The sequence below is a fragment of the Halomonas sp. AOP5-B2-8 genome (assembly GCF_052376475.1).
GTDB classification, from domain to species: domain Bacteria; phylum Pseudomonadota; class Gammaproteobacteria; order Pseudomonadales; family Halomonadaceae; genus Vreelandella; species Vreelandella casei.
Map to the genome: position 1 here is coordinate 173015 of NZ_JBQSVS010000001.1, position 56548 is coordinate 229562.

General features: G+C 54.3%; 53 protein-coding genes and 7 tRNA genes (2 of these 60 cut by a window edge). 22 read left to right on the plus strand and 38 right to left on the minus strand.

The features are described 5' to 3' along the window. From ACT3RP_RS00725 to ACT3RP_RS00740, 4 genes are all read left to right on the plus strand, one after another. Positions 1-191: the 3' portion of an ABC transporter ATP-binding protein gene (locus tag ACT3RP_RS00725; RefSeq protein ID WP_192536146.1), read on the plus strand. 562 nt of this gene lie to the left of the window's left edge; 191 of the gene's 753 nt are visible here — the last part of the coding sequence; its start codon lies off the left edge, out of view; it ends in the stop codon at positions 189-191. After that, positions 184-864, plus strand: coding sequence for an ABC transporter ATP-binding protein (locus ACT3RP_RS00730; protein ID WP_192536147.1), 681 nt, complete (start codon positions 184-186; stop codon positions 862-864). The genes ACT3RP_RS00725 and ACT3RP_RS00730 overlap by 8 nt, the downstream gene beginning before the upstream one ends. Positions 865-931: 67 nt before the next feature. Next, positions 932-1339 (plus strand): acyl-CoA thioesterase, encoded by a 408-nt coding sequence (locus ACT3RP_RS00735; protein ID WP_483393051.1) that lies wholly within the window; start codon positions 932-934, stop codon positions 1337-1339. Positions 1340-1350: 11 nt separating this feature from the next. Further along, complete coding sequence (locus ACT3RP_RS00740; RefSeq protein WP_193062281.1) at positions 1351-1764, plus strand: RidA family protein; 414 nt, start codon at positions 1351-1353, stop codon at positions 1762-1764. A gap of 40 nt (positions 1765-1804) precedes the next feature. Here ACT3RP_RS00740 and ACT3RP_RS00745 read toward each other — a convergent pair whose 3' ends face one another. The 8 genes from ACT3RP_RS00745 to yrfG all read right to left on the minus strand — a co-directional run bounded on the left by ACT3RP_RS00745 (position 1805) and on the right by yrfG (position 11520). Beyond that, positions 1805-2659: an alpha/beta hydrolase gene (locus tag ACT3RP_RS00745; protein WP_483393052.1), complete on the minus strand. Its 855-nt coding sequence runs from the start codon at positions 2657-2659 to the stop codon at positions 1805-1807. Positions 2660-2682: 23 nt separating this feature from the next. Further along, entirely contained in the window at positions 2683-3186 is a 504-nt protein-coding gene (locus ACT3RP_RS00750) for a disulfide bond formation protein B (protein WP_192536150.1), read from the minus strand. Then, the gene (gshA, locus tag ACT3RP_RS00755) at positions 3183-4823 is read right to left on the minus strand and encodes a glutamate--cysteine ligase (protein ID WP_483393053.1); all 1641 of its coding nucleotides are present in this window, start codon (positions 4821-4823) and stop codon (positions 3183-3185) included. Before gshA ends, ACT3RP_RS00750 begins: the two co-directional genes overlap by 4 nt. A 184-nt stretch (positions 4824-5007) precedes the next feature. Then, positions 5008-7353 (minus strand): Tex family protein, encoded by a 2346-nt coding sequence (locus ACT3RP_RS00760; protein WP_483393054.1) that lies wholly within the window; start codon positions 7351-7353, stop codon positions 5008-5010. A 233-nt stretch (positions 7354-7586) separates the two neighbouring features. Beyond that, positions 7587-9143: a phosphoenolpyruvate carboxykinase gene (locus ACT3RP_RS00765; RefSeq protein ID WP_427046975.1), complete on the minus strand. Its 1557-nt coding sequence runs from the start codon at positions 9141-9143 to the stop codon at positions 7587-7589. A 361-nt stretch (positions 9144-9504) separates the two neighbouring features. Then, complete coding sequence (gene hslO, locus ACT3RP_RS00770; protein WP_193062271.1) at positions 9505-10380, minus strand: Hsp33 family molecular chaperone HslO; 876 nt, start codon at positions 10378-10380, stop codon at positions 9505-9507. A 64-nt stretch (positions 10381-10444) separates the two neighbouring features. After that, on the minus strand, positions 10445-10834 hold the full coding sequence (locus ACT3RP_RS00775) for an RNA-binding S4 domain-containing protein (RefSeq protein WP_193062269.1): 390 nt from the start codon (positions 10832-10834) through the stop codon (positions 10445-10447). Positions 10835-10851: 17 nt separating this feature from the next. Then, positions 10852-11520, minus strand: coding sequence for a GMP/IMP nucleotidase (gene yrfG, locus ACT3RP_RS00780; RefSeq protein ID WP_193062267.1), 669 nt, complete (start codon positions 11518-11520; stop codon positions 10852-10854). Positions 11521-11612: 92 nt separating this feature from the next. On the opposite strand from yrfG, the gene nudE reads away from it, so the two are divergent. Further along, a complete protein-coding gene (nudE, locus tag ACT3RP_RS00785) occupies positions 11613-12239 on the plus strand; it encodes an ADP compounds hydrolase NudE (RefSeq protein WP_427047029.1) in 627 nt (208 codons plus the stop codon). A gap of 64 nt (positions 12240-12303) precedes the next feature. On the opposite strand, the gene ACT3RP_RS00790 is transcribed toward nudE, so the two are convergent. The 10 genes from ACT3RP_RS00790 to nrdR form a co-directional block, all read right to left on the minus strand. Continuing rightward, a complete protein-coding gene (locus ACT3RP_RS00790; RefSeq protein ID WP_441685079.1) occupies positions 12304-13362 on the minus strand; it encodes an oxidoreductase in 1059 nt (352 codons plus the stop codon). 178 nt (positions 13363-13540) lie between these two features. After that, positions 13541-16051, minus strand: a complete 2511-nt coding sequence (gene lon, locus ACT3RP_RS00795) for an endopeptidase La (RefSeq protein ID WP_193062263.1) — start codon at positions 16049-16051, stop codon at positions 13541-13543. Positions 16052-16191: 140 nt separating this feature from the next. Then, positions 16192-17445 carry a DUF945 family protein gene (locus tag ACT3RP_RS00800; RefSeq protein ID WP_193062261.1) on the minus strand — a complete coding sequence of 418 codons (1254 nt, stop codon included), beginning with the start codon at positions 17443-17445 and terminating at the stop codon, positions 16192-16194. A 145-nt stretch (positions 17446-17590) separates the two neighbouring features. Next, complete coding sequence (locus tag ACT3RP_RS00805; protein ID WP_096281286.1) at positions 17591-18064, minus strand: phosphatidylglycerophosphatase A family protein; 474 nt, start codon at positions 18062-18064, stop codon at positions 17591-17593. Continuing rightward, the gene (thiL, locus tag ACT3RP_RS00810) at positions 18061-19047 is read right to left on the minus strand and encodes a thiamine-phosphate kinase (RefSeq protein WP_483393055.1); all 987 of its coding nucleotides are present in this window, start codon (positions 19045-19047) and stop codon (positions 18061-18063) included. Before thiL ends, ACT3RP_RS00805 begins: the two co-directional genes overlap by 4 nt. A gap of 36 nt (positions 19048-19083) precedes the next feature. Next, a complete protein-coding gene (gene nusB, locus ACT3RP_RS00815; RefSeq protein WP_193062257.1) occupies positions 19084-19578 on the minus strand; it encodes a transcription antitermination factor NusB in 495 nt (164 codons plus the stop codon). Further along, the gene (gene ribH, locus ACT3RP_RS00820; protein WP_096281292.1) at positions 19575-20063 is read right to left on the minus strand and encodes a 6,7-dimethyl-8-ribityllumazine synthase; all 489 of its coding nucleotides are present in this window, start codon (positions 20061-20063) and stop codon (positions 19575-19577) included. Before ribH ends, nusB begins: the two co-directional genes overlap by 4 nt. 4 nt (positions 20064-20067) lie before the next feature. Further along, complete coding sequence (gene ribBA / locus ACT3RP_RS00825) at positions 20068-21234, minus strand: bifunctional 3,4-dihydroxy-2-butanone-4-phosphate synthase/GTP cyclohydrolase II (RefSeq protein WP_441685083.1); 1167 nt, start codon at positions 21232-21234, stop codon at positions 20068-20070. A 57-nt stretch (positions 21235-21291) separates the two neighbouring features. Further along, positions 21292-22458: a bifunctional diaminohydroxyphosphoribosylaminopyrimidine deaminase/5-amino-6-(5-phosphoribosylamino)uracil reductase RibD gene (gene ribD, locus ACT3RP_RS00830; RefSeq protein WP_193062253.1), complete on the minus strand. Its 1167-nt coding sequence runs from the start codon at positions 22456-22458 to the stop codon at positions 21292-21294. Next, positions 22455-22958 carry a transcriptional regulator NrdR gene (nrdR, locus tag ACT3RP_RS00835; protein ID WP_193062251.1) on the minus strand — a complete coding sequence of 168 codons (504 nt, stop codon included), beginning with the start codon at positions 22956-22958 and terminating at the stop codon, positions 22455-22457. Before nrdR ends, ribD begins: the two co-directional genes overlap by 4 nt. Before the next feature lie 133 nt (positions 22959-23091). Here nrdR and ACT3RP_RS00840 point away from each other — a divergent pair, with 133 nt between their 5' ends. Next, on the plus strand, positions 23092-24858 hold the full coding sequence (locus ACT3RP_RS00840; RefSeq protein WP_441685088.1) for a sugar phosphorylase: 1767 nt from the start codon (positions 23092-23094) through the stop codon (positions 24856-24858). A gap of 47 nt (positions 24859-24905) precedes the next feature. Next, positions 24906-25655: a thiol:disulfide interchange protein DsbG gene (gene dsbG, locus ACT3RP_RS00845; RefSeq protein ID WP_193062687.1), complete on the plus strand. Its 750-nt coding sequence runs from the start codon at positions 24906-24908 to the stop codon at positions 25653-25655. Between the two features lie 38 nt (positions 25656-25693). Here dsbG and ACT3RP_RS00850 read toward each other — a convergent pair whose 3' ends face one another. After that, a complete protein-coding gene (locus ACT3RP_RS00850; protein WP_444671648.1) occupies positions 25694-26914 on the minus strand; it encodes a glycosyltransferase family protein in 1221 nt (406 codons plus the stop codon). Positions 26915-26935: 21 nt separating this feature from the next. Next, positions 26936-27850 carry an HAD-IIB family hydrolase gene (locus ACT3RP_RS00855; protein ID WP_483393056.1) on the minus strand — a complete coding sequence of 305 codons (915 nt, stop codon included), beginning with the start codon at positions 27848-27850 and terminating at the stop codon, positions 26936-26938. A 500-nt stretch (positions 27851-28350) separates the two neighbouring features. Here ACT3RP_RS00855 and ACT3RP_RS00860 point away from each other — a divergent pair, with 500 nt between their 5' ends. After that, positions 28351-29163 (plus strand): glycosyltransferase family 32 protein, encoded by an 813-nt coding sequence (locus tag ACT3RP_RS00860; protein WP_193062244.1) that lies wholly within the window; start codon positions 28351-28353, stop codon positions 29161-29163. A 62-nt stretch (positions 29164-29225) separates the two neighbouring features. On the opposite strand, the gene glyA is transcribed toward ACT3RP_RS00860, so the two are convergent. After that, entirely contained in the window at positions 29226-30491 is a 1266-nt protein-coding gene (gene glyA / locus ACT3RP_RS00865; protein ID WP_193062242.1) for a serine hydroxymethyltransferase, read from the minus strand. A gap of 269 nt (positions 30492-30760) precedes the next feature. Between glyA and ACT3RP_RS00870 the strand changes: the two genes are divergently transcribed. The 3 genes from ACT3RP_RS00870 to ACT3RP_RS00880 are packed head-to-tail and all read left to right on the plus strand — an operon-like array spanning position 30761 to position 33672. Further along, a complete protein-coding gene (locus tag ACT3RP_RS00870) occupies positions 30761-31204 on the plus strand; it encodes a LexA family protein (protein WP_193062241.1) in 444 nt (147 codons plus the stop codon). Between the two features lie 14 nt (positions 31205-31218). Beyond that, on the plus strand, positions 31219-32520 hold the full coding sequence (locus tag ACT3RP_RS00875; RefSeq protein WP_483393057.1) for a Y-family DNA polymerase: 1302 nt from the start codon (positions 31219-31221) through the stop codon (positions 32518-32520). A 42-nt stretch (positions 32521-32562) separates the two neighbouring features. Continuing rightward, positions 32563-33672 carry an LBF_2804 family protein gene (locus tag ACT3RP_RS00880; RefSeq protein WP_441686795.1) on the plus strand — a complete coding sequence of 370 codons (1110 nt, stop codon included), beginning with the start codon at positions 32563-32565 and terminating at the stop codon, positions 33670-33672. A gap of 4 nt (positions 33673-33676) precedes the next feature. Here the strand turns inward: ACT3RP_RS00880 and ACT3RP_RS00885 are convergent, their stop codons facing one another. Together ACT3RP_RS00885 and ACT3RP_RS00890 are read right to left on the minus strand one after the other, a co-directional pair. Next, positions 33677-35140 (minus strand): sodium-dependent transporter, encoded by a 1464-nt coding sequence (locus ACT3RP_RS00885; protein WP_441686796.1) that lies wholly within the window; start codon positions 35138-35140, stop codon positions 33677-33679. Positions 35141-35254: 114 nt separating this feature from the next. Further along, positions 35255-36478 carry a YbfB/YjiJ family MFS transporter gene (locus ACT3RP_RS00890; RefSeq protein ID WP_441686797.1) on the minus strand — a complete coding sequence of 408 codons (1224 nt, stop codon included), beginning with the start codon at positions 36476-36478 and terminating at the stop codon, positions 35255-35257. 249 nt (positions 36479-36727) lie between these two features. Here ACT3RP_RS00890 and ACT3RP_RS00895 point away from each other — a divergent pair, with 249 nt between their 5' ends. The 6 genes from ACT3RP_RS00895 to ACT3RP_RS00920 all read left to right on the plus strand — a co-directional run bounded on the left by ACT3RP_RS00895 (position 36728) and on the right by ACT3RP_RS00920 (position 43618). Then, positions 36728-38002, plus strand: a complete 1275-nt coding sequence (locus ACT3RP_RS00895) for a M20/M25/M40 family metallo-hydrolase (protein ID WP_444624676.1) — start codon at positions 36728-36730, stop codon at positions 38000-38002. A gap of 240 nt (positions 38003-38242) precedes the next feature. Next, positions 38243-39700, plus strand: coding sequence for an SLC13 family permease (locus ACT3RP_RS00900; RefSeq protein ID WP_441686851.1), 1458 nt, complete (start codon positions 38243-38245; stop codon positions 39698-39700). Positions 39701-40021: 321 nt separating this feature from the next. Then, positions 40022-40786, plus strand: coding sequence for a MipA/OmpV family protein (locus tag ACT3RP_RS00905; protein ID WP_483393058.1), 765 nt, complete (start codon positions 40022-40024; stop codon positions 40784-40786). 75 nt (positions 40787-40861) lie between these two features. Beyond that, entirely contained in the window at positions 40862-42532 is a 1671-nt protein-coding gene (locus ACT3RP_RS00910; RefSeq protein WP_483393059.1) for an alpha/beta hydrolase, read from the plus strand. A gap of 72 nt (positions 42533-42604) precedes the next feature. Next, a complete protein-coding gene (locus ACT3RP_RS00915) occupies positions 42605-43378 on the plus strand; it encodes a CLCA_X family protein (protein WP_441686848.1) in 774 nt (257 codons plus the stop codon). An 84-nt stretch (positions 43379-43462) separates the two neighbouring features. Then, positions 43463-43618, plus strand: coding sequence for a metallothionein (locus ACT3RP_RS00920; RefSeq protein ID WP_441686847.1), 156 nt, complete (start codon positions 43463-43465; stop codon positions 43616-43618). A gap of 310 nt (positions 43619-43928) precedes the next feature. On the opposite strand, the gene ACT3RP_RS00925 is transcribed toward ACT3RP_RS00920, so the two are convergent. The 12 genes from ACT3RP_RS00925 to ACT3RP_RS00980 all read right to left on the minus strand — a co-directional run bounded on the left by ACT3RP_RS00925 (position 43929) and on the right by ACT3RP_RS00980 (position 48652). After that, positions 43929-44016 (minus strand) — tRNA-Ser (locus tag ACT3RP_RS00925). 107 nt (positions 44017-44123) lie between these two features. Beyond that, positions 44124-44633: a YiiD C-terminal domain-containing protein gene (locus tag ACT3RP_RS00930; RefSeq protein WP_441686885.1), complete on the minus strand. Its 510-nt coding sequence runs from the start codon at positions 44631-44633 to the stop codon at positions 44124-44126. A 12-nt stretch (positions 44634-44645) separates the two neighbouring features. Continuing rightward, the gene (locus ACT3RP_RS00935) at positions 44646-45206 is read right to left on the minus strand and encodes a nitroreductase family protein (RefSeq protein ID WP_483393060.1); all 561 of its coding nucleotides are present in this window, start codon (positions 45204-45206) and stop codon (positions 44646-44648) included. A 66-nt stretch (positions 45207-45272) separates the two neighbouring features. After that, entirely contained in the window at positions 45273-46106 is an 834-nt protein-coding gene (gene queF / locus ACT3RP_RS00940) for an NADPH-dependent 7-cyano-7-deazaguanine reductase QueF (RefSeq protein WP_441686886.1), read from the minus strand. Positions 46107-46145: 39 nt separating this feature from the next. After that, positions 46146-46919, minus strand: a complete 774-nt coding sequence (locus ACT3RP_RS00945) for an ABC transporter permease (RefSeq protein ID WP_441686887.1) — start codon at positions 46917-46919, stop codon at positions 46146-46148. Then, positions 46916-47914 (minus strand): ABC transporter ATP-binding protein, encoded by a 999-nt coding sequence (locus ACT3RP_RS00950; RefSeq protein WP_193062210.1) that lies wholly within the window; start codon positions 47912-47914, stop codon positions 46916-46918. The genes ACT3RP_RS00945 and ACT3RP_RS00950 overlap by 4 nt, the downstream gene beginning before the upstream one ends. Positions 47915-48078: 164 nt before the next feature. Next, a tRNA-Gly gene (locus ACT3RP_RS00955) sits at positions 48079-48153 on the minus strand. A gap of 29 nt (positions 48154-48182) precedes the next feature. Next, positions 48183-48258 (minus strand) — tRNA-Glu (locus tag ACT3RP_RS00960). A gap of 21 nt (positions 48259-48279) precedes the next feature. After that, positions 48280-48354, minus strand: a tRNA-Gly gene (locus tag ACT3RP_RS00965). Positions 48355-48379: 25 nt separating this feature from the next. Continuing rightward, positions 48380-48455, minus strand: a tRNA-Glu gene (locus ACT3RP_RS00970). A 21-nt stretch (positions 48456-48476) separates the two neighbouring features. Beyond that, positions 48477-48551 (minus strand) — tRNA-Gly (locus ACT3RP_RS00975). A gap of 25 nt (positions 48552-48576) precedes the next feature. Then, a tRNA-Glu gene (locus ACT3RP_RS00980) sits at positions 48577-48652 on the minus strand. A 271-nt stretch (positions 48653-48923) separates the two neighbouring features. Here ACT3RP_RS00980 and msrB point away from each other — a divergent pair. From msrB to htpX, 4 genes are all read left to right on the plus strand, one after another. Continuing rightward, on the plus strand, positions 48924-49322 hold the full coding sequence (gene msrB / locus ACT3RP_RS00985; protein WP_096281344.1) for a peptide-methionine (R)-S-oxide reductase MsrB: 399 nt from the start codon (positions 48924-48926) through the stop codon (positions 49320-49322). 82 nt (positions 49323-49404) lie between these two features. Next, on the plus strand, positions 49405-50361 hold the full coding sequence (ylqF, locus tag ACT3RP_RS00990) for a ribosome biogenesis GTPase YlqF (protein WP_096281346.1): 957 nt from the start codon (positions 49405-49407) through the stop codon (positions 50359-50361). 116 nt (positions 50362-50477) lie between these two features. Further along, entirely contained in the window at positions 50478-51725 is a 1248-nt protein-coding gene (locus tag ACT3RP_RS00995; protein ID WP_096281348.1) for a pyridoxal phosphate-dependent aminotransferase, read from the plus strand. A gap of 175 nt (positions 51726-51900) precedes the next feature. Continuing rightward, on the plus strand, positions 51901-52806 hold the full coding sequence (gene htpX / locus ACT3RP_RS01000; RefSeq protein ID WP_096281350.1) for a protease HtpX: 906 nt from the start codon (positions 51901-51903) through the stop codon (positions 52804-52806). A 109-nt stretch (positions 52807-52915) separates the two neighbouring features. Here htpX and pdxB read toward each other — a convergent pair whose 3' ends face one another. Next, on the minus strand, positions 52916-54064 hold the full coding sequence (gene pdxB / locus ACT3RP_RS01005; RefSeq protein ID WP_483393061.1) for a 4-phosphoerythronate dehydrogenase PdxB: 1149 nt from the start codon (positions 54062-54064) through the stop codon (positions 52916-52918). An 84-nt stretch (positions 54065-54148) separates the two neighbouring features. On the opposite strand from pdxB, the gene ACT3RP_RS01010 reads away from it, so the two are divergent. Then, positions 54149-54430, plus strand: coding sequence for a hypothetical protein (locus ACT3RP_RS01010; protein ID WP_096281354.1), 282 nt, complete (start codon positions 54149-54151; stop codon positions 54428-54430). A 12-nt stretch (positions 54431-54442) separates the two neighbouring features. Here ACT3RP_RS01010 and ACT3RP_RS01015 read toward each other — a convergent pair whose 3' ends face one another. Beyond that, complete coding sequence (locus tag ACT3RP_RS01015) at positions 54443-54778, minus strand: glutaredoxin family protein (protein ID WP_096281356.1); 336 nt, start codon at positions 54776-54778, stop codon at positions 54443-54445. Positions 54779-54801: 23 nt separating this feature from the next. Next, positions 54802-56548: the 3' portion of a bifunctional 23S rRNA (guanine(2069)-N(7))-methyltransferase RlmK/23S rRNA (guanine(2445)-N(2))-methyltransferase RlmL gene (gene rlmKL / locus ACT3RP_RS01020; protein WP_193063386.1), read on the minus strand. It continues 539 nt past the right edge of the window; the window shows 1747 of its 2286 coding nt (coding positions 540-2286); its start codon lies off the right edge, out of view; its stop codon occupies positions 54802-54804.

Below are 56548 nucleotides of genomic sequence, written 5' to 3' on the forward strand. Positions count from 1 at the left end.
CTGAGCTGCTTGAAGCGCTGAAACTTGAAGTCCCGATTCTGCTGATTGAACACGATATGGAAGCAGTGTTTCGCCTTGCTGATCGCATTTCAGTGCTGGTCTCCGGAAGCGTCATTGCCCATGGCGACAGCGAGGCGATTAAACAGGACCCACGCGTCCGTGAAGCGTACCTGGGAGATTCAGATGCTTAAGATTGCAGATATTGAAACCTTTTATGGCCCTTCCCAGGCGCTGTTTGGCGTTAATCTCGAAGTCAATGCGGGTGAGATGGTCGCATTGATGGGGCGCAATGGAATGGGAAAAACCACCACCATTCGCTCTATATTCGGCCTCACGCCAGCCAGCCGCGGCACGATAGAGTTTGAATCTCAGAATCTACGCCGCCTGCCCGCCTATCGAATCGCCAAAGCGGGTTTGGGCTTAGTGCCAGAGGGGCGCCGCTGCTTTCCCAATCTTTCCGTACGCGAAAACCTGCTGGTCACCGCCCGCCCGGGCGAGTGGACATTAGAGCGGGTGGAAACATTATTTCCGCGCTTGGAAGAGCGCCGGACACAAATGGCCAAAACGCTTTCTGGCGGTGAGCAGCAAATGCTGGCGATTGGGCGCGCGCTGATGACTAACCCGCGCCTGCTGGTGTTGGATGAAGCCACAGAAGGCCTGGCTCCGGTAATTCGTCAGGAAATATGGCGGGCGATTCGTCTGCTCAAAGAACAAGGCCAGGCAACGCTGCTCGTGGATAAATCATTAAGTGAGATTCTACCCATCGCTGACCGCTGCACCATTCTTGAAAAAGGCAGCACTGTCTGGGATGGCAAGCCGGCGGCATTGGACAGCGCGGTGCGCGACCGCTATCTGGGCGTGTAGTTGAGATTCCAGACACGTCGTTGAGAATCTGGACATGTCATTGAGAATAACAACAGGGGAAAGCGCCATGACGTTTACAAGCCAGCGAAAAGTCCGCTTTCAGCACTGTGATCCGGCGGGAATCGTTTTTTATCCTCGCTATTTTGAGCTGATCAACTCGGTCGTCGAAGATTGGTTTGAGGAAGTTGTGCAGCACGATTTTAATCAACTGCATATTGAAAGCGGCACCGGAGTGCCCACCGCCGCTATCGACACACAGTTTCACGCGCCTAGCCGGCTCGGCGAACTGCTTAACTTTGAATTAACCGTTCAGGCCGTTGGACGCAGTAGTCTGGACCTTAAAATCGTTGCTTACTGCGGCGAACAAAAACGCCTAACAAGTTATTCTACTCTAGTATTTATGGATTTAACGAGCGGTAAGTCTATGCCATGGACCGACGCGATACGCCAGCACATTACCGTTGATAACCTATAAGGATAGCCCTAATGAGTGACGCCACCTTTCATCAGCTTCTTCATCCTTCTCACTGGAAGGCAGCCGTAGGCTATGCCAATGGCGTGCTTGCCTCCGGCCAGACTGTTTTTGTCGGCGGGCAGATTGGCTGGAATGCCGAGCATGTCTTTGAAAGCGACGACTTTGCTGTGCAGGTTAACCAAGCGCTGCAAAACATTGTGGCCGTACTACAAGAGGCGGGAGCAGGCCCAGAGCACCTGGTACGTTTAACCTGGTACGTGACGGACAAGAAGGAGTATTTAGCCCGCCTTAAAGACGTAGGCGCCGCCTATCGCGAAGTGCTCGGCAAGCATTTTCCAGCGATGACGATGGTGCAGGTGGCGGGGCTTGTCGAAGACCAGGCTAAAGTAGAGATCGAAGCGACGGCGGTAATACCTTCCGCCTAATTTTCGCCTCACAGCCATAAACAGCGCCCCTAGCGGGGCGCTAGCTTAAGCCGTGAAACGCTTTAATCCATCCCACAAAGCACCCATCGTTAAGATAGTGTTCTAGTATCGAGAAGTGATCCACGTTGGGGATTAGCTGCTGGGTAACGTGCTGCCCGTGCTGGCTCACATGCTCGCTATAGGCGCTCATTTGGTCTTGAAATCCATCCAGCTCCAGCTCACCTGCCACGAGATGCATAGGCGCAGGCACCCGACACGCTAGCCCTAACGGGCTGAGTTCGTGTACATCACGACCCGTCAGCTGAAGCTTAGGCTGCAGCCACGACCACGGAAATGGCCGTAGATCGTATAAGCCGCTCACGCACAGCGCGCCACGAATCAGTTCGTTCGGCAAGCCAAACGTGCCCTGCCAGTCGGTCGACATCAGCATGGCACACAGGTGCCCGCCCGCTGAGTGCCCTGAAATACTCAGCTCACCCGCATCAATGCCCAGCTCGGCGGCATGACGAGACACGTAAGCCACCGCCGCCTGAGTCTGCCGCACCAGCTCGCTAAAGCGCACCTGAGGGCACAGCGCATAGTTAACCACCGCCACCGTGATACCGGATTTAACGAGGTCATCGACGATAAAGCTAAATTCACGATGACTAAGTGAGCGCCAGTAGCCGCCGTGAAAGAACACATGCACGGGCGCTTTAGGCCCATCGGCATGGAAGATATCCATACGTTCAGCAAGCGAAGGGCCATAAGCAAGATCCAAGGTGACGCGATGGTTTTCCCGCGATGCCTCGCTGCGCTGCCGCCAATCATTTACCAACACCATCGGGTCACGACCCAGCATCGGGTCGTAGGCACGATCGATCTCTTCTTGGCAGGCAAAGTGTTTGTAAAGCACGCCGTACTCCTTGTCACATAGCCTTAACGTTGACGCACGGCTAGCACTAGCATACGCAGCACGGCGATCGCCAAGATGGCAAAACCGATCAACGTCCAGGCAGGCAGTGAGAGGCCTAGCAACGAGAAATCGATATTGGCACACTCACCCGAGCTGTTTAACACCATGGACACGACGTCCCGCATGGGCAGGATATCCATCATGTATTCAAGCCCAGGCCCGCATGAAGGAACCTCGTCAGCCGGCAGTGATTGCAACCACACGTGGCGCCCGGCAACAAAGACACCGGCTCCAACGGCCGCCAGCGATAACAGCCCGTAAATGACTTTGCCGACGCGGCCTGCAGGGTTATGTATGGCTGCAATGGCGAACACAATACCAGCCGCAATCACCGCTACGCGCTGAAAAATACACAGTGGGCAGGGTTCATAGCCGCCGATATGCTCAAGACCAAGAGCGACCGCCATCATCAATACACAGAAAGCTAAACCGGCCAGGGCTATTGAGCGAAAAGAGTGCAGGATCATTGGCGAGCCTCAGAAGGTAGCGCCGATAAAGCGCGGGATTCGCGTGCTTTAGTAAAGTAAACCTGTAAGAACTCAGAAAACGACTCTTGGTCAGCGGCTTCAATATCGTGCTGCTGTTGGTGCGACGTTTCAATTAGCTGGGCTAATAACGCTTCACGACAGCGCTGCATCGGCGCCGCCTTCAGCTGCTCCGCCTGCTCTTGGGCCAAACTCAGCATCAAATCACTTAACGAGCCGCCGTTTTCCTTCAGCCGTTCGAGCACCTGAGCGGAAGGCGTAAGTGTGGGGTCACTCAGCCTAGGTGCAAGGCTCGCTAATGCCTCTGCGTGCGGTGCACCTTCTTCTACTCCGTCAAGCAGGCGGGCCACTTCGCCCATTTCCGCAAAGATCTGTTCGCCCCACCCGCTCACCGAAGTGGGTTTACCATTATTAAACAGCTTAAGCTCGGGATCACGACCGCGCTCGACAACCCAACGACGATTGTCGTCTAAGCGGTCACATTCCTCGTCGGAAATCCATGGGCTGTCGCTGAGCAGGCACCACATCAAAAACGTGTCCACAAAGCGCATTTGGACTTCATTCACGCCAAGCGGATCGAAGGGATTGAGATCTAAGCAGCGCACTTCGATATATTCCACGCCACGGGCTTCCAGCGCCTGACTTGGCGTTTCGTTGTGCTTAGCGACACGTTTGGGGCGAATATCGCTGTAATATTCGTTCTCAATTTGCAGAATGTTAGCGTTTAACTGGCGCCACTCGCCATCTACGTTAACACCCATTGCTTCATAGTCGGGCCATGGCGATGAGATCGCGTGACGCAGCGTATTAACGTAATTCGACAGCGAGTTAAAACAGATTTTAAGCTGCGACTGCACTTTATTTTGGTACCCAAGATCCGACATACGCAGGGTCGTCGCGTAAGGCGCAAAATAAGTGTCGTCACTGAGCGACTGCAGCTTATCAGGCACATTGCCTGCAGGCAGAAAGCTTTTATCGATGGCCGGTGACGCACCAAATAAATACAGCAATAACCAGCTATGACGGCGGAAATGACGAATCATGCCGAAATAGCGGGTGGAGCGATAATCGTTGAAGGGGATATTGGTGGCTTTTTCCATTTCACGCAGCGCGTGCCACATATCATCCGGCAACGAAACATTGTAATGAACGCCCGCAATCGCCTGCATGATGCGCCCATAGCGCATGTCTAACCCTTTGCGGTAAACATGCTTCATGGTGCCAACATTGGAACTGCCGTAGTCGGCAATCGGCACACTGTCGTTGCCAGACAGCCTAGACGGCATGCTGCCAGGCCAAATCCACTCATTTTCTAAATGATGATAGGTAAACGTATGCAGGTCAGATAAAAAGCACAGCGCCTCACCCGGCTGTGAGTAAACCGGCGTAATGTACTCAAGCAGCGACTCGGAGTAATCGGTGGTGATATGCGGATGGGTTAACTTAGAGCCCAGTGCGTGCGGGTGTGGGGTTTGCGCAATATGGCCATTGGCGTCAACTCGCAATCCTTCTTTTTCAAGCCCACGACGCAGGCGGCCCAACCGGCCAAGGCGCGCACTGGGAAGCAGGCGTTCAACTTGCGCAGTCAGCGCGGATGGCACAGTGAGTGGTTCAGTCAAGGTGAACACTCCTTGTCAGTAAAGCCCGCCGACGGCGGGCCTTGGTGAAATCAGATGGCATCGTCAGCATCTCTGCTTAGCGCAGTAAAAGGCAGGATATGGCGGCAACCATGTTTTTTTTCAAGGCATCGCTTATCAAGACATCGCTTTTTCAAGGCGCGCGATACGTTACCGCTGCCTATGACTATTTTCCGCCACGCGCTTTTAACAAAGCGGCGCCAAGCGCACCCATGGGTGCCGCCTGCTCAGAGGGCTTCGAAGCACTACGCTGCCCCCGCGTAGGCTTTCGCTGGGCGTTCTGCTGATCAGCGCCGTTCTTAACATCGTTTTCAGCCTCAGGCTGATCATCCAAGCGCATGGAAAGCCCTACTCGCTTACGCGCAATATCAACGCTCATTACTTTAACCGTCACGATATCCCCTGCCTTTACAACGCTGCGCGGGTCGTCGATAAACCGGTCGGATAACGCAGAGATGTGCACCAGGCCATCCTGATGGACGCCAATATCAACAAACGCACCAAAGTGCGTGACGTTGGTAACGGTACCTTCCAGCACCATGGCGAGCTTGAGATCTTTCAGTGTTTCAACCCCTTCACGAAACTCTGCAGCTTTAAACTCAGGGCGCGGGTCACGGCCAGGTTTATCTAGCTCTTTAAGAATATCGCTGACCGTAGGCACACCAAAACGCTCATCGGCAAAGTCGGCAGGCTTGAACGCTTTTAGCGCCGCGCTATCGCCAATCAAGCCTTTCACCTCACGACCACCCTGCTTGGCGATACGCTCCACCAAAGAATAGGCCTCAGGGTGAACGGCACTAGCATCCAACGGATTATTCGCATTATGAATACGCAGAAAGCCGGCGCACTGCTCAAAGGTTTTCGCGCCTAAGCGGCTCACCTCTAATAGCTCTTTACGACTTTTAAAAGCGCCCTTTGCATTGCGTTGGGCAACAATATTTTCAGCCAGCGCCGCACTCAGCCCAGCAACCCGTGAAAGGAGCGCGCTAGAGGCGGTATTGAGATCGACACCGACCGCGTTAACGCAGTCCTCGATCACGACTTCCAGGCTACGCGACAGCTGTACCTGAGAAACATCGTGCTGATATTGCCCCACGCCAATCGACTTGGGCTCGATTTTGACCAGCTCGGCGAGCGGGTCCTGCAGGCGACGGCCAATGGACACCGCGCCACGGATAGTGACGTCTAAATCAGGCAGCTCACGAGAGGCGTATTCAGAGGCAGAATACACCGAGGCGCCGGCTTCTGAGACCATCACCTTGCTTAACCGTTGCGCGGGCGCCAGCGCCTTGACCAGCTCGCCTGCCAGCTTGTCGGTTTCACGACTAGCGGTGCCGTTACCAACAGCAATCAGCTCAACGCCATGCTGTTTAATCAGCTTGGTTAGCACGCCTAACGACTCATCCCAGCGGTTCTGCGGCGCGTGAGGGTAAATAGTCGCCTGATCAATAAACTGGCCGGTGGCATCAATCACCGCAATTTTACAGCCCGTCCGCTGGCCTGGATCAATCGCGAGGGTAATTTTCTGGCCCGCCGGTGCCGCTAGCAGCAGGTCTTTCAGGTTGGCTGCAAACACCTCGATAGCCGTTAATTCAGCGGCTTCGCGTAGGCGGCCCAGCAGCTCTGTTTCCAGTGCGGTATAAAGCTTTACGCGCCAAGTCCAGCGGACAACTTCAGCGAGCCACTTATCCGCCGCACGGCCTTGATCACCAATGCCGAACTGCTTGGCAATCGTCACCTGGGCAGGATGAACCGGGGCATCGTCTTCACCAGGCAAACGAATCGACAGGCTTAAGATACCTTCGTTGCGCGCGCGGAACATTGCCAACGCGCGGTGCGAAGGCGCTTTGGCCAGCTTCTCGTCGTGCTCAAAGTAGTCGGAGAACTTAGCGCCCTCCTGCTGCTTGCCCTCAAGCACACGGGCACTGAGTTCGCCTTCTTGCCACAGCCGTTCGCGTAATTGGCCTATCAGCTCGGGATCTTCGGCAAAGCGCTCCATCAAAATCTGCTTGGCGCCATCTAGCGCAGCCTTGGCATCTTCGATGGCGGGAATATCGCCTTCCGCCGAGCGCAAATAGTGAGCGGCTTCGCTTTCAGGGCTTAGCGTAGGATCAGCCAGCAGTGCATCCGCCAATGGCTCAAGCCCTGCTTCGCGGGCAATTTGTGCTTTGGTACGGCGCTTTTTCTTAAAGGGCAGGTATAGATCTTCCAGCCGCTGCTTGGTCTCAGCGGCATCAATGCTTGCCTTTAGCGGGCCGTCGAGCTTGCCCTGCTCATCAATGGCGGCTAGCACTGCGGCACGGCGTTCTTCAAGTTCGCGCAGGTAGCGCAGGCGCTCATCTAACTGACGTAGCTGAATATCGTCTAGGGCGCCGGTGACTTCTTTACGATAACGGGCAATAAACGGCACGGTGGCGCCGCCATCCAGCAGTTCCACCGTGGCAGAGACTTGTTCGGGACGTACGCTTAACTCAGTGGCTAAGCGCAAAATAATACGCTGATTGACATCCATAAATTACAACTAACTCATGCAGCATTTGATATGTTGCCAAGGTACCACAAACCTACCACGGCTGGCATGACTTGCAGCGTAACCGGAATGGCCCCATTTTCGGCGTTTCATCACCGACCATAAACAAAAGCCATGATCAGACGACATCACAGCAATCCGCAGCTACCCATAAAAAAATGGGACAGTGCCGAAGCACTGTCCCATTTTTATGACACTTACGGGCAAGCCTATTTTCAGCTCACCTGCGGGCCCGCTTTGACGATTGCGTCGCTGACGCCTTCGAATTTCTTGAAGTTATTAACAAACTTCGTCGCCAGTTCTTTCAGGTGACGATCGTATGCTTCACGGTCTTGCCAGGTTTCACGCGGATCAAGCAGGCTAGAGTCAACGCCCGGTACGGAAACAGGCACCTGCAAATTAAGACCATCAATATGCTTGGTTTCGATGTCGCGCAGCACACCTGACTGAATCGCACTGATGATGGCGCGAGTCGTCGGGATGGAGAAGCGTGAGCCGCCTTCACCGTAAGCGCCGCCGGTCCAGCCAGTATTGACCAAGTACACCTGAGCGTCTTTTTTGTCGACACGCTTGATCAAAAGGTCAGCGTATTCACGCGCAGGCCGCGGGAAGAACGGCGCGCCGAAGCAGGTAGAGAACGTCGCGGCCAAGCCTTCAGACGAGCCCATTTCGGTTGAGCCCACTTTGGCAGTGTAGCCTGACAGAAAGTGATAAGCCGCCGCTTCCTTAGACAGCACGGACACCGGCGGCAGCACGCCAGACATATCGCAAGTCAGAAACACGATCGCGTTCGGCTCGCCCGCGAGATTTTCCGGTACGCGCTTCTCGACGTGCTCTAGCGGGTAGGCGGCACGTGAGTTCTGAGTCAGGCTGTCGTCAGCGTAATCGGGCTCACGGCGGTCATCCAACACAACGTTCTCAAGCACGGTGCCGAATTTAATGGCGTTCCAGATAACCGGCTCGTTCTTTTCAGAAAGATCGATGCACTTGGCGTAGCAGCCGCCTTCCATATTGAAGACGATGCCGTCGCCCCAAGCATGCTCGTCATCGCCAATCAAAAAGCGCGTTTGGTCAGCGGAAAGCGTGGTTTTACCGGTGCCAGAAAGACCGAAGAACAGGCACGTTTCGCCATCTTCACCGACGTTAGCCGAGCAGTGCATGGGCAGCACGTCGGCAGCCGGGAGCAGAAAGTTTTGCACGGAGAACATGGCTTTTTTCATTTCACCGGCGTAACGCATACCGGCGATTAGCACTTTCTTCTCAGCGAAGTTGATGATCACACAACCATCAGAGTTAGTGCCGTCGCGCGAAGGATCACACTCAAAGCCTGCGGCATTAAGGATTGCCCATTCGTCTTTAGCGGCTTGATTATAGGCCTGAGGACGTACAAACATGGTGCGGCCAAACAGATTTTGCCAAGCGGTTTGGGTGGTGACGCGAACCGGCAGGTAGTGGGCGGAATCACTGCCGACGTGCAGTTCAGTCACGAAATGTTCTTGGCTAGTCAGATACTCATCAACCCGGTTCCACAAGGCGTTGAATTTGTCGGCATTGAAAGGCAGGTTGACACCGCCCCAATCGATTTGACTGCGCGTAGAGGGCTCATCGACGATAAAACGATCTTTCGGAGAACGACCGGTACGCAGGCCCGTATTTACTACCAGAGCACCGTTGGCCGACAGGCGGCCTTCACCACTTGCCACTGCGCGCTCGATCAGTTCGGCGCTGCTGAGGTTGACGTGGGCTTGGGGAGCAGCTTGAGTCGTGGTCATGTCGATTCCTGGCCTTAAGGCCGTTATGTCTCGTTTACCGGGCGAAAGGAGTTGCTTACAAAGACGTGACGTGTCTAACGTGCAAGCATCTTCATTACCATCGCCTTAAAGTTCATCCCAACCATGGCTAAACCGGCTGGGTGCGCTGAAGTCGGGCGCATTATGGCAAAAAGAAAGCCCCCGGGAAACGGGGGCGAAGATCAAATATCGTGTAGTTAAACTACTACATAGACACTACATTTTGTGTTGCAACGCAGTAATTAATAAAACGACCGTTTGCCAAAAGCGTCGTATTCATTGAATCCATTGACCCTCCCGCGACGACGGGCAGACCCGCTGATGGCTGCATTTGACTACACAATCAGTGAATTGTCGGTGATGGCGCCTCAGGGTCATCCAACAAAGTTTCAATATCCGCTGCCGTGTAGTGATATTTCGTGTGACAAAAGTGGCATTGCGTGTCGATTGCGCCCTGTTCTTGAAGAATATCGCGCAGCTCGTCTTGGCCTAATGAGTACAGCGCGGACGTCATTCGCTCGCGAGAGCACGTGCAGCCAAAGCGTAAATCTTTCGGATCGAAGACGCGCACCGTTTCTTCATGATAAAGACGGTACAGCACTTCACGCTGCTCAAGCCCCAGCAGCTCTTCTGTTTTGATAGTATCGGCCAGCTGCACGCTACGACTCCAGGCATCGACATCTTGGTTTTGCGATGCTTCCGGCAGGCGCTGCAACAGTAAACCACCAGCGCGCTCCTCATTCGCTGCCAGCCATAGGCGAGTCGGCAACTGCTCGGACTGGCTGAAATAGGCCTCCAGGCAGCCGCTCAGCGTGTCTTGGTCTAGCGCCACAATACCTTGATAACGATTGCCTTCACGAGGGTCGAGAGTGATCACAATTTGGCCTTCGCCCACCAGTTCGCGAAAGCTTGCATGCTCACTCGGCAGCGCGGCATCTTCTGCGATACGGGCAATCGCGCGCAGCTCACCGCCGGGGTTGGACTCAGCCATTAATAATGCCAGCACGCCTCGCCCGCGCACTTCAATACTCAGCGTGCCATCCAGTTTAACCGTATCAGTAAGCAGCGCCACCGCCGCCAGCAGCTCACCCAGCAGCTCATTAACAGCGGTCGGATAAGCGTGGCGATCCAACACTTCGTGATAGGCGGCAGACAGGGTGACGATTTCACCGCGTACATTGGTTTGATCGAATATAAAGCGTTGAATTTGATCGGACATGATTTAACTACCTACTGTTTAAAGTGCAGCTGATGTTTAACGGTGGTGACTCAAAGCGTGGGCATTACTCTCCCTGATGACGCTGGAAGCGCTGGATATCGCGGCGCTGCTTTTTATCGGGACGCTTGAGCGGATGCTGCATCGCTTCATTGGTGAGTCGCCGAGCCTCGGCTTCCCGCGCACGGCGCTGGATACTGTCGTCGGTCTCGGCATAGAGCATGCGTGCTTCAGGCGCACCGCGGCGCTGGTTTGAAAGCGATATCACCTCTACCTCAAGAACTTCCCATCCTTGCGGCACGCGAATATTGGCCCCCACTTCGACGTTTTTACTGGTCTTAACCCGGGCGCCATCGTAATGCACTTTGCCACCTTCAATCGCTTTTTTGGCAAGCGCACGGGTTTTAAAAAAACGCGCAGCCCACAGCCATTTATCTAAGCGTACGCTTTCACTCATGCATGCTCTCCTTGTCGTTACGACGACATCGGCAGCTGTTCGGGCAGCAACTGGGCAAATCGATCCAGAGCAATAAATTCCTGCAGCTCTTTTTCAGGCCGCTGACTATCCGGCTGTTTAATGCCCAATAAATGCTTGATGCCAAACTCACGGGCACTTTCTAACACGCTGGCGTTGTCATCGATAAATAGCGTACGGGCAGGGTCAAAGGCTTCGATTTCCTGTAGCGCGAACCAAAACGCCTGCTCTTCTTTGGCAGCGCCCACGTCTTCAGAAGAAACGATTGCATCAAGGTAGCTTTCCAAACCAGTCAGCGGCAGTTTCAAGGCAAGGCTCGCACGATCGGCATTAGTGGCCAGGATAACGCGAGGATGCGCCTGTTTTAACCATTTAAGAAAATCCAGCGCGCCGCTGCGTAGGCCGATTAAGTGCTGCACTTCGCGCTTCAAGGCAACAATATCGACCCCTAGCTCGCGGCTCCAGTACGCTAGGCTGTACCAGTTCAGAGTGCCCTGCTCACCAATAATGCGAGCCTTTAGCGCCTCTTGAGAGGCTTCATCTAGCTGGTGCAATTCACGGTAGCGCCGCGGCAAATGCTCAAGCCAAAAATGGCTATCGAAATGTAAATCTAGCAGCGTACCGTCCATATCGAGAAGGACGGTGTCTATCTCGCGCCAATCAATCATTGTCGCTCCGGTCGCGTAAGGAGTAAGCGTGCTATTGTAGCTTAACCGCCTTTTACCAGCCATGGAGGCACGCTTTTATGTCCGACTCCTTTATGCCCAACTCCCCCACAGCCCCTCATGATCCCGACACCCGCAGCAGTACTGATTACCTGCGCAAACCGCAAATTTTATCGCGCGAATGTGTGGCGCAAAGTCGCTTATTTCAAGTGGAGTCATTAGCACTGCGTTTTTCTAACGGCGAAGAGCGTCAGTTCGAGCGTTTAACCGGCGCTGATCGCGGGGCAGTGATGATTGTGGCAATGCCAGACCCTGATCACGTATTGCTAATCCGAGAATACGCAGCGGGATTTGAAGATTACGTACTTACGCTACCGAAAGGGCTGGTCGACCCCGGTGAAGACATCGTCACCGCGGCCAACCGTGAGCTGATGGAAGAGTGTGGCTTTGGTGCGCACTGCATTGAACCGCTGGTCGAGCTTTCGTTGGCCCCCAACTACATGCGTCATCGCATGCAGGTGCTGCTCGCCACCGACCTTTATCCCAAGCGGCTGCCGGGAGATGAACCCGAACCGCTGATTGTGGAAACGCATGCCTTAGAAGAGCTGCCGGCGCTCTTAATGCGCGATGACTTCCATGAAGGGCGCACCATTGCCGCTCTTTATATCGCCAGGGATAAAATGCGGGAAGAAAAGCGTCACAACGCCACTGATTTACTCTAATCACAAATGAATGAGAGCAGCGTTGGCGTTTACCCAACGCTGCGTTGACTTCAGACGTGATGCTTCAGAAATGATGCTTCAAAGAAATCCAGCGCCGTTGACGGTGGCTATCTAGCCCTGCTTCTAACAACGTCATTGAGCGCAGTGCGTCATCTACGCTAACCGGCAGCGGCGCCTGCTCGCGAATAGCGGCAGCAATTCCTTGATAATAGGCAAGATAATCACCGGGCAAGGTGGCATGTTCGCGTTGTATTAGCGGCGTGCTTTCACCCTTGCCTTCGCGTAACGTTAGCGTACCGTGCTGAGTATCATTCCCCCAGTGTGCTCCGGGCACCTCACCGGCTTTCAAACGCTCTTCCTGCGGATCTAAACCATACTTTACATAGCTGCCATCTGTACCGTGAATTCGAAAGCGTGGCGTAGGATCGGCCGCTAGCGTGCTCGCCGCCAGGGTAACGCGAAAGCTTTCATAATCCAGCACGGCAAGGAAGTCATCATCAGCCTTTGCACCATCACGCCGAGCGCTTACTTCCAGCAAAATGGCGTGCGGCATGCCAAACAGCTCGCAGGCTTGGTCTAGCAGATGCGGCCCCAGGTCGTACCAAATACCGCCTCCTGGCGCGGCCTTCTCACGCCAGCGGTCAATTACTTGTGGGCGAAAGCGATCAAAGCGTGATTCGATGCTGACAACGCGTCCTAACGTGCCCGCTTCTAGCAACGCTTTTACGGTTAGAAAATCGCTGTCCCAGCGGCGATTGTGAAATACCGAGAGTAGCCGCGCCTTATCATCGGCTAGTTTTTTGAGCAGTTTGCCCTCTGACACCGTGACAGTGAACGGTTTATCGACCACCACGTGCTTACCCGCAGAGAGCGCCGCTTTAGCAAGAGAAAAGTGCGTATCGTTGGGTGTAGGGATAACGATGAGGTCAATATCGCTACGCTGACATAGCGCTAGCGCCTGACTCTCCACCTCGACGTTAGGTAATGCTCCCCGCACCTTGGCAGCGTCACTGGATGATACAGCCACCAAATCCAGGCCTTCTGCGGCCTGGATCAGCGGTGCGTGGAAGGTTTGGCTAGCGAAACCGAAGCCAACCAGTCCAACGTTAATGGTCGCCTTCATTGCATTCCTTCACATGTATTATTGCGATTTATTACCCGGTTTGTTCTATCAATACTGTTTTATCAATACTGCTCTACCAGTACTTTTCTATCAATACGAGTACAGCAGTCTCGCAAGAAGCGGGCCGGGTTATTGGCATCGCTTTAATCTCTAAGCGTAGTTTAAACTTAGCTTAATCTTAGTCACGGCCAAATACGACATCAGCGACGTCGCGATAGCGCTTGGCGAAGTGCACCGTCATGCCCTCTTTCAGATAGTCCGGCAATTCTTCGTAATCACGGCGATTAGCATCGGGAAGAATGAGCTCGAATATATCGCTACGCCGGGCGGCAATCACTTTCTCGCGAATACCCCCTACCGGCAGCACCTGACCGGTTAACGTCAGCTCACCGGTCATTGCCAGCGGCCTATCAATGGCGTGGTGCTTGGCAAGAGACATTAGCGCCGTCGTCATCGTGACACCCGCCGAAGGGCCATCTTTTGGCGTCGCCCCTTCCGGCACGTGAAGGTGCACAAACGCTGAGTCAAAGAAATCGGCATCGGCACCGTATTCTTGCAGGTGACCAAGCGTATAGCTGTAGGCGATATTAGCCGACTCCTGCATCACCTCTCCCAGCTTTCCGGTGAGTTTGAAACCGCGATCCAATGAATGCACTTTGCCTGCCTCAATCGGCAGCGTTGCGCCGCCCATGGACGTCCACGCAAGCCCGGTTACAACGCCTTCACCGGTTAACACTTTTTCCTTACGGAAGATCGGCGCACCCAGAAACTCTTCTAAGTTCTTAACCGAAACCTTGACCGTTTCAATATCGTCTTCCAGCAGTTTCACGGCTGATTTACGCACAATACGGTGGAGCTGTTTTTCCAGCTGCCTTACCCCGGCTTCACGAGCGTAGCCTTCAATAACCTGTTTTAAAGCCGCATCGGTCAAATTAATGCGCTTTTTAGGTAAATTGTCGCGTTTAAGCAATTTCGGCCACAGATGATTCTTGGCAATCGCCAGTTTTTCTTCCGCGATATAGCCAGAAAGGCGAATTTGCTCCATGCGATCAAGTAATGGCCCAGGGATCGAATCCAAGGTGTTAGCCGTGCAAATAAACAACACTTTAGAAAGGTCCATCCGGACATCAAGATAGTGGTCGAGGAAATCGACGTTCTGCTCGGGATCAAGCACTTCCAGCAGCGCCGAAGCGGGGTCCCCCTGGAAGGACTGCCCCAGCTTGTCAATTTCGTCCAGCATGATGACGGGGTTTTCGACCTCTACCTCTTTAAAGGCCTGCACGAGCTTGCCGGGCATAGCGCCTACATAGGTACGCCGATGGCCTTTGATTTCCGCCTCATCGCGCATCCCGCCGACCGAAAACCGGTAAAACTGACGGCCTAGCGTCTCAGCGATCGATCGCCCGATCGATGTTTTACCCACCCCTGGCGGGCCGACTAGCAGTACAATCGAACCGCCAACATCGCCCTTGAAAGTACCTTCGGCCAGGAATTCGATAATGCGTTCTTTAACGTCGCTGAGGCCGTCGTGATCCCGATTCAGCACTTGACGGGCATGCGGAAGATCCAACTGATCTTGGCTGGTCACGCCCCAAGGCAGTGAGGTTAGCCAGTCGAGATAGTTACGCGTGGTGCCATACTCTGGCGACCCGGTTTCCAGGACGCTGAGCTTGGTAAGCTCATCATCAATTCGGGTTTGAACGCGTTCAGGCACCACTAGCGCATCCAAGCGCGCCCTGAAAGTATCCACATCGTTTTCACGATCATCTTTGGAAATACCCAGCTCGCGCTGGATCACTTTAAGCTGTTCACGCAGGAAAAACTCGCGCTGACGATCCTGCATCTGCGCGTTTACCTGCTCGCTGATCTCACCCTGTAGCAGAGCCACGTCGATCTCTTTCCGCAGCAGCGGCAGCACTTTCTGCATCCGCTCTTCTACCGAAAGTGTTGCCAGCACATCCTGCAGTTCGGGGCCTTTGGCAGAGGTAATCGCCGCTGCAAAATCGGTCAACGGGCCTGGCTGATGGGGGCTAAAGCGGTTGAGGTAATGCTTAAGCTCTTCGCCATACAGTGGGTTTATGGGCAGCAGCTCTTTAATCCCGTTGATAATCGCCATGGCGTAGGCGCGGGTTTCTTCATTCTCCGCGTCAACCGGCTCTTTTGGATAAGTGACTTCAACCAAATACGGCGGCTCTTTGGAGAGCCAGCGAGTAATTTTAAAGCGCTGCAGACCCTGAGCAATAAACTGAATCTGCTCATCTTCACTCTTTAGCTTATGGACTTTGACGGCAGTCCCGATCTCGGGAAAACTCTTGTGGTCAATGGAGCTAACGCCCTGTTCACCGACAAACGCAACGCCAATCATGTGATGAGGCGTATTGCCTACACGGCGCATAGTCTCTTCCCAGCGTTCACGATTAACCACTAAAGGCTGAACCTGGGCCGGGAAAAAAGGACGATTATGGATAGGAAGGAGGTAGATGCGCTCTGGCAGCATTTCACTGGCAGGCACTAGAGAATTTACCCGTTCACCGTCTGAGCGGTAGTCTTGGCTGCCCTGCTCTTCATTCGCTTTCTGAGGGCGTTCGTCATGGCCCTGATGAGAAGCTTTATCAGTGGCTGAAAAAGACTCGTCGTCTACTTGCCAGTTAAGGTGCTCATCATCGCGGTCGTAATCTTGGTCGCTCATGCGTCCTCCAATGAACCGATATCGGCGGTGAGAACCGCCTAACGTTGCCAATGGAATGCGGGCACATAGCCGAAACTTCAACCCTTCACGCCTACAACCGAGTGTTTATATCATGCGTTAAGCTAAGCACTCATCAATGATTACGGCCAAAGTTCAGGCATTGGGCGACCGTTAACCCGCCATACGCCACGTATAACATCAAACTGCAGTTCACGGGTGCCTAGCGGCAGGCCTAGCCATAGCGCGGCTACGGTGGGGGCTTCGTGCCAGGTGAAATCGCCATCAATGCGTTCAAACCAATTAGCCCGCTCTTTGTCTTTGTCCAAATCGACGACACTTAGCTCATCTAACTTGCGGGCATCGAAAAAGAGCGCGCCGTCCGCGTCTAAGCGAATGCCCAATAAGGGGCTGTCTATGGCGACGGTCATGACATCCAGACGCGGTGAGTCGCTGAGCATGTTGCGCAAATCTGGTTCAAGGCGGGCTAACAAACCCTCTGCCATCGGCAGGCTTGAGTCTCCCCAAGCGGCTTCCTGGCGTAAACGACGAATGCCATGGCGCACCGCGTCAGCGTTCAAGCGAGAAAGCTCCATCTCGATTCGGCCATTCATTAGCGGCGTATCAGGCGCCTCTGAAGGCACCAGTACATCACCCACCTCTAGCTCACCCTTAATACGCAGCTCGCCTTCATCCAATACCATATGGCTACGCAAATCTAAGGGCGAAAGCTGCATAACAAACGCGGGGTAGCTCAACTGCAGCGTTTCAATATTTAAATGATCGCGCTGCGAAAAGTGGTAGGCGCCATCGGTGTAGGTATAACGACTTTCAAGGACGGTGGGGCCAACCGCCAGCTGAGACATGCCATCGGTCAACGTGAGCTGATCTAACATCGCACGCAAGCGCCAGTCGCCAAACACGCCTTCTAAGCGCAGCCGGGCGCCGCGAACGGATAATTCGCGGCCATTTTGCTGAATGACGAAGGGGGCCAGTGCAAGGCGCAGCTCGCTGTGGCCGCTCAAGGTATGATAACGGCCTTGCCAGCGTGGTACAGAAGGCGCGGTCACTTCACCCACGGCTTGCTGCAGCACGGTATCTAAGCGGGGTAAAAGGGAACCTTCAACGTCAGTACTTAAAATGCCGTGGCGGGCATTGTAGTTAAGCTCAAGCCGCCAAGGGCGGCCTAAAAGCGGTGAGAGAATGAGCCTACCATGGGAGCTTAGCCAGCCTTGGCGGCTCTCTGTGCGGCTAACACGCCACTCGCCACGAGCCTCTAGATCCTCCAAGGCTTGATGCAGGCTGCGTTCAAAAAGGATGCTTGAGAGGAGCTGCGCTGCCACCCATACCACGGCGATCACCGCCAGCGTGGGGACAATCAGACGTTCCTTGCGCATACTCTCTCCTTGAAACCAACGCACTCGACGCAAACGTAGCTGAAGCCAATAGCTGAAGCCAATGCACCCGAAAAACCGATCTACAGAGTTTGTACTTCTGACGACGCCTTGCCTACCTTTACTAACCGCTGACTAAGCATCTTGCTTAGTGCAGCCAGAACCAAAGGTGCATCGTACTCCAGGCGTAAACCCCCGCCATAACATCATCGATCATAATGCCAAAACCACCGGCGACGCGGCGGTCTGCCCAGCGAATTGGCCAAGGCTTGAACACATCAAAGATGCGGAACACCACAAATCCCCATAGCGCAGCCTCCCACGAAAAAGGCACCGCTGCCATGGTCAACCAATAGCCGACAAATTCATCCCACACAATGCCTGAATGGTCATGCACGCCTAAATCATGCGATGTTTTATCGCATAGCCAAACGCCCACAATAAAAGCGACAAAGCAGATACCTAAATACCACCCTAGGGGTAAATCCGCCATCATCCAATAAAAAGGAATCGCGGCTAGGGTGCCAAACGTACCGGGTGCCCAAGGCACTGTGCCGCTGCCTAAGCCAAAGGCAAAAAAATGCGTTGGGCGACGCCAGACACTTTTCGGTGCACGATTCATGGCGCTTCCCCACTAAAATGCTGCCAACCAGCATAGCCACTGATATCTGTCTGATCAGCCGCACTAATACCTAGCGCTTCCTGACAGCGGCCTATGACGGTGAGCGTCAACCCCAATGGCGCCAAGCGCTGCTGCGCTTTAGCAATATTGTCACTACTTAATGTCACTAGCAGCTCATAGTCGTCACCACCGCAGAGCGCCGACTGCAGCGCGGCCTTCCGGCCTAGCGCGTTTTTCAGGCCTTCCGCTAGCGGTAAGGCATGTATATCGATCACTGCCCCGACGTGAGAGGCCGCGCGCAAGTGCGCTAAATCGGCCAGCAGCCCGTCGGAAACATCCAGAGCTGCGGTAGCCAAACCACGCAGTGCAATGCCTGCGCTCAAGCGCGGTTCGGGCAATAAGTAACGCTTTAACAGCGGATGCATTAGATCACGCTCACCCTGTTTCCAGAGTGCCAGGCCGCCTGCTCCGCCGCCTAGCGCACCGGTCACCGCAATTAAATCGCCCGCCTGAGCACCGCCACGAGTGAGCGCCTGACCTACTGGCACTTCGCCCATCACGGTAACGCCAATAGCCAGAGCGCCTGACGTGACATCGCCTCCGACCAGCGTCGTGGCATGTTGCTCGCTAAGCGCGTGAAAGCCGCGCGCATAGTCGGCTAGCCATGTCTGGGTCGCGTCGTCGTCAGCAAACGAACGCTGATCAAAGCTCAATGCCATTAAGCACCAGCGCGACGTTGCGCCCATGGCCGCCAGGTCGCTAAGCGCTACGGCCAATGCACGATGGCCCACCGCAAATGCCGGCGCTTCGCGGGGAAAGTGTACGTCCACGACCGAGGTATCAACGCTAACGGCCAACCGCTGGCCTGCTTGCGGCACCAGTAGCGTGGCATCGTCGCCACATCCTAGTGCGACGCCATCAGACACCGAAGCCTCCTGCGACGGCATGAAGTAGCGTTGAATCAAATCAAATTCGGCAAGCACAAAGGCCCCTTAAACGCATTGTCATACCGCTCACGTTCAGAGACGACGAGCGCTGACTTCGGCACTGCGCAAGCGAATTGCCAGCTTGTCCAGAATGCCGTTCACGTATTTATGGCCATCGGTGGCGCCAAATGACTTAGCCAGCTCAACGCCTTCATTAATCACGACACGATAAGGCACTTCCATACGCCGGGATAACTCGTAAGCCCCCAGCCTTAAAATCGCAAGTTCCACCGCATCCAGATCTTCCAGGCGGCGATCTAACAGCGGCGAAATATCACGGTCCAGCTCTGCTTTAAAACGCACCGTGTTGTGAAGCAGGTCATGGAACAGCGCCTTGTCGGCGATTTCCATCACTTTCACCCAGTTTTCGTGATCTTCCAAGTCATCATCGGCAACCTGGCTTCGAAACTCGGCTTCAATGGTGGTGATGGACTTACCCGTCATGTGCCACTGATAAAGCCCTTGCACGGTTAACTCACGCGCGGCATGACGACTCTGCTGAGCGGCAGACGGTTTGCGCTCGCTCATTTAGAATCTCCTGGCGAAAGCGCCCGTAGCAAAGAGACCATTTCCATTGCCGCCATCGCCGCCTCAGTACCTTTATTGCCCGCTTTCGTACCCGCGCGTTCAATCGCTTGCTCGATGCTTTCAACGGTTAGCACGCCGTTGGCAATCGGGGTATCAAATTCAAGCTGAAGGTGGTTAATCGCGGTGTTGCAACCGCCTGCTACGTATTCGAAGTGAGGCGTTCCACCGCGAATCACCGCCCCTAGCGCAATCACCGCATCAGGCTTCATCACTGTCAGCACGCGCTTAACCGCCAGCGGCAGTTCCCAAGCGCCCGGCACGTGAACAATGTGAATATGCTCAGCGTCGACGCCATGACGCGTCAAGCTATCGATAGCACCTTCTACCAAGCTATCGACGATATGGTGGTTAAAACGGCCGACCACGATGACGTAACGGCCATCGACATCAACAAAAGTACCTTCAACTTGAGAGAGGGAGTGCATCAATTTATTCCTGCTGAGAAGTTGGCTCATACGCCGTGTCATTAGGGCCAAGACGCTCAACGACTTCGAGATCAAAGCCGGAAAGCGCGGAAAACTTCCACGGTGAACTAAGTAATCGCATTTTACCCACGCCTAAATAGCGCAGTATTTGCGAGCCAGTGCCGATAGTTAAGTAATTGCCGGCGCCGTCGGAGTCGCTGGTACGCGGCTGGCGAACGCGATCAAGGAAAATATCCAACTGATCCTTCAAATCCTGATGCGGCCTTCCGTCATCGATCAACACAAATACGCCGGGGGCTGAGCCGGCAATCTCTTCCAGTGCGCCGTGCGCATCCCAGCGGCACTGCTCACCTTTCATCAATCCCATCACATCGCGTAGCGTATCGGTCAGATGCACGCGAACCGTGGTGACCTCCTCGGCGCTAGGCTGGCCATTCACTAGCGCCAAATGATGAGCGCCCTGAATGCGATCACGGAATACATGCAACTCAAGCTCACCGTGAGAAGTCGTCACAGAAGACGCTTCAATATGATCGACGGTCTGCTCATTGACGATACGATAATGGATCAAGTCTGCAATCGTACCGATTTTAATATCGTGTTTCTCAGCAAACGCTTCAAGCTCTGGGCGGCGCGCCATACTGCCGTCATCATTCATGATTTCACAGATGACGCCGCTGGGGTCAAACCCCGCCAGCGCCGCTAAGTCACAGGCGGCTTCTGTGTGCCCTGCACGACGCAGCACGCCTCCCGGTTCGGCCATCAGCGGGAAAATATGCCCCGGCTGAACAATATCGGACGGTTTGGCATGCGTGGCCACGGCGGCCTGTACGGTACGCGCACGATCGGCAGCGGAAATGCCGGTAGTGACGCCTTCAGTCGCTTCAATCGAAAGCGTAAACTTGGTGCCAAAACCAGAGCCGTTATCGCGCACCATTAGCGGCAAATTAAGTTGCTCGCAGCGGGCTCGTGTCATTGGCATACAGATAAGACCGCAGGCAAAACGGGCCATGAAGTTGATATGCTCGGCCTGCACCTTTTCGGCGGCCATAATGATATCACCTTCGTTTTCGCGATCCTCATCGTCCATGAGAATCACCATTTTGCCTTGGCGGATATCGTCCACCAGCTCAGCGATAGGGGATAGCCCCCTAGAGGAGGAGTGCGCCATGGAATCTCCAAAAAATGTTGTCGCGAAAGGTACTCGCGTTTGCTGCGATTTCGCGCGTCAGGGTACCTTGGTATCGTCACTGGCGCTAGTCGGCTGAGGGGAAGCGATAATGCGCCAGTCGCGCCCCACCGCCCGCATATCATGAATGGTTAAACGCCGCTGATCGGCCATACGGGAGAGCCCGGGCAGCGCAAACAGTGGCCGCGCTTCACCTCCTAACAGGGTCGGCGCCACAAACAGCTGCAGCTCGTCGACCAGCTCAGCATCAAGCATGGCCCCCGCGAGCGTCGCGCCAGTTTCTACCAGCAGTTCATTAATCTGTTCATTTTCAGCTAGCCACTGCAGCATTAAAGCGAGGTCGATACGGCCGTCGCTACCGGCTGGCAATACGTGGACCTCAGCGCCCGCCTGAGTTAGCCGTTCGCGCTTTTCAGCCAGGTGCTCTGGCGTGGTGATCACCAGGGTGCGCCCGGGTTCGTTCAAACAGGCTGCGGCTAATGGCAAGCGCAGTCGAGTGTCTAAAATAACCCGCAGAGGCTGCCGACGAACCACGTCGTCAGCATTATCGAGCTGGAGCTGTTCAGCGCGAAGCGTAAGTCGCGGGTCGTCCATAATCATCGACTCAACGCCGCTCAATATCGCGCTAGACCGCGCGCGCAGTCGCTGCACTTGGCAGCGCGCCTCTGGCCCGGTAATCCACTGCGACTCCCCCGACCCCATCGCCGTACGGCCATCTAAACTCATCGCCATCTTCAAGCGCACAAAGGGCCGCTGAGCTGTCATTCGGGCAATAAAACCAGGATTCAACGCGCGCGCTTCGCTCTCTAGCAAACCCACCGCGACGTCAATGCCTGCCGCTTCTAACCGCTGTAGACCTTGGCCACTGACCTGAGGGTTGGGATCGACCATCGCAACAACGACGCGGGCCACGTTGGCCACCACGAGCGCCTGGGCGCAGGGTCCTGTGCGACCGGTGTGCGAACAGGGCTCCAACGTCACATATGCCGTCGCGCCTTGGGCACGTTTACCTGCGGCGTTTAAGGCATGGATTTCCGCGTGGGGTTCTCCGGCACGCAGATGAAAACCTTCGCCAACGACCTGTCCATCTTTAACGATCACACAGCCAACCCGCGGATTAGGATCGGTCGTGTAAAGCCCTTTATTTGCCAGCTGTAGCGCCCGCGCCATATAGCGGTGATCGGCTTGACTAAAAACGGCACTCATTTCAACGGCTCGCTGCCGTCGCTGGGCTTAGAGGATGGCTCTTGAGATGGCTCTTGAGACAACCGATCAATCTCCGCGCGAAACTCGTCCAAATCTTGAAACTTACGGTATACCGAGGCGAAACGGATATAGGCCACATGATCCAGCGTTTTCAGCGCCAGCATGACTGACTCACCGATATCGCGGGCGTTGACTTCGCGATCACCCCGCGCGCGCAGGGTTTGACGAATGCGCTCCACCGCCGCTTCAATGGCTTCTGCGCTGACCGGACGCTTCTCTAGCGCACGCAGTATACCGGCCCGCAGTTTGGCCTCATTAAAGCTTTCTCGCGAACCGTCGGATTTCACTACCCGCGGCATAACGAGTTCAGCCGTTTCGTAGGTGGTAAATCGCTCTTGGCAACTCGCACACTGGCGCCGACGGCGTACTTGGTCGCCATCGGCTACTAACCGCGAATCGGTCACTCGAGTATCGTTTGCACCACAAAAAGGGCAATGCATGGCGGTCAACCTATTGTCAGCTCGTGTCAGCGGGCCCACGAGTTAGCGTTTAAACGCGGTATCTACCTCGCATTGTAGCGATTTGGCACACAAGCTGCAGCGTTTGTAGCAGATTGTTTATCAGGAGTCCGTCATGCCCCCCTTTGAGCAGACCGTCCACGACTACCTCAGCCATCTTTACGGCCCTAGAGCTTGCGAGGTCCAGCGTCGTTTAAACCAGCATATTACCCACTTCCTGTCACTTGCCCCATTTTCGTTTACGGGCATCGACATTAAACCTAAGAATGCACCATCTTGGAGCGAGAAAGATCAGTGGGTGATCAGCTATGGCGACTCTATTATTGAGGAAGACCTGCCACCGTTGGCCGTGCTCAGCGACTTTCTCCAGGCGCGGTTAGGCGAGCGTATCAGCGGAGTGCACGTACTGCCTTTTTTCCCGTGGAGCAGTGACGACGGCTTCTCCGTCATCCACTACCGGGAAGTCAATACTGACCTGGGCGACTGGTCACATATTCGCGAGCTCGCCAGCCATTATGATTTGATGGCCGATTTAGTGCTCAATCACGTCTCGCGAGAATCGCTGTGGTGCGTAGATTATCTTAGCGGTAGCCTGCCCGGCCGCGACTACTTTATTGACGTTGATCCCAGTACCGATGTGTCTCAGGTAGTGCGCCCCCGTAGCAGCCCTCTGCTAGTGCCAATATCAACCCGTCGCGGCACGCGCTATCTGTGGGCAACATTTTCCGAAGACCAGCTTGATCTGAATTTTGAAAACCCGGACGTGCTGTTAGAATTCGTGGGTATTTTGCTGTTCTACCTGGAGCAAGGCACGCGGATTGTGCGCTTGGATGCGGTGGCCTTCTTATGGAAGCGGCTGGGTACCGCGTGTATTCATTTGCCAGAAACGCATACCGTGGTGCGCCTACTACGGGCCATAGTGGATCACGTCGCCCCCGGCACGCTACTCGTTACCGAAACCAACGTTCCTCATCAGGAGAACATCAGCTATTTCGGGCTGGAACGACTCCCCGAAGGCGAGCCCGATGAGGCGCATATGGTTTACCAGTTTGCGTTACCGCCGTTATTGCTACACACCTTAACTCGGGGCGAGACCCATACGCTGCAAACATGGCTAACGAGCCTACCCATCCTCCCCGATCACTGCACTTACCTGAACTTTACCGCTAGCCACGACGGCATTGGCGTACGTCCGCTGGAAGGGCTACTGCCTGATCATGAACGTGATGCACTGTTGGAACTCATGCATCGTTTTGGTGGCTTTGTCAGCATGCGCAGCAATCCTGATGGCAGCGATACGCCCTATGAGATTAATATTACCTGGTTCGAAGCCATGCGCGGCACCCGCCGTGGCCCTGACCCTTGGCAGATAGCCCGGTTTATATGCAGCCAAGCGATTATGCTGAGCTTACAAGGGATTCCTGCGCTGTATATCCACACACTAACGGGCACGCTCAACGATGTAGAAGGCGTGGAACGCAGCGGCCGCTTGCGCTCGATTAACCGTCGCCGCTGGCAGCGTAGCGAACTTGATCTACTGCTAGACAGCCCCTCCACGCCCACCCACGATGTTTTTCACGCCTTAAGTCGGCTGCTGGGTCAGCGCCGCCAAGAGCCCTGCTTTCACCCTACTGCCGCACAGCGAACCTTGGCATCCGCGCCTGAGCTGCTCGCCGTGGAACGTGGCCCGCTTGCGGATGGGCGGCGCCTGCTAGCGCTGTATAACGTGACCGATACGCCGTTTGCGCTAGAAAATGGCGGTGATGCCATCATACAGGCGCTAGGTAGGCATACTTGGCAAGCACTTGATCTCGATAATCCCTGGAATGTTGAGGGCGCTCTTTCTCCTTATGCGGTACGCTGGCTAGTAGCCTACAACTAAGGATATAACCAAACGTGCGCTTACATTACCAACCCATCATCAGTGGCATGTTATTACTTGCAGGGCTTGGAAGCACAGCTATTGGCTATGCCGACGACCTTCCTGCACCGATACAGTCTCTCGCTGACCAAGGCTTCGAGATCCACGGGCAGTTTGATTCGCCGGGCGATTTACGCGGCTATGGCGTGACGAGGCAGGGCCAGGAAATGGCTGCCTACTTAACCCCTGACGGGGAACACGTCATTGTCGGCACGCTAATGGATAGTGAAGGCAATGACCTCACTGATGCGCAGCTGGATGAACATGTACGCGCACCGCTAGAAGCACAAACTTGGCAGTTATTAGCACAGAGCCACTGGATTCAAGACGGTGACACTAACGCCCCCCGCGTGATTTACGTTTTCACCGATGCCAACTGCCCCTACTGCCGCCAGTTCTGGCAAAACGCTCGCCCCTGGGTAGAAGCCGGCGATGTGCAGTTGCGCCATATCATGGTGGGCATTTTAGCCCCTGACAGCCCGGGTAAAGCCGCCGCTATTTTAGGTGCCGACGATCCCGCTGCCACGCTGAAGGCACATGAAAGTGGTCAGCAAAGCGTTGAAGCAAGCGCCCAGCCACGGGATATCGAAGAACAGGTATATGCCAATAATCAGCTGTTTGAAGAGCTAGGATTATACGCAACGCCAACCAGTGCCTTCCAGCGTGAAACGGAAAACGGCACCGTTCGCATTGACCGCATTCAAGGCCTGCCTAACGATGAACAGCTGGTCGACATGATGGGCAGCGAAACGCCTTAAGTACCACGTTCATGATGAGCGTGGCACTTGGCCAGAGACTATACTTCCCCCTGATTATCCAGCTCTACCGCTTCGTGCATGCGCGCCAGCAGGCTAGGCACAGCCGCCTGAACACGGTTCCAGCTAGGAATAAAAGGTCGCTCACGCGGGTTATCCATAAACAGATTGCCCGCTTCGAGTAGATTGCTGGCGAACAGCTCAACGGCCTGCTCTTCAGTATGCCGATCTAGGCTTAAGCCATTCATCGTCGCATCGTGATCGTAGGCCTCAATTAAATCTAATGCGAACCGGTAATAGGTTGCTTTGAGGGTACGAAAGTCTTCACTGCTAAAGGTAATGCCCTGGGTCGCCAATTTGCGATAAAGCGCTTTTGAAATATCCAGGCTCATGCGATTTAAACCGCCATCAGGATCATCTTCGCTGATCGGCTGATGCTTGTGATCATAGGCATCAGCAATATCCACTTGGCATAGTTGACGCAGGGAGTAGTTGCGCTGTAACTCAGACAAAACGCCGATTTCCAGTCCCCAGTCTGCAGGTATACGAATGCCTTCCAACACGTCACTACGCATAGCGAACTCACCCGAGAGCGGGTAGCGAAAGCTATCCAAATAGTCCAGGTAAGGCAGCGGCCCACAGACGATTTTTAACGCCCGCAACAGCGGCGTCACTAATAGCCGTGAGACGCGGCCATTCAATTTCCCCTCTGCAATACGCGGATAGTAGCCTTTACAAAAACGATAGTTAAAATTCGGATGAGCGACCGGATACATTAAACGCGCCAGCAAACTCCGCTCGTAGGTCAAAATATCGCAATCGTGTAGCCCGACCACCGATGACCGCCCAGACGCCAATACATAGCCTGCGCAGTACCACACATTGCGCCCTTTGCCTGGTTCTAACGCACCCAACCCATGCTCTTCTAGCTCCGCATCCAAGGCACGTAATCGTGGGCCATCATTCCACAAAATACGCGTATGTTGAGGCAGGCGAGAGAAAAACTCCTTGGCATGTAAAAACTGCTCACGATCAGCCCGATCCAGGCCGATTACAATCTCATTGAGATAAGGCACTTTCACTAACTCATCAACAATCGCCGACAATGCGGTTCCTTCCAATTCCGAAAATAACGAAGGCAGGATTAATCCCATTGGGCGTCGACGTGAAAATTGGCATAGCTCCTGCTCTAACGCCTCTACTGGGCGTCGAGTGAGGTTGTGAAAATCAGTAATAATGCCGTTTTGATGAAAGTCGCTCATATGTTTGCCTTCCTGAGTAGGTTAAATAACGGCATCACATGTTGTTGCCGCGACTAAACGGCGTTCGTCTCGCCCCCAAAAATGGGCCACCCCCTCAGCCCAGCCAGCCGGCCCTGCTGCTTGCGTGCGATATAACGACAGGCTATTGGGCTCAACGATCAAATCATGACAGCCACGAATAACCACAGCTTGATCGACGGCTTCCAGCATCGTGACATCGTTGGGCCCGTCCCCCAGGCCAAGTGAAAGCGGCGTACGCCCTCTTAAGGTGGTAAACCGCCTAATTAACCACTCCACCGCGCTACCTTTATCGGCAGTGCGTCCCATGACATGCCAAAAACGTCCGCCTTGAGTCAACGCCAATCCATCGCCTTCCAAGGCAGCGCGGAAGGTATCCAAGGCAGCCGCATTGTCTTGCCATAACAGTGGCTCGCTGCCTTCTCGCTGACGTGCATCCCGGGCACGCGCTTCGTCAAGCCCGGTGAGTTTCACTACCTCTAAGACGCTCATCTCACTCATACGCGTAAAGCGGCATTTTAGCCGTTCTCGCCACACCTTGAGACGAGCACGAATAAAGCCAATATCGATCCCCGGATGCTTGATCACCACACCGTCGCGCCCACTGCCCGGGCGATCTAAACGTGCATGACACCAGCCAGGCGGCAGGCCAATGACCGCGCCATTTTCAGCAATAAAAGGCGTTGCGGTAAGACCCAGCGCTTCGCGTAAAGGGATTAGCTCGGCACGGGTTTTACTGGTGACGGGGATTACCGGCACTCCCATCTGTTTTAATCGGGCAAGCCACGGCGCAGCGGGACTGAAGTCATAGCTATGGTGGTCTAATAGCGAGCCATCTAAGTCGGTGACGACTAAGCGAGGCTGCAAAGCAGGATCTATGGAAAAGATTGGCGCCGAGAGACGATTGGCTTCAAGCATGGCACTACCTCGTTTCAGTCTTAACGCACAGTTAAGACGTCGTGTCTGGATTACCAAGCTTATAAGGCAAATAATGCGCCAAAAACGATAAATGCTGGTTTCGCAGTGAGTTACATATCACTTGTGTAGTGGCATTGCGCTCAAGCCAATGGCAGCACCAAAAAGCAGCGTTGATAGCGCACCCAAAAGGCGCATAAAACAATCGGCGCACGCTGCTGTCTTCCAACGGCTGTGTGGCTGATGCACAGTGGTGCTAATACCCTGTCCGCTGCGTGTAGGCTAAACCTTTCTAAAGTGATGCATTAAAGCAAAATGCGCGCTAGCATACTCATCGAAGAAATGACCGCAGAGTGAGCCCTTTCCCACCAGGCGCTAGCCAACGGCCAGCGTAATTGGTGATTTCAGGCCTTTGATCTAAATAGCACGCTCGCAGCGTGTTAGAGGGCAAAGGGGGCTGGTAAAGCCATCTATCCCAATCGTCAAATATGTAAAGGTTTCCTATGGGTCGTCAACGACAGACTGTTAAGCAACATATTATTGTTATTGCTAGCCGCGTCATCAAACTGACCGCCAATATCACCAAAGTGCTTTGCTATCCTTTCCACGCCGCCTTTCCTAACAAGCGCTTTACCCTGCCAGCCTATGCGCCACCGTTGCTTCAGCCCTCCGCCAAGAAAGTGGCAATCCCGCGGATTATTTGGCAGACCAACTTCACGGACAAAGTGACGCTGCCTGTCTATCTAAACTATTTATTTAATCGCCTGATGGCCCCACGTTTTGAATATCGTTTTATGGTGACGGAAGCAAGGCACCTATTTATTGCGGATCACTATGACAGTGAAATCACTCAAAACTATTTGAAATTACAGATAGGTGCTGCACAGGCTGATTTCTGGCGGCTGCTGGTGCTACAAGAATATGGCGGCGTTTATTTAGATATCGATGCCCATGCTATTTGGCCGTTAAGCGATACGTTAGCCAGGAATACGGAGGAGCTGTACGTCGTCACGCGGCGCGGGGATTTCAGTAATTACTTTATTGCCAGCAAGCCTCAAAACCCGAATCTCGAAAAATTAATCAATCAGGTTAATAACAATATTAAAGACAATCAGCTCACTAACGTATTTGAGCTAACCGGGCCAGGCGTGTTCAATCAATTGCTAAACATACAAGAGGTGCCCACGGTTTCTTACCGCCATGCCTGCAATCAAGGCAGCTTTACTAACGAGCACTTTCAGTACATCGATAAAGCAGCGGGAAAGTGGACCAAAGAGCAACAAAAAGTGAGTATTGTCCGCCAAGAAGAACCATAAGTATCTAAGCAAAAGGCCCTGAATTAACAGGGCCTCTTTTCACATATGCACTAACGTGACGTTTACTTATAAACAGGCAGTCGCGCGCAAACCCCAGCTACTTTGTCCAACACCTGCGCTTCAATAGCGCTGGTGTCTTCGCCGTTGGCTAATACATCCAGAATGTCGCAGATCCAACCGGCCAACGTGCTGCACTCTTGCTCACCGAAACCGCGTGTGGTCACCGCAGGCGTACCAATACGCAAACCTGAGGTTACAAACGGGCTTTGCGGGTCGTTAGGTACGGCATTTTTATTAACGGTAATGTGGGCGCGGCCCAAAGCGGCGTCCGCGTCTTTACCGGTAACGCCTTGCTTGATCAGCGACAGCAGAAATAAGTGGTCTTCGGTGCCGCCAGAAACGATATCGTAGCCGCGGTCAATGAATACGCTGGCCATTGCCTGAGCATTTTTGACCACCTGCTGTTGATACGTTTTGAACGCAGGCTCCATGGCTTCTTTGAAGCAGATCGCTTTTGCCGCAATCACGTGCATCAAAGGACCGCCCTGGCCACCCGGGAATACCGCTGACTGCAGCTTTTTCTCAATATCAGCGTCGTTTTCCGCCGAGAGAATCACACCGCTGCGCGGGCCACGTAGCGTTTTATGGGTGGTAGACGTCACGACGTGGGCATGAGGCAAAGGGCTTGGATAGACACCCGCCGCGACAAGACCTGCCACGTGGGCCATATCCACCAACAGGTAAGCGCCCACTTCATCGGCGATTTCGCGGAACTTGGCCCAATCAACGATCTGAGAATACGCGGAAAAACCGGCGATGATCATCTTCGGCTTGTGCTCGCGAGCAAGCGCGGCCACTTGATCGTAGTCGATCAAGCCCTGCTCATTCAAACCGTACTGAATGGCATTGAAGTGCCTGCCCGAAAAGCTTGGCTTGGCACCGTGGGTCAGGTGGCCGCCTGCATCCAAGCTCATCCCTAGAATGGTATCGCCAGGCTTAACGAGCGCTAAAAAGACGGCGCTATTGGCCTGGGAGCCAGAATGCGGCTGAACGTTGACATAGGTTGCGCCAAACAGTTCTTTGGCGTAATCAATGGCCAGAGTTTCAGCAATATCGACGAATTCACAGCCACCGTAGTAGCGCTTACCGGGATAGCCTTCGGCGTATTTATTGGTTAGCTGACTACCTTGTGCTTCCAGTACGCGGGGGCTGGCGTAGTTTTCAGAAGCAATCAGCTCGATGTGGGCTTCTTGGCGGGCTACTTCTTTCTGCATGGCATCAAAAAGCACATCATCAAATCCGGCAATTGTCATATCGCGGCTGAACATCGGCAGGCACCTCGTAACGAGAAAGAGTCATCATGGAAGAAGCGAGGGCGCTATCATAACGCAGCCTGACACGACTTTCATCGCATCCGCATCAGGTTGTTAATGCACAGCATTCATCTTTAAGGCTTGGTAGCAGTATTTGTGAGATACCGCTTTAGCTCGCGAATCTTTAGGTTGCTATCCACCTCATCCCTGCTGACTTGCATTTTCGTCGCCAAGACCGAATACTGTATGTCCATACATGCACCATATCAGCCAGGGTGTCGACAATGCCGGGTCAGCACACTCCACTTACCCCCGCCTTGCCGTTAATATCGCAGCCGCAGCCTTATCTCACGCTGACAGGCCGAGCGGGGTTTAGCGGTTTTCCTTCGCCTGCGCAGGATTACGAGCCACGCACGCTAGACCTCAATACACGATTGATAAAAAATCCTACCGAGACGTTTTATATCACTGCCGCAGGCGACAGCATGGAGGGCTGGGGTATTTTTGACAGCGATTTACTGATTGTCGACCGCGGCGTAAAACCTCGCTTAGGACATATATTGGTGGCGATGTTTGACGGCGAAGTATTGATTAAACGTTACGCGCTCTATCAAGGCACACCGCACCTTTGCTCTGCCCATCCGCACTACCCGCCCCTGCCGCTTGAAGGCACCGACTGCCAGCTATGGGGCGTGGTGCGCGCCGTCGTGCATGAATATTTGCGATGAAATGAGGGCTTAAGATGATTGGCTTGGTCGATGCCAATAATTTCTATGTCAGCTGCGAGCGTATCTTTCAACCTAAGCTTGAAGGCAGGCCTGTCGGTGTTATGTCGAATAACGATGGGTGCATTATCGCCCGCTCAGCCGAGCTTAAAGCGCTGGATATTCCCATGGGGACGCCGGCGTTTAAACTTGAAGAGCTGCGTCAGCGTGGCGACATCCACCTATTGTCGTCTAACTACGAACTTTACGGCGATATGTCGGCACGGCTGACCCAGCTACTGCGCAATGCCTGCCCGGACGTTGCCCCCTACTCAATCGATGAAATGTTCGTCTATTTAGAAGGTTTCACCACAGAGCAGTGTGAGGCTCTAGGGCGGAAGCTGCGTCAGCGCATTCGGCGTCATTTAGGCCTGCCGGTGTGCGTTGGGCTGGCCCCCACGCACACACTCGCCAAGCTGGCTAACCACGTTGCCAAGCAAGACCCTTACTACCAAGGCGTTTGCCTACTTGGTGGGCAGGATCACACGACAGAGGCGCTGCTCAAACGCACACCGGCAAGCCGCGTGTGGGGCGTCGGGCATCGGCTGGCCGAGCGCTTAGCCATTGGCGGCGTGAGGACCGCCTGGGAATTAAGAGAAAGCGATGAAAAACAGCTGCGTAAGCGTTTCTCAGTAGTGCTCGCGCGCACGGCGCTTGAGCTACGCGGCACGCCATGCTTAACAATGAACGCATTGGATCTACCGCGCCAGCGCATTATGACATCACGTTCGTTTGGCCAACCGACAGGCGACTTTACGCAGGTGCATAACGCTCTACGCCGACACGCCCAGCGTAGCGCTGAAAAACTGCGCGAGCAGCGTAGTTTAGCCCGCGCCGTAATGGTATTTCTTAATACCAACCGCCACCGCCGCGATCAGCCGCAATGCTTCCCGCAAGCGCTAATCGCGCTGCCCTCACCCAGCGACGATACCCGCGTTATCCTTGATACGGTTCGCCAGGGGCTGGAGCAAATGTACCGCCCTCACCACCACTTTATGAAAGCGGGTGTAATGCTCCTCGACTTAGTCGATGCCGAGCGACACCAGCTGTCATTATTAGGGCCAACGCCTCACCATCATCACCCATTGCTGATGGCAACGGTGGACCAGATCAATCAGCAAATGGGGCAAGGAACGATTAGTTTTGGCATGACCAATGCGCCGGCCGCCTGGCAACTGCGCTGCGCCCATCGCTCTCCTCGTTTCACTACGCGCTGGGATGAATTAATGCAGGCAGGCACTCATCCTGGCGCTATCGATGCGTGTACTTCACGGACGTAACCGCTACCCTAGGGCATCCTTTGCCCGAATAACGTTGCCTTCATGTCTCTCACTCGTCCCGATCAAGAGTACGCTCCAGCCCCTGGCCTAGCGCAACGGTGGGCAAACCGCTATATACAAGGCTACTTTCGCCGCCATCCGGCAATGGCAGCCCCCAACCCACAGGCGCTGCAACGCGCACGACGCTGGATTATCACTTGGGCGGCGGTTGCCGGAATGATTTCTGGTACGCTGATTGGCGGAGCAGAATGGTGGATGCGGGAATTTGCCACCGACAACTGGAATGCGCTGAGTCTTCGCGAGCAGCTTCCCTACTGGGCCGGCTATATGGCCGTAGCAGGCAGCATTACCGCGCTAGAGATTGGCTTCTTGTACTGGAATGCGCTACGCGGCGTCGCGAGCATTACGCGCTTGGCAGGCTTGCACTATGGCCAAACCGAACCACTAGAGCCGGATATTCAACTGACGGTGCACGGCGTTTCACGCGTAGCCTTGGAGTACCCGAGTCCGGGTAATCTTATCTATGGCGTTGACCCACATGCCTACCTGGGTGGCTGGAGAATAACCGCTAGAGCCCTGCTTTATCGCTTAAAAATCAGCTTAAGCAGCTTCCTGCTTCGTTTACTGCTACGCCGCTTATTAGGCCGCCTGACGCTGCGCGGTTTTCTGCCCGTTTTAACAGGGCCCCTGTATGCTGTTTGGAACGCCTGGATTGCTGCACGCATTATTCAAGAAGCCTATTTACAGGCCCGCGGACCAGCGCTAGTGAAGCAGTTAATGGCAACGCTAGCTGACAGCGACGCTCCGACTCGCCGCTTAGTGGCACAAGGAGTGGGTGAGCTCATTATGCGCAATCAGCACCCACACCCGAATTTAGTGCTGCTTCTGGCTCGCCTGCTAGATAGCCTGCCCGACAAACCACAAGCTATTGACGTTGATTGGCCTACGACGCTTCACGACTACGCGCAGCTAACGAACCCGCCACGGCATACGCTGCTCAGCGCACTTACCCAGACGGCACTGCTCAGTGGCACTTACCGTGGCTCAAGGAAACGATTTTTAAAAGAAGTCTTTGCGACGTGTCAAACGCCGCTGCTAGAGACTGATGTGAAGGCCCAGCAGCAGCGTTTATTATCAGGCGAGGTGCCGTAACGGATTAAACGGACTTGAGGGCGTGACGTAGCCGCGGGCTGAGGGTTTCACCGAATATCGCCATAGCGACCAAGATCGCCAGGAGCCACGGCCAGTGCGCGGCAAACGAAACCTGATAAACGCCCAAGGCATCGACGAAAATCACCACAATACCGAGCGGGCTCACGTAGCGCACCATGGTCAGCCAAAGCGCATAGGGCAGCGGCGCCAGCCCCAGCTCATCGCGGAAAGTCTCGCTTTTTAATACATAGCCTGCCAGCACCACCATGCCCAATCCACCCAGCGGCATCATCCAGCGTGACGTCAGGTAGTCCAGCCAGTCGAAAAAGGTTTTTCCCGCCAGCGTCCAGTCAGCGCCCAGATTAAACGACAGCATTGCCAGGGTGCTGATCAACCACAGCACAATACCCGTTACCCAAGCAGCGGTCGGGCGCGACAATCCTTTGTTATCGCATAGCCAAGAGACCGTGGCTTCAACCATGGAAATAGCGGAGGTCAACGCCGCCATAGAAAGCATTAAGAAGAATAAGATGCCAAATAACGTGCCCAGGGGCATCGCCTGGAAGGCCAACGGCAGGCTCATAAAGATCAACCCTGGGCCTTCACCAGGATTCATGCCGTTGGCAAAAATCACCGGAAAAATCGCCAGACCCGCCATCAAGGCAACGACCGTATCGGCAACGGCAACGCTCACCGTGGTACGGCCAATTGAAGCGTCTTTAGGCAGGTAGCTGCCGTAGGTCAGAATCGCGCCAGAGGCAAGTGAGAGTGTGAAAAAGGCGTGGCCGAGCGCTGCCAACAAGCCCTCACTAGAGAGGCTGCCGGCATTGAATGAGAATAGAAAGCTCACCGCCGCACCAAAGCCACCGGAAAACATACCAAAGCCAATCAGCACAACCAGCATGACAACCAATCCTGGCATCATCCAACTGACGCTTTTTTCAATGCCTCGCTGCACGCCTTTGCCCACAATGAGCATCGTGATCAGCGTGACAAAGGTGCTCCAGAAACCAAGGTTGAGCGGGTTCGCATTATTAGCGCCGAACACCGCCGCCATATCATCAACACTGCTGGCTGCAAGCCCGCCAGTTAGCATCTTCCACAAATAGGCAAATGACCAACCGGCCACGACCACATAAAACGATAGCACCATAAAACCGCAGAGCATCGCCATCCAGCCAATCAATGACCAGGCCGAGGAGCGGCCAGACTCATTGACGACGCGACGAATAGCGTCCACGGGGCTGCCGCGCCCGCGGCGCCCAAAGGCAATCTCCGCCATCATTACCGGCACACCAACGGCAAAGATGCACACTAGATAAACCAAGACGAACGCACCGCCACCAAATTCCCCGGTGATATAAGGGAATTTCCAGATATTGCCTAGCCCAACCGCCGAGCCGGTTGCTGCCAACATAAACCCCCAGCGGCCTAGCCACTGAGTGCGAGGTTGCCCAGAAGAGGTCATTAGCGCATTTACCCTGTCATAAAAAGGCGCCTATTCTAGCAGCCTGCCGGACTTAACGCAGATCTACTGCAAACACCGGTCTCTCAATCCACTTCAAGCGATCGATTTCATTCATCAGGCATACACGGAGGCTTTGGCCGCGGCATCCAAACGCTGAGCGGTTTGATCCACTTGGCGCAACCAGACCAACAGCACCGCGCCAATTATCACAAAACCACCGGCCAGCCAAAGTCCAACGCTATAATGCCCTGAAGCCTCTGCCAGCATGCCAGTTAGCGCCGGCGCACAAATTTGTGCCGCGCCATAAGCCAGCGTCATCTGGCCCATTAAGCGTGCAGGGCTTGATGGATACAGCCTGCCTGCCATGGTCAACACAAGGCTGACACAGCCTAGGAAGGTACCGCCATAAAGCACGGCGCTCAGGAGTACGCCGGCTAGGCTTGATGTTATAGCGGGCAGCACGATGCCGACGGCTTGTATCAGCATCGCGACAATCAAAGCACCCAAATAGCCAATCCGCCGGGCGATCAAATCCCAAAGCATCACCGCCGGGGCTGCCGCCAAGCCCACCAGGGCAAACGCCCAGTTGCCCGCCCCCACCAGAAGCGGCTCGCGTTCCACAATCGTGACAATGAACGTGGCGCTGATGACATAGCCATAGCCTGCACAGAAATAGGCAGGCAACATTAAGCGCATAAACGTGCGCGAAGGGGGCATAACGGGGGGCGCACTTGCTTCGCTTGCACCAGGTAGCGATTTCACCGGGCGCGGTAGCCAATGCCATGCGGGTACTAACAGTATTGCGCCTAGCAAACCAAAGCACCACCACTGGGCCCGCCAGCCAAGTGACAGTGACAGCATGTATTCCACCGCTAAGGCGGCCACTACAATTCCCAGTCCCGCTCCGGCAAAATGAATGCCTAACTCGCCGCGCTGACGATGCTGAATCAACCAATGCAAAATCAGACCCGAAGCTAATAGCATCGAACTACTGGTGGAAAGTCCTGATAGAAAGCGTAATCCTGCCCAGAGCCAAAAGTGGTCGGTCAAGGCCATACCCGCGGTGGTCAGCACGGCCAGCACCAGCCCAATCCGGTACAACGTATCCTTGGTATAAATACTGCGCACGGACGCTGCCAGCACGGCCCCGAGCATATAGCCTGCGTAGTTGATCGCCGCTAGCCAGCCACCATCAGCATCCCCCATCCAACTCTGCTGCTGCATCACCGGCAATAAAGGCGTATAGGCAAAGCGCGCTATTCCCATGCACAATATCTGGCTACAAACGCCTGCCAGCAGCACTTTAAAGCGCCGGGAACTTAGCGTTACTACAGTCATCGAACGGCTCCTGAAACAACGTTACTATTGTTGTCTTAATTAGCATGCATGCATTCATAAACATATATTCATAAACATATATTCATAAACATAGTAAAGCGTACCGGGCAGCACGTCATGACGCCTAGCGGGCTGAGCACGAACCGGCGGCGTCACTTCGGTCGTTCACCTCGGCTTTTTCTACACGCCGGGCCGGAATCTGGCAGACTAGAGGCGATAAACACCCACCTTCATGAGTGAGCGAAAACGATGAGCGATACGGCAAAACCCTGGACGCAACCGATGCCCGAGGCGCAGTTTAAATTAATGCGCGATATTCTTGCCGCGCCAAGCCCAGTGGGCCTGGAAGCCGCAATGACGTACGGCGTACTCAAGCCCCATTTTGAAAGTTTTGCGCCTAAAGGCTGGCATCTGCATCAGTTCAAGGGCAATGCGGGCGTTGTTCTGGACACCCATCCTGATCGTGACGACATGTTTAAGGTCATGATTATCGGCCATGCAGATAAAATTCGCATGCAAGTACGCTCAATTGGTGAAGACGGCAAAATCTGGATCAATACCGATTCATTCCTGCCGACCGTATTAGTCGGCCATGAGGTAAAGCTATTTAGCGAAGACCCGGAAGCCCCCGGTAGCTATCGCAGCATTGAAGGCGGCACGGTTGAAGCACTTGGCGCCATTCACTTTTCAGACCCAAGCATGCGCACAGGCGACAAAGGGCTCAAAAAAGAGCAGATTTATCTAGATTTGCAGATTCACGGTGACAACAAAAAACAGCAAGTATTAAACCTCGGCGTACGTCCCGGCGATTCGATCATTTTCGACCGCCCCATTCGCCCCGGCTTTAGTCCCAATACCTTCTATGGTGCTTATTTAGATAACGGCCTTGGCTGTTTTGTGGCTGCCGAAGTGGCTCGTCTTATCGCCGAAGCAGGCGGCACAAAAAATATTCGCGTGCTATTTGCCATTGCCAGCTACGAGGAAATTGGCCGCTTTGGTAGCCGCGTCATGGCCGGTGAAATGAAGCCCGATGCGCTGATTGGCGTAGATGTTAATCACGACTATGTCGCGGCCCCAGGTATTGGTGACAAACGCATGCAGCCGCTAGAAATGGGTAAAGGCTTCACCATGGCAGTGGGTTCGATTGCCAGCGAACAGCTCAACCGCATTATTGCTACCGCGGCGAAAGAGCAGGATATACCCATGCAGCGCGACATTGTCGGCGTGGATACCGGCACCGATGGCATGGCAGGGGTATTGGCATCGATTGACAGCGCCGCTACCTCAATCGGCTTTCCGACTCGCAATATGCATACAATTTCAGAAACCGGCCATACCCAAGACGTGCTAGCCGCCATCTACGCGCTTACTCATACTCTGCAAGCACTGGACAAACTACCCAATCTTGAACGTGAATTCCTGGATAACCATCCGCGTTTAGATCAAGCAAGCCCGCTAACTCATCAGGGTAGTGATAAGCCTGCCAGTGAAGGTGATGAAAGCGCAGAGATTAAGCCTGCGTAAACAGCGCCCACGCTAAGTGCTTTTTTACATCCCTTGTAAATGGCCCGCTAGATAGCTTCTAGCGGGCCATGTTTGATTCAGCTCGCCTCCCTCCTTATCAATACGAAACCTTTCCCTCGCCCCTTCCACCACTACTAAAGTTGCATCTATACAACCAACGTTCAATAAACGAAAGTGGTAGGATCCCTCCCGTTAATTAGCTAGTACTTACACGTTATTGCTTATCAATGGAGTTAATAAATGGGAGTTTCATCGCAAGGATGGCGCCATTGGACGCCCCTGCTGGCCGGGCCGCTGCTGTGCATACTTGTACAGCTTCTCATGCCCGCCACTCTGATCGACCCTGCGCCGCGCCTGGTTCTTGGCCTAACCGCCTGGATGGCCGTGTGGTGGGTAACCGAACCCGTACCCATTCCAGTCACCTCGTTTTTACCCATGATTATTTTGCCGCTAAGCGGCGTAATGACACTAGATGACACCGTGGTCGGCTACGCAAACCCGGTTATTTATATGTATATGGGCGGTTTTATACTGGCCATTGCCATTGAGCGTTGGAACTTACATCGCCGCATTGCACTGAATATTGTTAGCCGTATCGGCAATAGCCTACGCAGCATTGTGCTTGGCGTGATGATCGCCTCAGCCTTTCTTTCCATGTGGATTTCAAATGCCGCCACGGCGCTGATGATGCTACCCATAGCCATTGCCCTGCTCGGAGAGCTGGATGAGCGTGACCAGTTCGATGGTAAGCAGCGCGATGCGTTTGCACGCGTGCTGCTACTCACTGTTGCTTACTCAGCTTCCATTGGTGGCTTGGCTACGATTATTGGCTCGGTGCCCAATGCCATAGTGGTGGCTATGATTCCGCAATTTTTTGACGGGGTTGAAATTAGCTTTTTAGATTGGATGATGTTTGCACTTCCTCTCACTCTTATCATGCTCGTCATCTTGTACGTCTATCTCACCCATATTTATGTCAAGGTGCCCAACACCCGCCTAGAAGTTAACTTCGTTGCCGAAGAGTTGAAAGCACTTGGCCCTATGGGGCCCGAAGAAAAGCGCGTACTGATAGTGTTTGTCACTACCGCACTCGCATGGGCGTTAAGGGGTTGGTTAGCACCCTTCTTTGATCTACCGCTAAACGATACATTAATTGCGGTTATTGCGGCGGTGGCACTATTTATTATCCCAGCTCACAGCGAAAAACGTAGCCTGTTAGTGTGGGATGATATGGCACGCCTGCCGTGGGGGCTGTTTATACTTTGGGGCGGCGGCATGACGCTCGCCGCAGCCTTCAGTGCGAGCGACTTAACGGGCTGGATCAGCCAGCAGCTGCAGCTCTTAGACGGCGTTAATTACTTTGTGCTAATTCTCTTTATGGTGCTGCTGATGCTGTTCCTAACCGAGATTATCTCTAACACCGCAACGGCCAATATGGCACTGCCTATTACGGCGGGAATGGCTGCCGCGATTACGACAGGTAATCCGCTGGGCCTAATGGTGGCCGTTGCCCTGGCAACTACCTGCGCTTTCATGATGCCTATTTCCACGCCACCTAACGCTGCCGTTTTCTCCAGCGGGCGAATCTCAATTAAGGAGATGGCAAAAGCAGGCTTTGCGATGAATATTGTTAGCGCCATTATCATCACGCTATTTGTTTACTTTATTATGCCATTACTGCTTCCTATGCCGTCTTAGCAAATAAAGTAGTTTAAGATTGCACGCAAAAAGAAGCCCCGGCCATTCCTTGGCTGGGGCTTTATTAAACCTTCCATGATGCTTCTTCACAAACGTCCTGTTCGTGCTTCCCTGAGTACTTAAAGCATTCCTAGCTTTGCCTTCCCTGTTACCACTTCCCTGTGCTTGAAGGGCACAATGCGCCTTATATCCATGGATTTATCTAACCTGTGATATGCAGTCGCAAATAAATAGCGTTTGAACGATTTAAAATTGAAACAAGCAACTTGCCAACTTTCCAAACAAAAACATACAATCATGCACGTTTCGCTACCCACAAGGATGACACACGTGACTCAATATACTTGGTGGTCTGCCGCCGTGATTGGTTTGGCTATTTCGCCGATTGCCTCGGCAGATAGCTGGGAAGGAAGTATTGGCGCTGGCGTGCTCTACGCGCCCGATTACTTAGGCAGCGACGACTACGATACAAAACTATGGCCATCGATAAATCTCACCTATGGCGAGACCTTCACCATCAATCCGCGCTCTGGCATTGAATGGCACGCTATTCGTGATGGCGGCTGGACCGTATCGCCCTTTATTGGCTACACCTTTGGGCGTGACAACAAAGGTGATATAAGCGCCTTCGAAGAAGTAGATGGCGGTGCAACGCTAGGGCTACGCGTTGGCTACGAGCAAAGAGAGTGGCTCTACAGCGTGGCGGCTAGCACGCCGGTAACCGGCGATGTGGATGGCGCAGAGTTTGAAGTAGCAGCGGCCTGGCGTACACCGCTTAGTGAGCGTTTATTTTTCTCTTTATCGCCAAGCGCTCATTACTCAAACGAAAAGTGGACAGAGTCAATGTTCGGCGTTTCAGCACGCGACAGCCTGCGTAGAGGGATTGCCCAATACAATCCTGACGGCGGATACTGGCGGCTAGGCGTAAGCAGCAGCCTGACTTACGCGCTAACGCCAGAATGGTCAGCAACAGGTTTCGTGGGGACAAGCTACCTAACGGGCAACGCATCGGACAGCCCTATCGTGGATGAGCTAGGCAGCGATTGGCAAACGGTGACCGGCGTATCCCTCAATTATAATTTTTAACAGGCCCACGCGACTCACGATGACAAAATATCGTTGAGTCGGCCTGTTTGAATACGTCTCGCTGAAAGGTAACAGATGGTCACTAGTACAGGAAGACAGCGGCTTGCCCCTTTATTTAGCCGCTTATCTGGCGTCGGGCTGGTGCTGGGCACACTACTGTTTGCCTTCTCGCTGACGCCAAGTTTGCTTCCTCGCCCACTGATGCCACAGGGCATCGTTTCCGGCCTGAGCTTTACCGCTGGCTACGCCCTCGGCGTCGCCAGCCATTGGGCATGGGCATACCTGCATATTCCAGAACCTAACCTGCGCATAGAGCGAAAAATAAAGTGGGTCGCAGCGGCGATCTGCACGCTCGTCGCGGGAGTATTTTTATGGCAAGCGTCGGAGTGGCAAAATAGTATCCGCACATTGATGGGCATGGCGCCAGCAAGCGGCACTCGACCGTTTTCTATTGCGCTGATCGCGCTAGCCGTCTTTGTTTTCATGCTGCTGATAGCCTATCTATTCAAGCGTACCTTTCGGCTGCTATCACGCAAAATGGCCCACATTGTCCCCCGCCGTGTTTCCTATGTGCTCGGCACAATAGCCGCCGTGGCGCTCTTTTGGTCGGTGCTTGAGGGGGTCATTTATTCGCTTGCGTTACAAATAGCCGACCGCTCTTATCAGCAGGTGGACGAGCTAATTCAGGACGACCTTTCGCCCCCTGACAATCCAATGAGGCCCGGCAGTGCAGAATCCCTCATCAGTTGGGAAGCACTAGGCAGTCGAGGACGCCGCTTTGTGACGCAAGGCCCTAGCGGCGAGCAAATAGGCCGCTATCTCGATGAAGAAACGCCCGACCCCATACGCGTCTACGTTGGCTTAAATGCCGCTGAAACAGCGCAGGAACGCGCAGAGCTCGCCCTCGCAGAGCTCATTCGTGTGGATGGTTTCGAGCGCTCAGTGCTGGTTATCGCCACGCCTACAGGGCGCGGCTGGGTTGATCCGGCAGCGCAAGATACCGTGGAGTATCTGCACCGTGGCGATATTGCCACCGTTGCTGCCCAATACTCCTACTTACCCAGCCACCTCTCACTGATTGCTGAGGGCGAATACGGCGTCGAAAGTGCGCGAGCGCTGTTCACCACGGTTTATGATTATTGGACAACCTTGCCCCGCGATGAACGGCCGCGCTTATATCTATTTGGGCTGAGCCTAGGCGCGCTGAATTCAGATCTCTCGTTTGATCTTTACGACATTATTGAAGACCCGTTTCATGGCGCACTGTGGAGTGGCCCCCCTTTTCGTAGTGAAACCTGGCGCACCGTTACCAGTGATCGCGATACGGGCACACCCGCCTGGCTGCCAACGTTTCGAGGCGGCTCCGTGGTGCGCTTTATGAATCAACATCAAGGGCTGCAAAGCTCTGATACGCAGTGGGGTGACTTCCGTATTGCCTACTTACAGTATGCCAGCGATCCAATTACCTTTTTTGAACCCGCCGCCTTTTGGCGCGAACCTGATTGGATGCGCGAACCACGTGGCCCCGATGTTTCACCCGACCTACGCTGGTATCCTGTCGTCACTATGCTGCAGCTGCTAGCCGACCTTGCAACGGGTAGCTCACCGCCAGGCTTTGGTCACGAAATAGCCGCTGAAGATTACATTAGTGCGTGGGCGGCCCTTTCGGAGCCGCCCGGTTGGAACGAGAGCCAACTGACCCAGCTGCGCGAGTACTTTATCCAAGCACGCGAGATGGACCTCTAATCGTCCATCGCTCTAACCTATCAGAAGCCCTGCTAGACGGGGCACATATACCGCTGCCAGCAGTGAGAAACAGTGAGCATTGAGGCACGAGACTTTTATCGCAACGGGCCTAATCATCGTCGGGGCAAAGCAACTAACTTTGCCTTAATCCGGCGCCAGTTCGATTTCCGCTCCATTGAGATTGGCCGCTGGGTCACAAGCGCTGAGCGCGACCGTGCCTCCGAGCTGTTTCACGATGCCTTGTGCGATCTTATGTTGATTCTACAAGGCCCAGAAACACTGATTTCGCTGCGCGGCTCCATAGCCTTACAGTATGGCTGTGGCGGCCGGCCCGGGGTTGCTGCGCATTACGACCCCCACCAACGCAGCTTTGCACTCGCTAAAAATGCCGGTCCCGGCAGCATTGCTCACGAGTGGTTTCATGCTTTCGACCACTACATTGCCCAGAAATGTTTTCGCGGCGCGCCCGCCCACATGTTCGCCTCTACTGCCTGGTTAGCCGAAGCCACGCCAGTCCCTCACTCGCTTAATCAGCTGCTAATGCGCTGCTTCAAGGCGGTACTTTTGCAACCAGAAGGCGACCAGCCAAGCGCACTGTTTAAACGCTCGGTGCGCATGGACAAACAACTTGGCCAGCTCTATTACAGTAAGCCCGAGGAACTCTGTGCGCGTGCTTTTGAGGCTTTTATACAGGACGCAGCCATCACCAATCACTTCTTAGTCAAAGGCACAAAAGCCTCGCCGGACGCAGACAAAGGGCTTTATCCTCAGGGAGAACAGCGGGTTCGCATTAATACCGCATTCGGCGAATATTTTGGCAGGCTGGGCAATGCACTTAGCACTTAAAGTACGCCCTGAGAGTTAGCATAATGCGTGGTGATATATCGACGGAATGGTCTACGCTTATATCGTCCACCGAGGAGAATCATTATGTCTGAACAAGCGTGCGCATGCCCGAAATGTACTTGCTCTGTCGATAGCAAACCCGTTGAGAAAGAGGGAAAATTATACTGCTGCGAGTCCTGCGCCACCGGCCACGCCGATGGCTCGCAAGACTGTGGTCACGACTGCCAGTGCGGGAAATAATCCTTCCCCTTAATGTTTTCTGCTACTGTAGCAACGCCCGACAGTCCCGCTGCCGGGCGTTTTTGCAGCTCATGACTGCTAATATGGAAAAGCTGCTCAGCCCCTTTCGCCAGCGTGCGAAATAGTGCGATTATGACTACGCTGTAGCAACGCTCACCACTCAAAGGAAGAGAATATGTCTACTACCACTATCGTCGTTATCGTTGTTGTTCTCGTTGCCGTACTAGGCGTTGGTTTCAGCGGTCGCTTACCGTTTTAATAGCGAGCCATAAAAAAGCCCGCTGAAAAATCAGCGGGCTTTTTAAATTCTTGGCGGAGAGGGAGGGATTCGAACCCTCGAAGCCTTACGACTTACACACTTTCCAGGCGTGCTCCTTCGACCACTCGGACACCTCTCCACATTTTGGCTCTGTTCAAAGGATGAACCTTTCGCAACAGAACGGCGCACATACTATGGTCTAAGCTGCGAAATAGCAAGCCTTTTCAGGCTTTTCGCGCCTATCGGCTAGCGTTGCGGCAACACGGCGTAGCTGCCGCGGGCTTCCAGGCAGAGTGTTTCTCCACAGTAGAGCTGATGATTCAGTGCAATACGCCCTTTACCACGTTCGGCGAGCATATTGGCAAGCTGAGCGGGCCCCGCAGGTTCAAGCGGTGTGCATATTAAACGGTAGTTGCCCACAACCGGGGCAAGAAAGCGCTGACTAGCCTCTGCAACTACCACATCGCGTGCCAAGCCTTGCTCGCGCAGCCATAGCGTGACCCAACACCAGCCTTGCAGAGTGGTTTGCGCCGTCAGTGCGCCACCAAAGCCCGTGCCTTTATCGTTAAGGTTGGGCTCTAGCGCTAATTGCCAGGTGAGCGCATCACCTTCGCGCACCATTTCGCTAATGCCTAGCGTGCCCACCATAGGAATCGCCTCACCTAGCCACTGCTGAAAAGCAGCGAGATCTTCCTGCTGGCCATTGGGCAGCGGCAGACGTGGATGCGGCACGCCCGGTTTACGAGATAGCTTCATAGGTTCGCCTGCCTAATCCCAGCGTTCAACAAAGTCAGCAACGCTATGCTCCGCCACTGGCTTATGGCGACCGCCTAGCGCGCCTAAATAGATGAATGCGACAACCTCGTCATCTTCACTCAGGCTCAAGCCTTTACGTACCACCGAATCGAACGCGTACTTCCCACTGCGCCACATAGCGCCTAAGCCCTGTGCGTGGGCGGCCAGCAAGATACCGTGGGCAGCGCAGCCTGCGGAAATTACCTGCTCCATTTTGGGCACTTTATCGAGCTCTGGCGTAACCTTTGCGATAACGGCGATCACCATCGGCGCACGCAACGGCTTTTTACGCGCCGAATTCAGCGTATCGTCATCGGCATGCGGGTCTTCCTGGAACTCTGCTTCGGCAAATAGCTCGCCTAGACGCTCACGCCCCTCCCCACTGAATTCAATGAAGCGCCAAGGGCGCAGCTCTTTATGGTCGGGTGCGCGCAGTGCTGCCTGATAAATAATACTGAGCTGTTCGGCACTGGGCGCCGGCTCAGCCAGCTTGCCCATTGAGCTGCGTTCGTGAAGAAGCGTGAATGCGTCCATTAATGACTCCAGTCCAGGTTCAATCGTATGTGACTACGGTAGCATCGCCATTTATAACACTGCCGTTTACTGCCTTGCCAGCCTCAGCGGCGTAGGCGGCATCAGTCCAGGTGTTGCGCGCCAAGGACTAATATCCAACCCGCCACGACGCACGTAGCGGGCAAGCACTAGCAGCTGGCTGGGCTGCGCATACGTCATTAGGTCGGTGAAGACATGTTCAACGCAATGCTCGTGAAAATCCTGATGCTGTCGAAACCCGATCAGATAGCGTAACAGCCCTTCGCGATCAATCTTTGGCCCTTTATAGCGAATCAACACGCTGCCCCAGTCCGGCTGGCCGGTTACGGGGCAGTTAGATTTGAGCAAGTGGGAATACAGCGTCTCTTCGACGACCTCATCGCTTACCGTTAAATGAGCGCTGCTAGGCGTGTAATCGCTTACTGCGATATCTAAGTCGTCCAAACATTCGCCCGGCAAGCACTGCACTGTAAGCTCAGGGGCATCCACATCAAATAACTCAACGCTCACCTCGGCACCCGCTGCGATAGCGAGGTCATTGGCAAGCGTTTGCATCACGTCTTCACGACTGTAGAAGCGAGTTTGATTAAAGCTATTGAGATAGAGCTTCCACGACTTAGACTCAATCAAATTGGGCGAGCTGGCGGGCAGGCGAAAACGTGCCACGGCCACCACGGGCTTGCCGCGGGAATTCAGCCAGGACACTTCAAACGCATGCCATTCGTCTTCACCCACAAACGGTAAAGCCCCCTCTTCAATCCCTAGCGGCACTCGGTTGGCCGCACGAACAATGGGATAAAGCAGCGCCGCGTCATACTTTTCGGGGTAAGTGGAATCGCGCCCTAGCGGCGCGTGTTCTAAGGTATCTGGGCGATGTGTCATTATCTGTCACTCTCTGCTTAATGCCGTCATGCAATGCAATTAACTACGAATGCCTTTACCGCGCTCCAGCATCACCAGCGCAACGCTGAATAGCACGATAATAAAGGCCAAAATCGCAGCGAGCGCCCAGCCAACGGGAATATCCGAGACGCCTAAGAATCCATAACGAAACACGTTAACCATGTACAAGATAGGATTGAGCATGGAAACGCTCTGCCAGAAGTCTGGCAGCATCGAAATAGAGTAAAAGACACCGCCCAAGTAAGTCAGCGGCGTCAGTATGAAGGTCGGTACAATGGAAATATCGTCAAACTTGTTGGCCAGCAAGGCGTTGATAAAACCGCCAATGGAAAACAGTGCAGACGTAAGCACAACCACTAATATCGTGAGCAGCGGATGCTCCATGGTTAAGCGGGTAAAGAACAGCGAAACCACGGTCACAATGACCCCCACACCGAGGCCACGGGCCATACCGCCTAAAATAAAGCCGGACAAAATCACCCAGTTAGGCATCGGCGACACCATCATTTCTTCAATCGAACGCTGAAATTTGTTCGAAAAGAAACTCGATGCCACGTTGGAATAGCTGTTGGTAATCACGGACATCATGATCAACCCTGGAACAATAAAGTCCATGTAGCTGAAGCCGTCCATGTCGCCAATTCGCGAGCCGATTAGATTGCCAAAAATAATGAAATACATCGCCATCGTGATAGAGGGCGGCAGCAGCGTTTGCGGCCAAATGCGCGTAAAACGCTTAATTTCTTTCAGCACCAAGGTCCATAGAGCAATCAATGTTTGGCTTGCATTCATAAGCGAGACTCCCTGTTTTCGACATCAGAACTCTCACCGCTAGAAGCGTCAGCACGCTGATCTATCGCCCCCTGGTTGCTGCCTTTTACCATTGACACGAACATCTCCTCTAAGCGATTAGCCCGGTTACGCATAGACACCACCTGCACACCCTGCTCACTTAGCGCATTGAATACATCATTCAAACGCTGGCCGCGATGCACCAACAGGGAAAGCTGGGTGGGCTCTAGCTGATGAAGTTCAAAGCCCTCAACATGCGGTGTCTCTGCGACCGGCTCAGCTAAATCAATGAGGAAGGTCTCTGTATCAAGCTCAGCCAGCAGCTGACGCACGCTGGTATTACGCACAATGTCGCCATCATTGATAATAGCGACATTGCGACACAGGCTCTCAGCCTCTTCCAGATAGTGCGTTGTCAGGATGATCGTCGTGCCTTCATCTTGGTTAATGCGCCGCATGTATTCCCACATACTGCGCCGCAGCTCGATATCGACACCGGCAGTGGGCTCATCCAAAATCAGCAGCCGGGGGCGATGCATTAGCGCCCGGGCAATCATTAGCCGTCGCTTCATCCCACCTGAGAGCATGCGTGCGTTGCCGTCGCGCTTCTCCCAAAGGCCCAAATCTGTAAGAAGCTGCTGGGCACGTGGCAATGCCTCGCGAGTGCTCATGCCGTAATAGCCTGCCTGAGCCAGTACGATATCGAGCACCTTCTCAAACTGATTAAAGTTGAACTCTTGGGGCACAACGCCTAGCTGATACTTGGCTTTGGCAAAATCTTTATCAATATCGATGCCAAAGATAGAAACGCTGCCCGCCGTTTTTTGCACCAGTGAGCAAACCACACCAAGAGTAGTGGATTTTCCGGCCCCATTGGGACCCAAAAGCGCAAAAAAATCGCCCTGCTGGACGTCGAGATCAATACCTTTAAGCGCTTGAAAGCCGTTGGCGTACACTTTGGTAAGGCCACGGATCGACAATGCCGGTTCGGCCATGAAAATGTCCTGTCAGCAAATATAAGAAGATAAAGTAAATGATTAGGGCGCAAACTAATTTTTCAAGGCGAGAGACCACTCACCAAGCGCCAGACACACAAAAAATGACGCTCAGCAGATAGCTGATGCATCATAGAAATAGGGGAAATAACACTAAATGCGCTTGGAGCGGGAAAGGAGATTCGAACTCCCGACCCTCGCCTTGGCAAGGCGATGCTCTACCACTGAGCTATTCCCGCAACGCAAAAAACTGCACATAAGCGCAAGATGGCGTCCCATAGGGGGTTCGAACCCCTGTTACCGCCGTGAAAGGGCGGTGTCCTAGGCCACTAGACGAATGGGACACTGTATGCACTTCAAAAACTTGGAGCGGGAAAGGAGATTCGAACTCCCGACCCTCGCCTTGGCAAGGCGATGCTCTACCACTGAGCTATTCCCGCTTAATAGAATTCTTGCTACCGGAGATGGCGTCCCATAGGGGGTTCGAACCCCTGTTACCGCCGTGAAAGGGCGGTGTCCTAGACCACTAGACGAATGGGACACTGTAAGCACTACAAATGCTTGGAGCGGGAAAGGAGATTCGAACTCCCGACCCTCGCCTTGGCAAGGCGATGCTCTACCACTGAGCTATTCCCGCATTCCGATAAACCTTACGACGTAAATGGCGTCCCATAGGGGGTTCGAACCCCTGTTACCGCCGTGAAAGGGCGGTGTCCTAGACCACTAGACGAATGGGACGTTTCATTACCTCGTTGAGGTGGCGCGTATATTACTCAGACCTTACTTAGCTGTCAAGCATTCTACCGTAGCAGCACCCGTGTATAACGCACTTACTGGGGGATAGTGCACTTGACGGCGCCGCAAGCCTGTCACATTGATATTCAGCCTGCCGCTGGCAGAGCGCGGCATAATCGCCCATGCTGAAACTCAAGGTGACTAAGCGCTGTCACTAGGTTAGAAAGCTTTGACGGTTTTTAGTCCAAGCACTACATAAGGGAGAGTAAACAGCATGGCTAAAATTGAAAAAAAGCCCGAAGAGTGGCAAAAACAGCTGACGCCAGAACAGTACCGCGTAGCGCGTGAAAAAGGCACAGAACGCCCGTTCAGCGGCGATTATCAGGTAGTGGATGCCCAGGGCATTTATCACTGTGTGTGCTGCAATGCACCGCTGTTTGAGAACGAGCATAAATTTGATGCCGGGTGCGGTTGGCCTAGCTTTGATCGGCCGTTAGGTACCCGCTGTGTGGAAGAGCATCAAGATGGCACCCATGGCATGCAGCGCACGGAGGTCGTTTGTTCACACTGCGATGCCCACCTAGGCCACGTTTTTCCAGACGGCCCGCCAGAAACGACCGGTTTACGCTACTGCATTAACTCAGTGTCGCTGGAATTTCACCCCGACGAGTAATCGCGGCTAAAAGGAAACCCAGCAAGGCGGGCGCCATCTGCTAGAATGGCAGCCCGCTTTTTTGTGCTTGTAGGAGAGACTCATGCTCGGCTGGTTCCCCGGACATATGAACAAGGCCCGCCGCCAGATCAAAGAGGTGCTGCCTGAAATCGACGTCGTCATTGAAGTACTTGATGCACGTCTGCCCTACTCCAGCGCCAACCCAATGCTGGCCGAGCTGACGCGCCATAAGCCGGTGCTAAAAATTCTTTCCCGCGCCGACCTTGCCGACCCAGAGAAGACCGCCGAATGGGTCGCTTTTTTCGATGCCCAAGAGAACATGCGCGCCTTCGCGGTCACCACCACCAACACCCGTGAGCTAAAGCAAATCCCCAAACTTTGCCATGAGTTGGCCGGTGCGGTACGCGCCGACCGAGATGTTCGCGTGATGGTGATGGGCATTCCCAACGTGGGCAAATCCACGCTGATTAACGGCCTGGCCGGGCGTAAAATTGCTAAAACGGGCAACGAACCTGCCGTGACTAAGCGCCAGCAAAAGGTGCGCATTGATGGGCGTGTAGCGCTTACCGACACGCCGGGAGTGCTGTGGCCCAAAATAGAAGATCAGGCCAGCGCCTATCGCCTCGCGGCCACCGGCGCTATCCGCGATACGGCCATTGAGTACATCGATGTAGGAATTGTCGCTAGTGCAGAGCTTGCCAAACGCTATCCTGAGGCGCTGACTGCGCGCTATAAGCTCAAAGAGCTGCCGCCTTACGCCGCGCCAGACATTCCCCACGACATTGATGCCGACGGCCCGAAAAAACCCGATTTCCTTGCTATTGCAGGCTTCGATGGTCATGCCATTTTAAAAGACATCGCCGCCCGGCGCGGCGGGCTGCGTGCCGGTGGCGCAGTCGATCTGCACCGTGGCGCGGAAGTTCTGCTCCACGAACTGCGCGACGGTAAGTTAGGGCGAATGACGCTGGAGACACCTGCGGATATTCCACCGCCACCGGTGCAAAACGACGAAGACAATCAAGTGCTTTCCGACGCATAATGGCCAATAGCCCCATAGCTAACGGCAGCTTGCGGGCACTGTTTTAAACTCATGTTTTTAGATACACATGCTTTTGGACACTTTTGGGCCTCTAGCCACTTTTGGACAGACATCTCATGACTACTCCGCAGTCGCATGAAACACAACCGCTGAAAAAATCTCATAAGCTGCATAATGTCTGCTATGACATTCGCGGCCCGGTACTCGACCACGCCAAACGCCTGGAGGAAGAAGGCCATCGAATACTTAAGCTGAACATCGGAAACCCTGCGCCTTTTGGCTTTGAAGCACCGGAAGAAATTCTTCAGGATGTGATGAGCAACTTGCCTACGGCACAGGGCTACTGCGACTCCAAAGGACTTTACTCCGCACGCAAAGCGATTATGCAGGAGTGCCAGCGCAATCAGATTCCCGGAGTGGGCATTGAGGACATATTCATCGGCAACGGCGTCTCTGAGCTGATTGTGATGGCGATGCAGGCGCTGCTTAATGACGGCGATGAAGTATTGATTCCCGCGCCTGACTACCCGCTTTGGACAGCCGCCGCACACCTTTCAGGCGGCCACGCAGTGCATTACCTATGCGATGAACAGGCCGACTGGACGCCCGACATGGCAGACATTCGCGCCAAGATCACCAGCCAAACCCGCGCCATTGTTCTGATTAACCCCAACAACCCTACCGGCGCGGTATATCCGCCGGAGGTGGTTAAAGACGTGTTGGCGATTGCTAAACAGCACAACCTGGTGGTGTTCTCCGACGAGATCTACGACAAAATTCTGTATGACGGCGTAGAGCATACCGCCACCGGTGCGCTGGCCGACGATGATCAGCTGGTCATTACCATGAATGGGCTATCTAAAAGCTACCGCTGTGCAGGCTTTCGATCGGGATGGATGATTCTCTCCGGCACCCTGGCTAAATTAAACGCCAAAGATTATATCCAGGGGCTCAATATGCTGGCCTCTATGCGGCTATGTGCCAACGTGCCAGCACAACATGCGATTCAAACCGCGTTAGGGGGCTATCAATCAATTAATGATTTAATCCTGCCTGGCGGGCGGCTGCTGGCGCAGCGTGACATTACTATTGAGAAGCTAAATGCCATCCCCGGCGTCTCCTGCGTGATGCCAAAAGGTGCGCTCTACGCGTTTCCGCGGCTCGATCCTAAGGTATTCAATATCAAAGATGACCAGCAGTTGGTACTGGATCTGCTGCTGCAGGAAAAAATATTGCTGGTGCAAGGCACAGCCTTTAACTGGCCCGAGCCTGACCATGTCCGCATTGTGACGCTGCCTTGGGCAGACCAGCTAGGCGATGCTTTGGATCGTTTTGCCAACTTCTTATCCCGCTATCGGCAGTGAAGCCGGGCGAGTCGCTAGCGATGGCATAGCACCGTCATCGGGCACCGGCATACGCTGACGTTGCTTTGACTTGAAACTGCCATGAAGAGCACGTAGTTAAGTCTCTAGATCACGACTCATGTTATTGGCTGTGTGTATAAACCGTTTCCATAAACGCTAAGGGAGGACCTGCATAATGATGCGAATTCTGCTGTTTCTAGGCACCAACATAGCGGTGTTGCTGGTCGCCAGCATTACCTTGCGCCTACTAGGCGTTGAAGGCTATTTACGTGGTCAAGGCATCAACTTTACCAGCCTGCTAATTTTCTGCTTCATATTCGGCATGGCAGGCTCCATCATCTCGCTATTCATTTCCAAATGGATGGCTAAGCGCAGCACGGGCACGGTGATTATTGAAACGCCCTCCAATGCCACCGAACAGTGGTTGCTGGACACCGTCGCGGAGCTTTCCCGCGAGGCCGGCATCAAAACGCCCGAAGTGGGCATATTCCCGGCCCAACAGTCCAACGCCTTTGCAACTGGCTGGAATAAAAACGATGCGCTCGTCGCGGTATCGGCGGGCTTAATGAATCGCATGCGCCCTGAAGAAGTCCGCGCGGTTTTGGCCCACGAAATTGGCCACGTGGCCAACGGCGACATGGTCACGCTGGCGCTGATCCAAGGGGTAGTGAATACCTTCGTCATGTTTTTTGCCCGCGTGGTAGCGCACTTAGTCGATAACTTCCTGAAAAGCCGCAGCGGTGGTGAAGGCGGTTTAGGCTTTATGGGCTACTTTGCCGTAGTGATTGTGGCAGAGATCGTGTTTGGTATTTTGGCCTCCGCCATCGTTGCCTGGTTCTCGCGTTATCGTGAATATCGCGCCGATGAAGCCGGTGCGCGCTTGGCAGGCACTAATGCAATGGTCAGCGCCCTCGCGCGCTTGAAGACCGAAACCGAAATGCCCGACCAAATGCCCGATACGCTGCGCGCCATGGCGATCACCAAAGGCCAAACACGCTCATTACTTGAGAAGATGTTTGCCAGCCACCCGCCGTTAGATGAACGCATTCGCGCACTGAAAGAAGCCGCCTATCGTCAGTAAGTATGGGCACTAGTCCTACACACTTAAGGCCCGCAGATGCGGGCCTCATTGTTTCAACTTTTGTTGTTTCAGCTTTTGTTGTTTCAACTACCGCTGCTTCCATCCTCCGCTACACCGTCAGCGTTACACCGAATCCCGCCCCGCGCAGCATGCCCTCTAGCGCCACCGCATCCCCTGACAGCTGCACATTGAGCGTGGCGAACTCACGCCGCAATGGGTAGTTAGCACGACAATCATCAAAACCTTTTGCCCCTCCCTGGAGCAGCGCTTGGCGCTGAAACGTATCGTGATCGCGGCGCACGTCATAAACGGCTCGCATGCATAGACGCAGGGCGTCTTCTGGCGCCAGCGGATGCTGTATATGCAGCGATGCAAGCGCAGGCGGCGGGCAGATATCGACAAACGAGGGTCCACTAGGCTTTTCGCAGTGACGAGCTAGCGCCTGCTGAATCATCCAGGTACCCCGCAGTTTGCCATCCAGGCTATGCCCGGCAATATGCGGTGTCGCTAGTGAGACCAAATCACGCAAGCCAGCGTCGATTGCCGGCTCGTCTTCCCATACATCGAGCACCACGCGGATATCACCCTGACTGGCTAAACGACTACGCAGTGCCAAGCCATCCACACAGTCACCCCGCCCGGCATTAAGCAACACGCTACCCGGCGCGATTTCATCGACACGCTGAGCATTGAGCAGATGATAGCTGGCATGCGGGCCGTCACGAGTCAGCGGCGTATGCAGGCAAATCACGTCACAGTGCTTGATAACAGCATCTAGCGAGTGAAACCCTTGCGCACCCTCAGCCTCTGCTCTGGGCGGGTCACAGGCAAGCGTAGCCACGCCCATGGCCGTTAATCGTGCTTCCAGCCGCCGGCCCACATTCCCCACCCCCACAATGCCGACACTGCGTTCGCTAAGCAGCCAGCCATCGCGCTCGGCTAGCGTCAATAAACTGCTCAACACGTAATCGACCACCGCCTCAGCATTGCAGCCCGGAGCGCTAGCAAAAGTGATATTGCGCTGCGCTAGCGCAGCATGATCGATATGATCGGTGCCGATCGTGCAGGTGCCAATAAAGCGCACGGGGCTGTCAGTAAGCAACTTACCGTTAACCTGCGTAATAGAGCGCACAATCAGCGCATCGGCATCGTGCAGGTGAGCGGCCGTTATTTCACGGCCGGGCACGCGGTTGATGGCACCAAACGAGCCAAAGCAGGCATCAGCAGCGGGGATATTGGCGTCGATTATAAGTTTCATAGGCGTTTGGGTATCCGGGCTTTACAATACGCCCGCGAAAGTTTGATGTGCAGGCGTGTTTAAAGGGCATTTAAGGAGAGTGTTGTGATCGTACGCTGGGAAACCAACCATGACTATGTGTTGGTTCATATTCACCAGGATATGTTTGGTGATTGGATTTTCAGTCGCGCCTGGGGCCAAATCGGCACTCAGTTTGGTGGCCTGAAACATCAGCTAGCCGACACCTTGGACCAAGCCCAGATGTGGCTTGAGGACGAGGCCACGATTCAGTCCTCACGGGGTTTTCGTAAGATACTGGAAGTGGCCGACCATACGCCTGAAGGCCAGGAGGCCATGCGTCAGCTCTCACTACTGGATTTGATTTAAGCAGCTCATTCGCTAGCCTAAAAAGCGCCGCCCGCTACGCTCATGAACACCGGTAGGTGCCGCGGCATCTGGAGGCGTTGCAAGCGCCGCCAGCGCCGTTTCATTCAACCAGCCGTGTTCGCGTAGCCAAGCGCTCAAGCGCGCTAATTCGAAGCCACGCTCCAGCTCCTCCCCTTGGCTATCCACCAGCACCGGTATGCGCGTACCGTAGCGCTCAACCAGCTCAGCATCATCAATAATCTCAATATGATGCAGCCACACTCTTTGATTCGCCAGCGTGGCTACCAATGTCTCTAGCTGAGTGCATAGATGGCAGCCCTGGGTTGTATAAAGCGATAGCCGGATCATTCCAATGCTCTCCTCTGGCAGGCTTAGTGAGCCGCTGGATGACGGAGTAGAAACACATGGTGCAAATTAGTACGCCGTTGGAAGTCGGGGTCAAAGCTACGCCCGGTGATGTCTTCTACCGCGTAACGTTCGCTGAGGGTTTCATCCAACTTAAATCGCCGCTGGTTATTAGAAAACACTAGCGTGCCGCCGGGTGCTAATCGCGCCATAGCGAGATCCACAAGACGCGGATGGTCACGCTGCACATCTAGCGTGTCGCGCATCTTCTTCGAGTTAGAAAACGTCGGCGGATCCATGAAGATCAGATCAAACTCGGTACTCGCGGTTTCTAACCAGCGGAAACAGTCATCGCGTACGACCCGGTGTAGGCGCGTATCAAGCTTATTCAGCGCGAAGTTGTCTTTAGCCCATTCAAGATAGGTGTTAGACATATCCACACTGACGCTGTCACTAGCACCGCCTAATGCCGCTTGCACCGTTGCCGTAGCGGTATAACAGAACAAGTTTAAGAAGCGCTTGCCGCTGGCCATCTCACCTAGCATGCGACGCACCGGACGATGATCCAGAAATAACCCGGTGTCGAGATAGTCACGCAGGTTCACCCATAGCCGCGCGCTACCTTCCTGCACTTCAAAACGCTCACCGCTCGCGCCACGCTTTTGATACTGGGCGCTGCCAGCCTGCCGCTCGCGGCGTTTAATATAGATCTTACTGGCGTCAACGTTCAGCGCCTCTGGCATTACTTCCAAGGCGTCGTACAAGCGCTTTTGCGCCTGAGAAGGATTGATTGAGCTGGGCGCTGCATATTCCTGCACATGCACTCGATCACCGTAACGATCCACCGCAAGGGCATACTCGGGCATATCGGCGTCGTATACGCGGTAGCTCGTTTCGCCGCTCTGTTTCAGCCACTTCTTCAGGCGCTTTTGATTTTTGATTAGGCGGTTGGCAAACATCTGCGCATTGTCTTGAGCTTTTGGCGCAGGTGAATCGTTTGGAACCGCTTGCGTATCAAAGCCAGCCGAGGCTTCACTCGTGGCCTCACGACGTTCTGCGCTAGCCGCTGACACTACCTCGCCATTACCCGCGGGAGCCGCGCTCTCGGCATCAGTGCCATGCGCCGCCCCACCCACATCCATCAGCAGCAGCTTGGCATCCAGGGCACCGTTTTTAAGCGCGTACTGTTTGTGCGCCCGCATTCCTAGCCGATGGCCCAAATCAGGGTTGCCGGTAAAGACTGCCAGCGTCCAGCCAGGGAACAGTGCTTTGGCTTTCTCGCCCAGCTGCGCGTATAGGCGCACAAGCTCGGGCAGCTCACCCAGACGCTCGCCATAAGGCGGATTAGTAATCAACAGGCCGCTTTGCGCGGTCAGCGTATCGGGCCTGGTAAGCTGGGCAAGACCCTGCCCATGCAGCGTCATTAACGCGGGGATACCGGCCCGCATAGCGTTGGCTTTCGCAGCCGTTAGGGCCGCTGGGCTCTGATCAAAACCTATCAGCTGGGCTTTGCAACGTTTACGGCCAATCGATGCACGCGCTTCGGCTTCACGCTTTTGCTCACGCCATACGGAATCATCGTGACCCGCCCAGCCGTGAAAACCAAACCGCTCGCGATTGAGGTTAGGCGCTTGATCGGCGGCCATCATAGCGGCTTCGATAAGCAGCGTTCCCGCGCCACATAGTGGGTCAATCAGCGGCTCACCGGCTTTAAGGCGCTCAGGCCACCCTGCACGCACCAACAATGCGGCGGCTAAATTTTCTTTCAGCGGT

What these genes read in the sequence shown, in the direction of transcription:
- ACT3RP_RS00730 (WP_192536147.1), top strand. Translation starts at nt 184, where the DNA reads ATGCTTAAGATTGCAGATATTGAAACCTTTTATGGCCCTTCCCAGGCG.
- ACT3RP_RS00735 (WP_483393051.1), top strand. Translation starts at nt 932, where the DNA reads ATGACGTTTACAAGCCAGCGAAAAGTCCGCTTTCAGCACTGTGATCCG.
- ACT3RP_RS00740 (WP_193062281.1), top strand. Translation starts at nt 1,351, where the DNA reads ATGAGTGACGCCACCTTTCATCAGCTTCTTCATCCTTCTCACTGGAAG.
- ACT3RP_RS00750 (WP_192536150.1), bottom strand. Translation starts at nt 3,186, where the DNA reads ATGATCCTGCACTCTTTTCGCTCAATAGCCCTGGCCGGTTTAGCTTTC.
- ACT3RP_RS00760 (WP_483393054.1), bottom strand. Translation starts at nt 7,353, where the DNA reads ATGGATGTCAATCAGCGTATTATTTTGCGCTTAGCCACTGAGTTAAGC.
- ACT3RP_RS00765 (WP_427046975.1), bottom strand. Translation starts at nt 9,143, where the DNA reads ATGACCACGACTCAAGCTGCTCCCCAAGCCCACGTCAACCTCAGCAGC.
- hslO (WP_193062271.1), bottom strand. Translation starts at nt 10,380, where the DNA reads ATGTCCGATCAAATTCAACGCTTTATATTCGATCAAACCAATGTACGC.
- ACT3RP_RS00775 (WP_193062269.1), bottom strand. Translation starts at nt 10,834, where the DNA reads ATGAGTGAAAGCGTACGCTTAGATAAATGGCTGTGGGCTGCGCGTTTT.
- yrfG (WP_193062267.1), bottom strand. Translation starts at nt 11,520, where the DNA reads ATGATTGATTGGCGCGAGATAGACACCGTCCTTCTCGATATGGACGGT.
- nudE (WP_427047029.1), top strand. Translation starts at nt 11,613, where the DNA reads ATGCCCAACTCCCCCACAGCCCCTCATGATCCCGACACCCGCAGCAGT.
- ACT3RP_RS00790 (WP_441685079.1), bottom strand. Translation starts at nt 13,362, where the DNA reads ATGAAGGCGACCATTAACGTTGGACTGGTTGGCTTCGGTTTCGCTAGC.
- lon (WP_193062263.1), bottom strand. Translation starts at nt 16,051, where the DNA reads ATGAGCGACCAAGATTACGACCGCGATGATGAGCACCTTAACTGGCAA.
- ACT3RP_RS00800 (WP_193062261.1), bottom strand. Translation starts at nt 17,445, where the DNA reads ATGCGCAAGGAACGTCTGATTGTCCCCACGCTGGCGGTGATCGCCGTG.
- ACT3RP_RS00805 (WP_096281286.1), bottom strand. Translation starts at nt 18,064, where the DNA reads ATGAATCGTGCACCGAAAAGTGTCTGGCGTCGCCCAACGCATTTTTTT.
- nusB (WP_193062257.1), bottom strand. Translation starts at nt 19,578, where the DNA reads ATGAGCGAGCGCAAACCGTCTGCCGCTCAGCAGAGTCGTCATGCCGCG.
- ribH (WP_096281292.1), bottom strand. Translation starts at nt 20,063, where the DNA reads ATGCACTCCCTCTCTCAAGTTGAAGGTACTTTTGTTGATGTCGATGGC.
- ribBA (WP_441685083.1), bottom strand. Translation starts at nt 21,234, where the DNA reads ATGGCGCACTCCTCCTCTAGGGGGCTATCCCCTATCGCTGAGCTGGTG.
- ribD (WP_193062253.1), bottom strand. Translation starts at nt 22,458, where the DNA reads ATGAGTGCCGTTTTTAGTCAAGCCGATCACCGCTATATGGCGCGGGCG.
- nrdR (WP_193062251.1), bottom strand. Translation starts at nt 22,958, where the DNA reads ATGCATTGCCCTTTTTGTGGTGCAAACGATACTCGAGTGACCGATTCG.
- ACT3RP_RS00840 (WP_441685088.1), top strand. Translation starts at nt 23,092, where the DNA reads ATGCCCCCCTTTGAGCAGACCGTCCACGACTACCTCAGCCATCTTTAC.
- dsbG (WP_193062687.1), top strand. Translation starts at nt 24,906, where the DNA reads ATGTTATTACTTGCAGGGCTTGGAAGCACAGCTATTGGCTATGCCGAC.
- ACT3RP_RS00850 (WP_444671648.1), bottom strand. Translation starts at nt 26,914, where the DNA reads ATGAGCGACTTTCATCAAAACGGCATTATTACTGATTTTCACAACCTC.
- ACT3RP_RS00855 (WP_483393056.1), bottom strand. Translation starts at nt 27,850, where the DNA reads ATGCTTGAAGCCAATCGTCTCTCGGCGCCAATCTTTTCCATAGATCCT.
- ACT3RP_RS00860 (WP_193062244.1), top strand. Translation starts at nt 28,351, where the DNA reads ATGGGTCGTCAACGACAGACTGTTAAGCAACATATTATTGTTATTGCT.
- glyA (WP_193062242.1), bottom strand. Translation starts at nt 30,491, where the DNA reads ATGTTCAGCCGCGATATGACAATTGCCGGATTTGATGATGTGCTTTTT.
- ACT3RP_RS00870 (WP_193062241.1), top strand. Translation starts at nt 30,761, where the DNA reads ATGCCGGGTCAGCACACTCCACTTACCCCCGCCTTGCCGTTAATATCG.
- ACT3RP_RS00875 (WP_483393057.1), top strand. Translation starts at nt 31,219, where the DNA reads ATGATTGGCTTGGTCGATGCCAATAATTTCTATGTCAGCTGCGAGCGT.
- ACT3RP_RS00880 (WP_441686795.1), top strand. Translation starts at nt 32,563, where the DNA reads ATGTCTCTCACTCGTCCCGATCAAGAGTACGCTCCAGCCCCTGGCCTA.
- ACT3RP_RS00885 (WP_441686796.1), bottom strand. Translation starts at nt 35,140, where the DNA reads ATGACCTCTTCTGGGCAACCTCGCACTCAGTGGCTAGGCCGCTGGGGG.
- ACT3RP_RS00890 (WP_441686797.1), bottom strand. Translation starts at nt 36,478, where the DNA reads ATGACTGTAGTAACGCTAAGTTCCCGGCGCTTTAAAGTGCTGCTGGCA.
- ACT3RP_RS00895 (WP_444624676.1), top strand. Translation starts at nt 36,728, where the DNA reads ATGAGCGATACGGCAAAACCCTGGACGCAACCGATGCCCGAGGCGCAG.
- ACT3RP_RS00900 (WP_441686851.1), top strand. Translation starts at nt 38,243, where the DNA reads ATGGGAGTTTCATCGCAAGGATGGCGCCATTGGACGCCCCTGCTGGCC.
- ACT3RP_RS00905 (WP_483393058.1), top strand. Translation starts at nt 40,022, where the DNA reads ATGACACACGTGACTCAATATACTTGGTGGTCTGCCGCCGTGATTGGT.
- ACT3RP_RS00910 (WP_483393059.1), top strand. Translation starts at nt 40,862, where the DNA reads ATGGTCACTAGTACAGGAAGACAGCGGCTTGCCCCTTTATTTAGCCGC.
- ACT3RP_RS00920 (WP_441686847.1), top strand. Translation starts at nt 43,463, where the DNA reads ATGTCTGAACAAGCGTGCGCATGCCCGAAATGTACTTGCTCTGTCGAT.
- ACT3RP_RS00930 (WP_441686885.1), bottom strand. Translation starts at nt 44,633, where the DNA reads ATGAAGCTATCTCGTAAACCGGGCGTGCCGCATCCACGTCTGCCGCTG.
- ACT3RP_RS00935 (WP_483393060.1), bottom strand. Translation starts at nt 45,206, where the DNA reads ATGGACGCATTCACGCTTCTTCACGAACGCAGCTCAATGGGCAAGCTG.
- queF (WP_441686886.1), bottom strand. Translation starts at nt 46,106, where the DNA reads ATGACACATCGCCCAGATACCTTAGAACACGCGCCGCTAGGGCGCGAT.
- ACT3RP_RS00945 (WP_441686887.1), bottom strand. Translation starts at nt 46,919, where the DNA reads ATGAATGCAAGCCAAACATTGATTGCTCTATGGACCTTGGTGCTGAAA.
- ACT3RP_RS00950 (WP_193062210.1), bottom strand. Translation starts at nt 47,914, where the DNA reads ATGGCCGAACCGGCATTGTCGATCCGTGGCCTTACCAAAGTGTACGCC.
- msrB (WP_096281344.1), top strand. Translation starts at nt 48,924, where the DNA reads ATGGCTAAAATTGAAAAAAAGCCCGAAGAGTGGCAAAAACAGCTGACG.
- ylqF (WP_096281346.1), top strand. Translation starts at nt 49,405, where the DNA reads ATGCTCGGCTGGTTCCCCGGACATATGAACAAGGCCCGCCGCCAGATC.
- ACT3RP_RS00995 (WP_096281348.1), top strand. Translation starts at nt 50,478, where the DNA reads ATGACTACTCCGCAGTCGCATGAAACACAACCGCTGAAAAAATCTCAT.
- htpX (WP_096281350.1), top strand. Translation starts at nt 51,901, where the DNA reads ATGATGCGAATTCTGCTGTTTCTAGGCACCAACATAGCGGTGTTGCTG.
- pdxB (WP_483393061.1), bottom strand. Translation starts at nt 54,064, where the DNA reads ATGAAACTTATAATCGACGCCAATATCCCCGCTGCTGATGCCTGCTTT.
- ACT3RP_RS01015 (WP_096281356.1), bottom strand. Translation starts at nt 54,778, where the DNA reads ATGATCCGGCTATCGCTTTATACAACCCAGGGCTGCCATCTATGCACT.